Annotated in this window: 47 protein-coding genes and 1 riboswitch (1 of these 48 only partly in view); of the genes, 25 read left to right on the forward strand and 22 right to left on the reverse strand. The window is 72.3% G+C overall.

All coding sequences use genetic code 11. The features are described 5' to 3' along the window. The 5 genes in view from ACIP37_RS17100 to ACIP37_RS17120 are tightly spaced (at most 28 nt apart) and all read right to left on the reverse strand, a layout consistent with a single transcriptional unit that may run on beyond the window. Positions 1 to 71 carry the 5' portion of an amino acid ABC transporter ATP-binding protein gene (locus ACIP37_RS17100; protein ID WP_400806379.1) on the reverse strand. Its footprint begins 721 nt before the window's first position, so only the first 71 of its 792 coding nucleotides appear in the window; the start codon lies at positions 69 to 71; its stop codon lies beyond the left edge, outside the window. Further along, complete coding sequence (locus tag ACIP37_RS17105) at positions 68 to 1,165, reverse strand: amino acid ABC transporter permease (protein ID WP_400806382.1); 1,098 nt, start codon at positions 1,163 to 1,165, stop codon at positions 68 to 70. The genes ACIP37_RS17100 and ACIP37_RS17105 overlap by 4 nt, the downstream gene beginning before the upstream one ends. Before the next feature lie 28 nt (positions 1,166 to 1,193). Beyond that, positions 1,194 to 2,144, reverse strand: a complete 951-nt coding sequence (locus ACIP37_RS17110; protein WP_400844051.1) for an ABC transporter substrate-binding protein — start codon at positions 2,142 to 2,144, stop codon at positions 1,194 to 1,196. Positions 2,145 to 2,154: 10 nt separating this feature from the next. Continuing rightward, the gene (locus ACIP37_RS17115) at positions 2,155 to 2,667 is read right to left on the reverse strand and encodes a GNAT family N-acetyltransferase (RefSeq protein ID WP_363581950.1); all 513 of its coding nucleotides are present in this window, start codon (positions 2,665 to 2,667) and stop codon (positions 2,155 to 2,157) included. Continuing rightward, positions 2,664 to 3,833, reverse strand: coding sequence for an LLM class flavin-dependent oxidoreductase (locus ACIP37_RS17120; RefSeq protein WP_400331249.1), 1,170 nt, complete (start codon positions 3,831 to 3,833; stop codon positions 2,664 to 2,666). The genes ACIP37_RS17115 and ACIP37_RS17120 overlap by 4 nt, the downstream gene beginning before the upstream one ends. A 660-nt stretch (positions 3,834 to 4,493) precedes the next feature. On the opposite strand from ACIP37_RS17120, the gene ACIP37_RS17125 reads away from it, so the two are divergent. The 3 genes from ACIP37_RS17125 to ACIP37_RS17135 all read left to right on the forward strand — a co-directional run bounded on the left by ACIP37_RS17125 (position 4,494) and on the right by ACIP37_RS17135 (position 10,019). Further along, the gene (locus tag ACIP37_RS17125; RefSeq protein ID WP_400806387.1) at positions 4,494 to 5,486 is read left to right on the forward strand and encodes an amino acid ABC transporter permease; all 993 of its coding nucleotides are present in this window, start codon (positions 4,494 to 4,496) and stop codon (positions 5,484 to 5,486) included. Next, on the forward strand, positions 5,483 to 7,534 hold the full coding sequence (locus tag ACIP37_RS17130; protein WP_400806390.1) for an FAD/NAD(P)-binding protein: 2,052 nt from the start codon (positions 5,483 to 5,485) through the stop codon (positions 7,532 to 7,534). Before ACIP37_RS17125 ends, ACIP37_RS17130 begins: the two co-directional genes overlap by 4 nt. A gap of 199 nt (positions 7,535 to 7,733) precedes the next feature. Then, entirely contained in the window at positions 7,734 to 10,019 is a 2,286-nt protein-coding gene (locus ACIP37_RS17135) for an FdhF/YdeP family oxidoreductase (protein WP_363581943.1), read from the forward strand. Positions 10,020 to 10,072: 53 nt separating this feature from the next. Here ACIP37_RS17135 and ACIP37_RS17140 read toward each other — a convergent pair whose 3' ends face one another. Further along, positions 10,073 to 11,686: an NlpC/P60 family protein gene (locus ACIP37_RS17140; RefSeq protein ID WP_400806393.1), complete on the reverse strand. Its 1,614-nt coding sequence runs from the start codon at positions 11,684 to 11,686 to the stop codon at positions 10,073 to 10,075. A 333-nt stretch (positions 11,687 to 12,019) separates the two neighbouring features. Here ACIP37_RS17140 and ACIP37_RS17145 point away from each other — a divergent pair, with 333 nt between their 5' ends. Together ACIP37_RS17145 and ACIP37_RS17150 are read left to right on the forward strand one after the other, a co-directional pair. After that, positions 12,020 to 13,204: an inorganic phosphate transporter gene (locus ACIP37_RS17145; protein WP_363581939.1), complete on the forward strand. Its 1,185-nt coding sequence runs from the start codon at positions 12,020 to 12,022 to the stop codon at positions 13,202 to 13,204. A 26-nt stretch (positions 13,205 to 13,230) separates the two neighbouring features. Then, entirely contained in the window at positions 13,231 to 13,479 is a 249-nt protein-coding gene (locus tag ACIP37_RS17150) for a hypothetical protein (RefSeq protein ID WP_063347835.1), read from the forward strand. 101 nt (positions 13,480 to 13,580) lie between these two features. Here ACIP37_RS17150 and ACIP37_RS17155 read toward each other — a convergent pair whose 3' ends face one another. Together ACIP37_RS17155 and ACIP37_RS17160 are read right to left on the reverse strand one after the other, a co-directional pair. Beyond that, complete coding sequence (locus ACIP37_RS17155) at positions 13,581 to 15,128, reverse strand: MDR family MFS transporter (RefSeq protein WP_063347836.1); 1,548 nt, start codon at positions 15,126 to 15,128, stop codon at positions 13,581 to 13,583. A gap of 197 nt (positions 15,129 to 15,325) precedes the next feature. Further along, on the reverse strand, positions 15,326 to 15,775 hold the full coding sequence (locus ACIP37_RS17160) for a MarR family transcriptional regulator (protein WP_363581937.1): 450 nt from the start codon (positions 15,773 to 15,775) through the stop codon (positions 15,326 to 15,328). Between the two features lie 112 nt (positions 15,776 to 15,887). On the opposite strand from ACIP37_RS17160, the gene ACIP37_RS17165 reads away from it, so the two are divergent. Beyond that, positions 15,888 to 16,940 (forward strand): ABC transporter permease, encoded by a 1,053-nt coding sequence (locus ACIP37_RS17165; protein WP_363581935.1) that lies wholly within the window; start codon positions 15,888 to 15,890, stop codon positions 16,938 to 16,940. Positions 16,941 to 17,009: 69 nt separating this feature from the next. Here the strand turns inward: ACIP37_RS17165 and ACIP37_RS17170 are convergent, their stop codons facing one another. The 4 genes from ACIP37_RS17170 to ACIP37_RS17185 form a co-directional block, all read right to left on the reverse strand. Then, a complete protein-coding gene (locus ACIP37_RS17170; RefSeq protein WP_363581933.1) occupies positions 17,010 to 18,230 on the reverse strand; it encodes an ROK family transcriptional regulator in 1,221 nt (406 codons plus the stop codon). Between the two features lie 18 nt (positions 18,231 to 18,248). Beyond that, positions 18,249 to 18,791: a GtrA family protein gene (locus tag ACIP37_RS17175; protein ID WP_363581931.1), complete on the reverse strand. Its 543-nt coding sequence runs from the start codon at positions 18,789 to 18,791 to the stop codon at positions 18,249 to 18,251. 91 nt (positions 18,792 to 18,882) lie between these two features. Next, positions 18,883 to 21,279, reverse strand: coding sequence for an endopeptidase La (lon, locus tag ACIP37_RS17180; protein ID WP_363581929.1), 2,397 nt, complete (start codon positions 21,277 to 21,279; stop codon positions 18,883 to 18,885). A 167-nt stretch (positions 21,280 to 21,446) separates the two neighbouring features. Then, complete coding sequence (locus ACIP37_RS17185; protein ID WP_363581928.1) at positions 21,447 to 22,244, reverse strand: rhomboid-like protein; 798 nt, start codon at positions 22,242 to 22,244, stop codon at positions 21,447 to 21,449. Between the two features lie 565 nt (positions 22,245 to 22,809). On the opposite strand from ACIP37_RS17185, the gene ACIP37_RS17190 reads away from it, so the two are divergent. The 6 genes from ACIP37_RS17190 (at position 22,810) to ACIP37_RS17215 (ending at position 31,296) form a co-directional block, all read left to right on the forward strand. After that, the gene (locus ACIP37_RS17190) at positions 22,810 to 23,547 is read left to right on the forward strand and encodes a response regulator transcription factor (protein WP_063351140.1); all 738 of its coding nucleotides are present in this window, start codon (positions 22,810 to 22,812) and stop codon (positions 23,545 to 23,547) included. Between the two features lie 92 nt (positions 23,548 to 23,639). Continuing rightward, positions 23,640 to 24,770: a cell wall metabolism sensor histidine kinase WalK gene (locus ACIP37_RS17195; RefSeq protein WP_063347842.1), complete on the forward strand. Its 1,131-nt coding sequence runs from the start codon at positions 23,640 to 23,642 to the stop codon at positions 24,768 to 24,770. A 282-nt stretch (positions 24,771 to 25,052) separates the two neighbouring features. Beyond that, positions 25,053 to 28,823, forward strand: a complete 3,771-nt coding sequence (locus ACIP37_RS17200) for a multifunctional oxoglutarate decarboxylase/oxoglutarate dehydrogenase thiamine pyrophosphate-binding subunit/dihydrolipoyllysine-residue succinyltransferase subunit (protein ID WP_363581926.1) — start codon at positions 25,053 to 25,055, stop codon at positions 28,821 to 28,823. Between the two features lie 126 nt (positions 28,824 to 28,949). Next, positions 28,950 to 29,129: a DUF6104 family protein gene (locus ACIP37_RS17205; protein ID WP_063347844.1), complete on the forward strand. Its 180-nt coding sequence runs from the start codon at positions 28,950 to 28,952 to the stop codon at positions 29,127 to 29,129. Positions 29,130 to 29,354: 225 nt separating this feature from the next. Continuing rightward, a complete protein-coding gene (locus ACIP37_RS17210) occupies positions 29,355 to 30,263 on the forward strand; it encodes a DUF4097 family beta strand repeat-containing protein (RefSeq protein WP_363581924.1) in 909 nt (302 codons plus the stop codon). A gap of 1 nt (position 30,264) precedes the next feature. Continuing rightward, the gene (locus tag ACIP37_RS17215) at positions 30,265 to 31,296 is read left to right on the forward strand and encodes a PadR family transcriptional regulator (protein ID WP_363581922.1); all 1,032 of its coding nucleotides are present in this window, start codon (positions 30,265 to 30,267) and stop codon (positions 31,294 to 31,296) included. Between the two features lie 129 nt (positions 31,297 to 31,425). On the opposite strand, the gene ACIP37_RS17220 is transcribed toward ACIP37_RS17215, so the two are convergent. Both ACIP37_RS17220 and ACIP37_RS17225 read right to left on the reverse strand, forming a co-directional pair. Next, the gene (locus ACIP37_RS17220; protein WP_363588857.1) at positions 31,426 to 32,388 is read right to left on the reverse strand and encodes a zinc-binding dehydrogenase; all 963 of its coding nucleotides are present in this window, start codon (positions 32,386 to 32,388) and stop codon (positions 31,426 to 31,428) included. A 125-nt stretch (positions 32,389 to 32,513) separates the two neighbouring features. Further along, positions 32,514 to 33,707 carry an NADP-dependent malic enzyme gene (locus ACIP37_RS17225; RefSeq protein ID WP_363588855.1) on the reverse strand — a complete coding sequence of 398 codons (1,194 nt, stop codon included), beginning with the start codon at positions 33,705 to 33,707 and terminating at the stop codon, positions 32,514 to 32,516. Positions 33,708 to 34,716: 1,009 nt separating this feature from the next. On the opposite strand from ACIP37_RS17225, the gene ACIP37_RS17230 reads away from it, so the two are divergent. The 4 genes from ACIP37_RS17230 to ACIP37_RS17245 all read left to right on the forward strand — a co-directional run bounded on the left by ACIP37_RS17230 (position 34,717) and on the right by ACIP37_RS17245 (position 38,156). After that, positions 34,717 to 35,646, forward strand: coding sequence for an ABC transporter substrate-binding protein (locus ACIP37_RS17230; RefSeq protein WP_363588853.1), 930 nt, complete (start codon positions 34,717 to 34,719; stop codon positions 35,644 to 35,646). Between the two features lie 37 nt (positions 35,647 to 35,683). Continuing rightward, positions 35,684 to 36,658 (forward strand): amino acid ABC transporter permease, encoded by a 975-nt coding sequence (locus ACIP37_RS17235; RefSeq protein WP_350879646.1) that lies wholly within the window; start codon positions 35,684 to 35,686, stop codon positions 36,656 to 36,658. Next, the gene (locus ACIP37_RS17240) at positions 36,655 to 37,452 is read left to right on the forward strand and encodes an amino acid ABC transporter ATP-binding protein (RefSeq protein WP_363588850.1); all 798 of its coding nucleotides are present in this window, start codon (positions 36,655 to 36,657) and stop codon (positions 37,450 to 37,452) included. Before ACIP37_RS17235 ends, ACIP37_RS17240 begins: the two co-directional genes overlap by 4 nt. A gap of 113 nt (positions 37,453 to 37,565) precedes the next feature. Continuing rightward, positions 37,566 to 38,156, forward strand: coding sequence for a CGNR zinc finger domain-containing protein (locus ACIP37_RS17245; RefSeq protein WP_363588848.1), 591 nt, complete (start codon positions 37,566 to 37,568; stop codon positions 38,154 to 38,156). A 31-nt stretch (positions 38,157 to 38,187) separates the two neighbouring features. On the opposite strand, the gene sodX is transcribed toward ACIP37_RS17245, so the two are convergent. Next, positions 38,188 to 38,622 carry a nickel-type superoxide dismutase maturation protease gene (gene sodX / locus ACIP37_RS17250; protein ID WP_363588859.1) on the reverse strand — a complete coding sequence of 145 codons (435 nt, stop codon included), beginning with the start codon at positions 38,620 to 38,622 and terminating at the stop codon, positions 38,188 to 38,190. A 223-nt stretch (positions 38,623 to 38,845) separates the two neighbouring features. Here sodX and sodN point away from each other — a divergent pair, with 223 nt between their 5' ends. The 7 genes from sodN to ACIP37_RS17285 all read left to right on the forward strand — a co-directional run bounded on the left by sodN (position 38,846) and on the right by ACIP37_RS17285 (position 44,797). After that, complete coding sequence (gene sodN / locus ACIP37_RS17255; protein ID WP_063347853.1) at positions 38,846 to 39,241, forward strand: superoxide dismutase, Ni; 396 nt, start codon at positions 38,846 to 38,848, stop codon at positions 39,239 to 39,241. Positions 39,242 to 39,329: 88 nt separating this feature from the next. Then, positions 39,330 to 39,468, forward strand: a riboswitch (cobalamin riboswitch). An 89-nt stretch (positions 39,469 to 39,557) separates the two neighbouring features. Then, positions 39,558 to 40,640: an iron ABC transporter permease gene (locus tag ACIP37_RS17260; protein ID WP_363588846.1), complete on the forward strand. Its 1,083-nt coding sequence runs from the start codon at positions 39,558 to 39,560 to the stop codon at positions 40,638 to 40,640. Beyond that, entirely contained in the window at positions 40,640 to 41,404 is a 765-nt protein-coding gene (locus ACIP37_RS17265; protein WP_363588844.1) for an ABC transporter ATP-binding protein, read from the forward strand. Before ACIP37_RS17260 ends, ACIP37_RS17265 begins: the two co-directional genes overlap by 1 nt. A 22-nt stretch (positions 41,405 to 41,426) precedes the next feature. Further along, positions 41,427 to 42,422, forward strand: a complete 996-nt coding sequence (locus ACIP37_RS17270; protein ID WP_363588842.1) for an ABC transporter substrate-binding protein — start codon at positions 41,427 to 41,429, stop codon at positions 42,420 to 42,422. A gap of 71 nt (positions 42,423 to 42,493) precedes the next feature. Further along, complete coding sequence (locus ACIP37_RS17275; RefSeq protein ID WP_363588840.1) at positions 42,494 to 42,973, forward strand: GNAT family N-acetyltransferase; 480 nt, start codon at positions 42,494 to 42,496, stop codon at positions 42,971 to 42,973. A gap of 249 nt (positions 42,974 to 43,222) precedes the next feature. After that, positions 43,223 to 43,633, forward strand: coding sequence for an anti-sigma regulatory factor (locus ACIP37_RS17280; RefSeq protein ID WP_350879653.1), 411 nt, complete (start codon positions 43,223 to 43,225; stop codon positions 43,631 to 43,633). 273 nt (positions 43,634 to 43,906) lie between these two features. After that, positions 43,907 to 44,797: an RNA polymerase sigma factor SigF gene (locus ACIP37_RS17285; protein WP_400806497.1), complete on the forward strand. Its 891-nt coding sequence runs from the start codon at positions 43,907 to 43,909 to the stop codon at positions 44,795 to 44,797. 48 nt (positions 44,798 to 44,845) lie between these two features. Here the strand turns inward: ACIP37_RS17285 and ACIP37_RS17290 are convergent, their stop codons facing one another. Continuing rightward, complete coding sequence (locus ACIP37_RS17290; RefSeq protein WP_363588836.1) at positions 44,846 to 45,274, reverse strand: hypothetical protein; 429 nt, start codon at positions 45,272 to 45,274, stop codon at positions 44,846 to 44,848. A gap of 50 nt (positions 45,275 to 45,324) precedes the next feature. Here ACIP37_RS17290 and ACIP37_RS17295 point away from each other — a divergent pair, with 50 nt between their 5' ends. Together ACIP37_RS17295 and ACIP37_RS17300 are read left to right on the forward strand one after the other, a co-directional pair. Continuing rightward, positions 45,325 to 46,296: a diacylglycerol kinase family protein gene (locus ACIP37_RS17295; protein WP_363588834.1), complete on the forward strand. Its 972-nt coding sequence runs from the start codon at positions 45,325 to 45,327 to the stop codon at positions 46,294 to 46,296. Positions 46,297 to 46,679: 383 nt separating this feature from the next. Further along, the gene (locus tag ACIP37_RS17300; RefSeq protein ID WP_014138019.1) at positions 46,680 to 46,931 is read left to right on the forward strand and encodes a WhiB family transcriptional regulator; all 252 of its coding nucleotides are present in this window, start codon (positions 46,680 to 46,682) and stop codon (positions 46,929 to 46,931) included. A 507-nt stretch (positions 46,932 to 47,438) separates the two neighbouring features. Here ACIP37_RS17300 and ACIP37_RS17305 read toward each other — a convergent pair. From ACIP37_RS17305 to ACIP37_RS17330, 6 genes are all read right to left on the reverse strand, one after another. Further along, positions 47,439 to 48,959 carry a PAS domain-containing sensor histidine kinase gene (locus ACIP37_RS17305; RefSeq protein ID WP_363588832.1) on the reverse strand — a complete coding sequence of 507 codons (1,521 nt, stop codon included), beginning with the start codon at positions 48,957 to 48,959 and terminating at the stop codon, positions 47,439 to 47,441. Positions 48,960 to 49,427: 468 nt separating this feature from the next. Then, complete coding sequence (locus ACIP37_RS17310; RefSeq protein WP_063347859.1) at positions 49,428 to 50,486, reverse strand: SIS domain-containing protein; 1,059 nt, start codon at positions 50,484 to 50,486, stop codon at positions 49,428 to 49,430. A 191-nt stretch (positions 50,487 to 50,677) separates the two neighbouring features. Then, positions 50,678 to 51,973, reverse strand: a complete 1,296-nt coding sequence (locus ACIP37_RS17315; protein ID WP_363588830.1) for an extracellular solute-binding protein — start codon at positions 51,971 to 51,973, stop codon at positions 50,678 to 50,680. Between the two features lie 431 nt (positions 51,974 to 52,404). Continuing rightward, complete coding sequence (locus tag ACIP37_RS17320; RefSeq protein ID WP_363588828.1) at positions 52,405 to 53,958, reverse strand: glycoside hydrolase family 3 protein; 1,554 nt, start codon at positions 53,956 to 53,958, stop codon at positions 52,405 to 52,407. A gap of 5 nt (positions 53,959 to 53,963) precedes the next feature. Next, complete coding sequence (locus ACIP37_RS17325; protein WP_350879660.1) at positions 53,964 to 54,791, reverse strand: carbohydrate ABC transporter permease; 828 nt, start codon at positions 54,789 to 54,791, stop codon at positions 53,964 to 53,966. Next, a complete protein-coding gene (locus tag ACIP37_RS17330; protein ID WP_363588826.1) occupies positions 54,788 to 55,816 on the reverse strand; it encodes a sugar ABC transporter permease in 1,029 nt (342 codons plus the stop codon). Before ACIP37_RS17330 ends, ACIP37_RS17325 begins: the two co-directional genes overlap by 4 nt. Between the last annotated feature and the right edge of the window lie 134 nt (positions 55,817 to 55,950).

Here is a 55,950-nt window from a genome sequence, read left to right on the forward strand (position 1 = left end):
AAGCTCTTGTGCAGGCCGCGGACCTGCACCATCGGTGCGGCCGCCGGTTCGGTCCTGGTGAGCGTGGTCATCGACGTCCTCCGGTGGTGCGCGCGGTCGCTGCGCGAGTGGTCGGCGTGCGGGCGGTCGGCGTGCGGGCGGGCAGGCTCCGGACGAAGGCCCGGGCGCGCTGGAGCGGGGTGGGCGGCGGGGTGCGCTGCGCGCCGCGGGCGAAGTAGCGCTCGACGTAGTACTGGCCGATGGACAGCACCGTGGTCAGCAGCACGTACCAGACGGTGGCGACCATCAGCAGCGGCACCACCCGGCCGGTCCGGCCGTAGACCACCTGGGCCTGGTAGAAGAGCTCGCCGATGGCCATCACGTAGACCACCGAGGTGCCCTTGAGCAGTGAGATCACCTCGTTGGCGGCGGCCGGCAGGATGCCGCGCATCGCCTGCGGCAGCACGATCCGCCAGCCCTGGCGCCAGCGCGGGATGCCGAGCGCGGTGGCGGCCTCCCGTTGGCCGGCGTCCACCGCGATGACGCCGCCGCGGATGATCTCGGCGGCGAACGCGGCCTGGTGCAGCCCGAGGCCGAGCACGGCGGCGCCGAGCGCGCTCAGCACGCCGACCGTCTCGAAGTCCCCGAAGGTCGGGCCGAACGGGATGCCGATCCCGAACCGCTTGTAGAGGTACGACAGGTTGAACCAGAACACCAGCTGGACGATCAGCGGGATCGAGCGGAACACCCACACGTACGCCCAGGCGATGGACTGGAGGATCGCGCTGCGGGACAGCCGCATCGCGGCCACCACGGCGCCCAGCAGGAAGCCCAGCCCGGTGCCGTAGACGGTGAGTTCGAGGGTGCGGCCGACCGCCTGGACGATCGTGTCGGCGGTGAAGTAGACCCGGAAGGTGGCCCAGTCCCAGCCGGGATTGGTGGCCAGGCCGTGGGCGAACTGGGCGAGCACGACGAGGGCGGCGACCCCGATCCCCCAGCGCCAGGGGTGCCGGGCGGGGACGGCCCGCAGAGCGGCCAGTTCGTCGAGGTCCAGACGGGCGCCGGTGCCCGGACCGGGATCGGGTCCGGACGCCGGTGCCCGCTCGACCCGGGCCTGGGCCTGGGCCTGGGCCTCGGCTTGAGCCTCGGCTTGGGCCTGGGACGTCGCGGTGGTGCTGGCGGTCATCGGGGGGCTCCTTCGGCAGACCCGGGGATCACTGGTGTTCGGGCGGGCTGATCAGGGACTCCTTGATCGCCGATTCGGCGACCCCCCACTTCTTGAGGATCCGCTCGTACGTCCCGTCCTTGATCAGCTGGTTGACCGCCGCCTGGAAGGCCGGGGTGAGCTTCGAGCCCTTCTTGAACGCGAAGCCGACGTCCAGCCGGTGGAACTCGCCGAGGAAGCGCGTCCCGGAGACCTCCTGCGCGGCCTGGTAGCGCAGGCCGTTGATGGTGGACATCAGGACGTCGACCCGGCCCTGCTGGAGGCCGGTGAGCACGGCCCCGGGGTCGCTGAACGCCCTGACCTCGTACGGCTTCTTCCCGGCGTCGGTGCAGGCGTTGCGCTTCGCGTTCAGCGTGGTCTCGAAGGTGGTGCCGGCGCCGGTGCCGATGGTCAGCCCGCAGAGCTGGAGCAGGTCGGTGACCGGCTGGACGGCCTGGTTGTCCTTGCGGATGGCGAAGCCCTGGCCGTCGTCGATGTAGGTGACGAAGTCGATGGTCTTCAACCGGGCCGTGGTGACCCCGAAGTTGCCGGTGCCGACGTCGAACTTGCCGCTGTCCAGGGCGGGCAGGATGGTCTCGAAGGCGGCCTCCTGGCGCTGCACGGTCAGCCCGAGCAGCCTGGCCACCGCATCGGTGAAGTCCACGTCGATCCCGGCCGGCTTCTTGGTGGCCTGGTCGGCGTAGAAGGCGGTGGGCGGCGAGCCGAAGGACGCGCCGAAGGTCAGCGTGCCGGCCTTGCGGACCTCCTCGGGCAGCAGCGCGGCGGCGGCGTCCGACTTCGCGAGGCCGGAGACGACGTCCTGGGAGACGGCGGTGGCGGCGGGCCCGCTCGCCCCCGCCGGGCCCGCGATCTTCGGGTCCGAGCCGCACGCGGCCAGCGCCAGCACCGGCAGCAGGGCGGTGGCCGCGAGCAGGCGGCGGCGGACGGTGGTGCTTCTCACGGGGGGCCTTTCAGGGGGTCGGAGCCAGCACCGGCAGGTGCTTCTCGAAGGGAAGCGGGCCGATCGTCAGGGGATCGGCGGCGACGTCGAACAGCGGGGTGTAGCCGGACGCCAGGTAGAGGCCCCTGGCCTCGGGCTGGCGCGGACCGGTGGTGAGGTAGATCCGGGCGTAGCCGGCGGCGGCCGCCGTCCGCTCCAGCTCGGCCAGCACCCGACGGGCCAGGCCGCGGCGGCGGTGCGCGGAGTGCGTCCACATCCGCTTCAGCTCGGCGGTGCGCTCGTCGTACCGCTTGTACGCGCCGCCGGCGACCGGCTCGCCGTCCTCCAGCAGGAGCAGCAGGACGCCGTGCGGCTCGGCGAAGGCGTCCCGGGGGTAGCGGGTCATCTCCTGGTGCGCCTCGGGGCCGTAGCGGCTGACGTACTCGTGGGTGAGCTCGCGCAGCAGCGGTTCGACCAGCGGGTCGTCGATGGTGACCCGGCGGAACCCGGCCGCCGGGCCGGCCCACCGGTCCGGAGCGCTCACGCCTGCACCGCGATCAGCTGGTGCCGGTCCCGCTCGGTCCGCTCGGCGCGCTCGGCCGCCGCCGCGGCCTTGGCGGCGTCCCGCTTGGCGACCTCCTCGCGGACGATCGGGATGACGTGGCGGCCGAAGTCGATCGCGTCGTCGAGCAGGTGGTAGCCGCGGGCGGAGAGGATGTCCACTCCGAGGTCGTAGTAGTCGAGCAGCGCCTCCGCGACCGTCTCCGGGGTGCCGACCAAGGCGTTGGAGTTGCCGGCCCCGCCGGTGGCCGCGGCGGTCGGGGTCCACAGCGCGCGGTCGTAGCGCTCGCCGGCCTCGGCGATCTCGATCAGCCGCTGGGAGCCGGTGTTCTCGGGCGCTGCGGCGCCGAGCGGGCGGCCCCGGCGGACGAGTTCCCCGGACTCCCGGCGGGCCTTGATCGCGGCCACCGTCCGGTGCGCCTTCTCCCAGGCCAGTTCCTCGGTCGGCGCGATGATCGGCCGGAACGCCACCTGGATCCGCGGCACGTCGGTGCGCCCGGCGGCCCGGGCCGCCTCCTTCACCCGCTCGATCTGCTCGGCGGTGCGGGCCAGCGGCTCGCCCCACAGGCAGTAGACGTCCGCCTCGGCGCCGCCGGCCGCGTAGGCGGCGTCCGAGGAGCCGCCGAAGGAGACCCCGGGGCGCGGCTGCTGGACGGGGAAGACGTCGGAGACGAAGTCGTTGAAGCGGTAGTGGGCGCCCTCGTGGTCGAAGGGCTCCCGGCTGGTCCACGCCTTCTTGACGATGCCGATGTACTCGCGGGTGCGCTCGTAGCGCTCGTCCTTGGACAGGAAGTCGCCCTCGCGCTGCTGCTCGTGGTCGCTGCCGCCGGTGATGAAGTGGACGGTCAGCCGCCCGTCGCTGATCTGGTCCAGGGTCGCGAAGGTCTTGGCGGCGAAGGTCGGGTAGGAGACGTTCGGCCGGTGCGCCAGCAGGATCTGCAGCCGGTCCAGGTGCGAGGCGAGGAAGGCCGCCGCGGCTGCGGGTTCCGGGGAGCCGGCGCCGTACGCGAAGAGCACCCGGTCCCAGCCGTGGTCCTCGTGGGCCCGGGCCAGCCGCAGGGTGTAGTCGCGGTCGAAGGCCGCGGTGGAGCGGGGGGTGGTCTCCGAGCCGTCGCCGGTGGCGGCGATACCGAGGAATTCGACGGGCATGGCGGAACCTTTCGGGGTGAGCGGAGTCCGGTGGACTGCGGGTGGGCAGGCCGGAGCCGGCCGGGGCGGGGCGGCCGTGGACACGGGTGCGCGGCGGCCGCGCCGACGGTGGGGTCGGCGCGCGCGGCGGGAGGAGGTGGGAGGCAGGCGTGGACGAGGGAGTACTGCCGGAGTTCAGTGCGAGGTCGTCGGACGGCAGCGTGCGCCTGGGACGCCGTCAGCTGCGGACGGCTGGTCCCGGCCCGCGGCGGGGCAGACCGAGGGAGGGCTCCCCGCGGGAGATCAGGGCCGGACGGGCGGCCCGCTGCCGGGTCAGCCGCGACACGCCGCGGACCACACCCGACCGAAGTCGATGTGGTCGCGGGTGACCAGGGGCTGCTCGGCGTACATGGCCTCAAGTTGAACAGCCCGCCAAGTGGTCCGTCAACCACCCATCATTGCCGCTCTGTTGCGATCTCCTGTCGCCCTGCGACCGGTCCGCGCCGGGCCCCGGTCGGGGCCCGGACCACCCTTGACAGCCGTCGATCGCGCATGCGTACGATCACGGCGGAGTGCAGTGCACAGCGCCGGCCGTGTTGAGGGACGCGGGCCGGTGCGACGGCCGTACGTGACCACACCCGTACCTCCCGCCCGCCCGCACCTCCGCCAGGAGCCGCCGCCATGGCCACCCCGCAGGACCTCCTCCCCGCCCGCTCCACCCCCGCCCCCGCGGGCGCCACCGCCCCCGACCGCCCCGACCGCCCCGGCCCGCCGCCCGACCCCGCCGCCCGGATCGTCGCCCGCCGCCGGCCCGGGCAGTGGGTCTGCGCCGGGATCGCGCTGCTGCTGGCCGCGATGGCCGTCAACTCCGTGGTGCGCAACAAGGCCTTCCAGTGGGACGTGGTCGCCGACTGGTTCACCGCCGGGTCGGTGCTCAACGGCCTCACCCTGACCCTCTGGCTCACCGCCGTCACCCTCGCCCTCGGCTTCGTCCTCGGCACCGGCCTCGCCGTCATGCGGATGTCCGGCAACCCGGTGCTGCGCACCCTGGGTTGGGGCTACATCTGGATCTTCCGCTCCACCCCGCCGCTGGTGCAGCTGCTGTTCTTCTTCAACATCGGCGCGCTCTACCCGACCCTCGGCCTGGGCATCCCGTTCGGCCCCGAGTTCGTCACCGTCAAGACCGTCAACCTGATCGGCCCCACCCTCACCGCCGTCATCGGCCTCACCCTGCTGGAGACCGCGTACGCCGCCGAGGTGATCCGCGGCGGCATCCTGTCCGTCGACCGCGGCCAGCTGGAGGCCGCCTCGGCGCTCGGCCTCGGCCGGTGGCGGGTGCTGCGCCGGATCGTCGTCCCCCAGGCGATGCGCTCGATCGTGCCGACCGCCGGGAACATGCTGATCAGCGCGCTCAAGGGCACCAGCATCGTCAGCGTGCTGGCCGTCTCCGACCTGCTCTACTCGGTGCAGCTGGTCTACCTGCAGTCGTACCGGGTCATCCCGATGCTGGTGGTCGCCACCATCTGGTACCTGGTGGTCACCACCCTGCTGTCCGTCGGCCAGTACTACGTCGAGCGCCACTACGCCAAGGGCGCCACCCGGGACGGCCTGCCGCCCACCCCGCTCCAGCGGGCCCGGGCCGCCCTACGGCGGCTGCGGGAGGTGGCGGCATGAGTCTTCTGGTGATCGTCGGCGCGGGCCCGCGGGGCACCGGGCTGCTGGAGCGGATCGCCGCCAACGCGGCCGAACTCCTGCCCGCCGAAAGGCCGTTGCACGTCCACCTGGTCGACCCGCACCCGCCCGGCGCGGGCCGGATCTGGCGCCACGAACAGTCCCCGCTGCTGCGGATGAACTCGATGGCCGAGGACGTCACCATGTTCACCGACGAGCGCTCGACCATCGACGGGCCGGTCCGCCCGGGCCCCTCGCTGGCCGAATGGGCGCTCCGGCGGCGGGAGTTCGCGCCCTACCGGGAGGTCGCCGACCCGGCCGTCCGGGCCGAACTGGACGCCCTCGCGCCCACCGACTTCCCCACCCGCCGGGCCCAGAGCGCCTACCTGGACTGGGCGTTCCGCCGCGCCGTCGCCGACCTGCCCCCGCACGTCACGGTCACCGTGCACCGGGACACCGTCCGGCGGATCGACGGCCCGCCCGACGGCCCGCAGACCGTCCACCTCACCGGCCGCACGCTCACCGCCGACCACGTCGCCCTCACCCTCGGCCACCTCGACTCCACCCCGCACCCCCGGTACGCCGCCGACGCCGACTTCGCCGCCCGGCACGGCCGCTTCCACCTCCCGCCCGCCTACTCCGCCGACGCCGACCTGGACGGCATCGTCCCCGGCGAGCACGTCGTGCTGCGCGGCCTCGGCCTGGCCTCCGTCGACCTGGTCGCCCTGCTCACCGAAGGGCGCGGCGGCCGCTTCGAGCCCACCGGGGACGGGCTGCGCTACCGCCCGTCCGGCCGCGAACCGGTGCTGCACCTCGGCTCCCGGCGCGGAGTCCCGTACCACTCCAAGACCGGCTACCGCCTCCAGGGGCCGCCCGCCCCGCTCCCCCGGTACTTCGACGCGACCGCCGTGGACACCGTCCTCGCCACCGGCGGTTCGCTCGAACTCCGGCGCGACTTCTGGCCGTTGATGGCCAAGGAGACCGCCTTCGGGCACTACCACGAGCTGTTCCACGCCCACCCCGAGCGCACCGCGCTGCCCTGGCCGGAGTTCCTGGCCCGGTTCGACCGGCACGACTGGTACTCCCCCGCCCTGGCCGCCCTGGTCGCCGAGGCCGTACCCGACCCGGCCGACCGGATCGACTTCGAACGGCTCGACCACCCGCTGGCCGGCCTCGAACTCGGCTCCGCCGAGGAGCTCCAGCAGCACCTGCGCGCCTACGTCACCGCCGACGCCGACCGCCGCGCCGACCCCGCGCACAGCGCCGACCTCGGTGCCTTCCTCGCCCTGCTCTCGCTGTTCGGCCAGCTCCCGCGCATCCTCGCGACCGGCCGGCTCACCGCCCGCTCGGTCGCCGAGGAGGTGGACGGGTGGTTCTTCGGCTACTTCAGCTACCTCGCCTCCGGCCCGCCCGGCTTCCGGCTGCGCCAGCTGCTCGCCCTCTCCGAGGCCGGGATCGTGCGCTTCCTGGGCGCGGGCGTCCGGGTCGAACGGGACGAGGCCACCGGCACCTGGCGGGCCGGCGGCGACACCGTGCCGGGCCACACCGTCGCCGCCACCGCCCTGGTCGAGGCGTACCTGCCCAAGCACCAGCTGACCCGCACCCTCGACCCGGTGCTACGCGAACTGCACCGCGCCGGGCGACTCGTGGAGGAGGTGGTCGCCGACGAGGACTACACCCACCGCTCCGGCCTGGTCACCATCGCCCCCGGCGACAGCCGGCTGCTCGACCCGGCCCTGGGCGGCGCCCCGCACCCCCGGCGCACCGCACTCGGCCCGCACACCAGCCTGCGCGCCGCCGCCGCCTTCGCCCGGCCCCGCACCAACTCCCCGGGATTCCGGCAGAACGACGCCGCCGCCCGCGCGCTGCTGCGGGCGCTGGCCGCGCTCCCGGCCGCCGCCCCGGGGCCCGTCGACGATCCCCCGCCCGCCCGCCGCCGCCAGGGCACCCGCCTCGCCGCGCTGTCGGCGGTCGCCGCCCCTGCTCCGCCGTGCGGTCAGCGCACCCCGCCACCGCCGCGCCCGCCCTCCGGCCGGACGAGGGGGGCCTGAGGGCGGGCCCCGGGGTGGGCCCGGCAGCGGGTTCCAGGGCCCACCCCGGCCTCTCCGACTCCACCGACGCCCGTTCGGCCCCCCTCCCCCCGCCTTCACCCGGATGGAAGGATGGGCCCTGAGCCCCCGCGACGAAGCGGCGGGCCCGACGGCCCCGGTGTCGCGGCCGCCGGACGAGCAGAGCCGAGGAGAAGCGGTCATGGCCAAGCAGGCCCCGCAGAGCGACCCGGCGCAGGACGCCCCCGAGGTGTCCGCGCCCCAGCACGCGGCGGCCGGGCTGCCCGCGGTCGGCCACAGCCTGCGGATGGCCGCCGAGCAGATGGGCCCCCTCCGCACCCTCGCCACGCTGCGCAAGGTCAACCAGCCGGACGGCTTCGACTGCCCCGGCTGCGCCTGGCCGGAGCCGGGGAAGACGCACACGGCGGAGTTCTGCGAGAACGGCGCCAAGGCCGTCGCCGAGGAGGCCACCGAGCGCCGGATCCGCGCCGAGTTCTTCGCCGCCCACCCGGTCGCCGAGCTGGCCGGGCGCTCCGGCTACTGGCTGGGCCAGCAGGGCCGCCTCACCCAGCCGATGCTGCTCGACGAGGGCGCCACCCATTACACGCCGGTCTCCTGGGACGACGCCTTCGCGCTGATCGCCGAGGAACTGCGCGCCCTGGACACCCCGGACGGCGCCGCCTTCTACACCTCCGGGCGGACCAGCAACGAGGCCGCCTTCGCGTACCAGCTGTTCGCCCGCCGGCTGGGCACCAACAACCTGCCGGACTGCTCCAACATGTGCCACGAGTCGTCCGGTTCGGCGCTCACCGAGACGCTCGGCGTCGGCAAGGGCAGCGTCAGCCTCAAGGACCTCTACCAGGCCGACCTGATCATCGTGGCCGGCCAGAACCCGGGCACCAACCACCCCCGGATGCTCTCCGCGCTGGAGCGCGCCAAGCGGGCCGGCGCCACCATCGTGAGCGTGAACCCGCTGCCGGAGGCCGGCCTGGAGCGCTTCAAGAACCCGCAGCACGCGCGCGGCCTGGTCGGCCACGGCACCAAGCTGACCGACCTGTTCCTACAGATCCGCCTCGGCGGGGACCTGGCGCTGTTCCGCGCGCTCAACCGGATGATCCTGGAGCAGGACGGCGTCGACCGCGCCTTCGTCACCGAACACTGCCACGGCTTCGAGGAGTTCGAGGCGCAGGCGGAAACGACCGACCGCGCCGAGGTGCTCGCCGCGACCGGCCTGCCGTGGGAGCAGATCGAGGAGCTCGGCCGGCTGGTGCTGGGCTCCCGGAAGATCATCGTCTGCTGGGCGATGGGCCTCACCCAGCACAAGCACGCCGTCCCGACCATCCGCGAGGTGGTCAACTTCCTGCTGCTGCGCGGCAACGTCGGCCGCCCGGGCGCCGGGGTCTGCCCGGTGCGCGGGCACAGCAACGTCCAGGGCGACCGGACGATGGGCATCTTCGAGCGGCCCTCGACGGCCTTCCTGGACGCGCTCGGCGAGGAGTTCGGCTTCGAGCCGCCGCGCGCGCACGGCCTCGACTCGGTGGACACCATCCGGGCGATGCGCGACGGCCGGGTCGGGGTGTTCTTCGCGATGGGCGGCAACTTCGTCGCGGCCACCCCGGACACCGACGTCACCGAGGCGGCGATGCGCCGCTGCCGGCTGACCGTGCACGTCTCCACCAAGCTCAACCGCTCGCACGTGGTCACCGGCGCCCGCGCACTGATCCTGCCCACCCTGGGCCGCACCGACCGGGACGTCACCGGCGCCGGCGCCCAGTTCGTCAGCGTCGAGGACTCGATGGGCCAGGTGCACTCCTCGCGCGGCGGCCTGCGCCCGCCCGCCCCCGGCCTGCTCTCCGAGACCGCGATCGTCTGCCGGCTGGCCCGCGCCGTCCTCGGCCCCGGGGACACCGTGCCGTGGGAGGACTTCGCCACCGACTACGACACCCTGCGGGACCGGATCGCCCGGGTCGTCCCCGGCTTCGAGGACTACAACGAGAAGGTCCGCCGCCCCGGCGGCTTCACCCTGCCGCACGGCCCGCGCGACTCCCGGACCTTCCCCACCGCGACCGGGAAGGCCAACTTCACCGTCAACCCGCTCACCGCCCCCGAGGTCCCGCCGGGCCGCCTGCTGTTGCAGACGCTGCGCTCGCACGACCAGTACAACACCACCGTCTACGGCCTGGACGACCGCTACCGGGGCATCAAGGGCGGCCGCCGGGTGGTCCTGGTCAACCCGGCCGACGCCGCCGAACTCGGCCTGGCCGAGGGCGACTTCGTCGACCTGGTGAGCGAGTGGCGGGACGGCGTCGAGCGGCGCGCCCCGCACTTCCGGGTGGTCCACTACCCGGTGGCCCGCGGCGGCGCGGCGGCCTACTACCCGGAGACCAACGTGCTCGTCCCGCTGGACTCCACCGCCGACATCAGCAACACGCCGACCTCCAAGGCCGTGGTCGTCCGCTTCGAGCCGGACACCGGCGCCCCGGCGTGACGCACGCGAAGGCCGCCCGGCGTCCGCGGACGCCGGGCGGCCTTCCTCATGACTCAGTTGGTGCCGAGCGGCAGTGTCGCGGTGGCGCTGCCCGGGGCCCCGGCGCTCGCCGAGCCGGTGGTGGTGGAGGCGGCGGTGCCGGTGGAACCCGGGGTGCCGGCGCCGGTCGGGATGGGCGTCGCCGGGCCCGTGCCGGTCGGCGCCGGGGTGCCCGTCCCGGTCGGGGCGGGCGTGCCGGTCCCGGTGCCGGTCCCGGTCGGCGTCGGGGTGGGCGTGCCGGGGGCGGTGGTGCCGGTGCCGGACGGCGTCCCCGGGTCGGTGGGCGTTCCGGTGCCGGACGGCGTGCCGGTGCCGGTGTCCGCGGGCGTGCCCGGGGTGGTGGACGGCGTGCCCGGGGTGGCCGGCGGGTCGGCGGGCGTGCCGGGGGCCGGGGCGGTCGGGACCTGGTTGGCCGGGCTGGGCGCGATCGGGGTGACGGTGTCCCAGCCGGCGGGCAGGTCGGGCACCTTCCAGCTGCCGCCGGCCTCGTCCGCCGCGCCGGACGGGTCGGGCCGCACCGCCCCGAGGATCGGCATCGAGCCGATCGGCGACACCTTGATGACGGCGCCCGGCCGAGGTGCCTGGACGACCAGCCCGCCGCCGATGTACATCGCGACGTGCGTGGCGCCCTCGAAGTAGATGACCAGGTCGCCGGGGCGGAGCTGGTTCAGCGCGATGTGCGGGAGCTGGGCCCACTGCTCCTGGCTGGTGCGCGGGATCGGCAGCCCGGCGTGCAGCCAGGCCTGCGAGGTGAGGCCCGAGCAGTCGTAGGAGTCCGGCCCCGCGCCGCCCCACAGGTACGGCTTGTTGAGCTGGGCGAGCGCGAAGGCGACGGCGGTGCGGCCGGCCGCCGACGGGGTGCGCTCGCCCTTGCCGAGGGCGCCGGAGGCGAGGAAGGCGAGCTGGGCCTCGTCGGCCTTGGCCTTCTCCAGCTTCTCCAGTTCGGTGCGCTGGGCGCCGGTGAGCGAGGAGACCAGCTGCTCGACGGAGGCGAGGTCGGTGGCGACCTTGGCCTTGGCGGCGTCCTGCTGGGTGACCAGCGTCTGGGAGGTCCTGAGCGCGTCCTCGGTCTGCTTCGTCAGGCCGGCGAGGGCCTCGCGGTCGGTCTTCAGCCGGTCCAGGAACTCGGACTGCGAGCGGCTGGCGGCGGTGAGCAGTTCCGCGATGGTGACGGCCTCGTACGGGTCCTTGGAGAGCAGCAGTTCGGCGTAGGCGGAGGCGGCGCCGTTGCGGTACTGGGCGGCGGCGAGCTGGGAGGCGATGTCGGTGCCGGCGTCGACCTGCTTCTGCTGGCGGTCCAGCCGGCCCTGGAGGTCGGTGAGCGCGGCCTGCTGCTCGGCGACCTTGGCGACGGCGCCGTTGTACTGCTCGGTGGCGGTCTCGGCGCTCTGGTAGAGCGTGTGCAGCTGGTCGAGCAGCGGGCCGAGGGTGGCCTTGGCGGCGGCGAGCGGGTCGTCGCCCGGGCTGGCCGCGGTGATCGAGGCGCCCGGATCGGGGGCGGCGTACGCGGCCTGCGCGGCGAGCGGGAGGGCGAGCGCGGCGGCCGCGAGGGCGGCTCCGCAACGCAGTGCCGCCCGCAGCCAGGGCCGTACGACTGCCGATTCAGTGCGCTGTGCAGCCCCGCCCATGGGTTGGTCCTCCCCGCCCCAGCCTGTCACCGGCGTCCCCGGATCCCGCAGATCCTCCCACGGGTTACTCACCGGAAACAGGGCGCATCCGGACTGGGAGGTTAATTCTCGGTTGATCTGTGAGACAGCTCTCAGCAAACCGGAGCGAACCGGGGCGAACTTCGCTAATGTCCAGCTCAGCGCGACCGCCGACACCCCTCCGAAAGCTTCCGGACACCACTGGGACACCAGCGGAACCACGATTCCCGGCTCAGTTCACCTTCCGTTTACCAAGCAGACCTACGGTCGCGACGACACCAACGTCCGTGCGACAACTACGACGATTGTTTGGGTATGGAACACATCTCGTTCCTGGTAGCCGTTGTGATCATCACGGCGCTCGCCTTCGACTTCACCAACGGGTTCCACGACACCGCCAACGCGATGGCCACCTCCATCGCGACGGGAGCCCTCAGGCCGAAGGTCGCGGTCACCATCGCGGCCGTCCTCAACTTCGCGGGCGCGTTCCTGTCCGTGAAGGTCGCCACCACCATCTCCGGCGGCATCGTCAACGAGAAGAGCGGCATCCACCCCGAGATCATCTTCGCCGCACTGGCGGGCGCGATCCTCTGGAACCTGCTGACCTGGCTGCGCGGCCTGCCGTCCAGTTCCTCGCACGCGCTGTACGGCGGCCTGATCGGCGCCACCGTGGTCGGCGTCGGCATGAACGGCGTCAACTTCGACACCGTCCTCTCCAAGATCCTGATCCCGGCGATCGCCTCCCCGCTGGTCGCCGGCCTGGCCTCCTGGGGCGCCACCAAGCTGGCCTACGCGATCACCCGCAAGGGCAACGAGGCCACCGCCACCAAGGGCTTCAAGACCGGCCAGATCTTCTCGTCCTCGCTGATCTCGCTCGCGCACGGCACCAACGACGCCCAGAAGACGATGGGCATCATCACCCTGACCCTGGTGTCGGTCGGCGCCCTGCCGCACGGCGCGCTGCCGCCCACCTGGGTGATCATCTCCGCGGGCGCCGCGATCGCGCTCGGCACCTACATGGGCGGCTGGCGGATCATCCGCTCGATGGGCAAGGGTCTCGCCGACATCAAGGCGCCGCAGGGCTTCGCCTCCGAGTCGGCCGCCGCGACCGTCATCCTGACCTCCTCGCACATGGGCTTCGGCCTCTCCACCACCCAGGTCTGCTCCGGCGGCATCATGGGCGCCGGCCTCGGCGGCCCGAAGGCCGAGCTGCGCTGGAGCCTGGTGCGCCGCATGGTCTACACCTGGGCGCTGACCCTGCCGGCCGCCGCGCTGGTCTCGGGCGGTGCCGCGCTGCTGGTCCGCCAGGGCACCTGGGGCATCGTCCTGGTGGGCGCCGTGCTGGTGGCCGGCTCCGGCGCGATGTGGCTGATCTCCCGCCGCCAGCCGATCAGCGCGGACAACGTCAACGACGTCAACGACGTCACCCCGGTGGAGATCCCCGCCACCGCCGCCCCCGCGAACACCCCCACCCCCGCCTCGACCACGGTCGCGGCCTGAGCGCCGCAGGCTGAGGAGCACCCGCCATGCACATCAAGTGGAACGCCCTGGCCCAGACCGCCGGTGCCAGCTTCGGCATCACCGTCGCCGTGGTCTCCGTCTTCGCGCTCGGCATCCTGGCCCTGTCCCGCCGCGAGGCCGCGCTGAGCGCCCGCGAGGGCGAGGCCGCCCAGGAGCCGGGCGGCGGCCGGCTGGCCCTGGCCGGCGCCTACGCCTGCTTCGGCCTCTGCGCCGCGGCCGTCGTCTACGGCCTGGTCCTGATCGCCGCGCCGTAGGCGCGGTCCGACGGTTCCCGCCGTCCGCGCGCGGGACGAACCGAACGGGCCGGGGAGTGTGATCCACACTCCCCGGCCCGTTCGCGCGTCCCCGCCCGGAGTCAGCCCTGCTGGCTGGTCTTCAGCGCGGTCTCCCGGATGAACAGCACCGTGACGAAGGCCAGCGCCGCGAACGGCGCGGCCCACAGGAAGACGGTGCCGACGCCGTGCCCGAACGCGTCCGTCACCAGCGGGACGATCGGGGCGGGCAGCTTGTGCAGGTCCGGGATGCCCCCGCCGCCGGCCGCGCTCGCGGCCGGGATGTGCGCGGCGGCCAGGTTCTCCGCGAGGTAGTGGGTCACCTTGCTGTTCATCAGCGCGCCGAGCGCGGAGACGCCCATCGCGCCGCCCATGGTGCGGAAGAAGGTCACCACGGAGCTGGCCGCGCCGAGCTCGTGGCGCGGCACCGTGTTCTGCACCGCGAGCACCAGGTTCTGGCTGGTCAGGCCGAGGCCGATGCCGGTGATCGCCATGTAGACGCAGAGCAGCTTGTAGTCGGTGTCGGCGCGGGCGGTGGCGAGCAGGCCGAAACCGATCGCGAGCAGCGCCGTGCCGGCGACCAGGTAGGCCTTCCACTTGCCGTACTTGGTGATCAGCCGGCCGGCGACGGTGGAGGCGAGCGCCAGGCCGAGGATCATCGGCAGGGTCATCAGGCCGGCCATGGTCGGGGACTTGGCGCGGGCCAGCTGGAAGTACTGGCTGAGGAAGGTGGTCGCGCCGTACATCCCGACGCCGACCAGCACGCTGGCCACCGCGGCCAGGGTGACGGTGCGGTACTTGAAGAGGTCCGGCGGGATGATCGGCTCGGCGGCGCGGCGCTCGATCACCACGGCCAGGGCGCCCAGCAGCAGGCCGCCGCCGACCATCGCGGCGGTCTGCCAGGACAGCCAGTCGTAGTTCGTGCCGGCCAGCGTGATCCAGATCATCAGCAGGCTGACGGCGCCGGTGATGACCAGCGCGCCCAGGTAGTCGATCTTCGCCTTGCGCTTGACCACCGGCAGCTTGAGGGTGCGCTGCACCACCAGGATCGCGGCCAGCGCGAACGGGATGCCGACGTAGAAGCACCAGCGCCAGCCCAGCCACGAGGTGTCCACGATGACGCCGCCGATCAGCGGTCCGCCGATGGTGGCCAGCGCGAAGACCGCGCCGAAGTAGCCGCTGTAACGGCCGCGTTCGCGCGGCGGGACCATCGCGGCCAGACAGATCTGGCCCAGTGCGACCACACCGCCGGCACCGATGCCCTGGAGGGCGCGGCAGGCGATCAGCTCGGCGGTGTTCTGGGAGAGGCCGGCCAGGGCGGAGGTGGCGATGTAGATCAGCAGGGCTATCTGGAGCAGCAGCTTCTTGCTGACGAGGTCGGAGAGCTTGCCCCAGATCGGGGTGGAGGCGGTCAGGGTCAGCAGGGCCGCGGTGATCACCCAGGTGTAGGCGGACTGGCCGCCGTGCAGGTCGGTGAGGATGTGCGGCAGGGCGTTGGAGACGACGGTCGACGAGAGCACGGCCACGAAGAGGCCGAGCAGCAGGCCGGACAGCGCCTCCATCACCTGCCGGTGGGTCATCGGTTGATCGTCGACGGCGGCTCCGACGGTCGCCTCGGCTGTGACGGTCATCTGGGTCCTTCGGCGGGAGGAGTGAGCGGGGGGCGGGGGTGCGCGGGCAGGGAAAATCGTTGCCTTACGCAACCATAGGCCCGATGGTTGACTAAGGCAACTTTCTTCAAGCCCAAGTAAAGGCCTCGCCCCAGCCGCCGCCCCGGGCCCGGCCCCAACCGCCGCGGACCGGCCCCGCCCCGGGGCCCGGCCACCGGTCACTCCGCCGGCGGATCCCCGATCACGTCGTTGAAGCGGTGCAGCAGCACCGCGAAGCGGTCCACGTCCTCCGGCGACCAGCTACCCAGCAGCTCCCGCACCCGCCGCATCCGGACGTCCCGGGCCGCCAGGTAGCGCCGCCGCCCGTCCTCGGTCAGCGAGACCAGCGCGGCCCGACGGTCCAGCGGATCCGTCTCCCGGGCCACCAGACCCAGCTCCTCCAGCGCCCGGATCTGCCGGCTCACCGTGGCCTTGCCGACCGCGAAGTGCACGCCGACGTCCGTCACCCGCACCCGCCCGGCCTGCTCGATGTAGCCGAGCATGCTGTAGGCCATCCCCTCCAGCTCGGGGTGCACCCGGCGTGAGAGCTCCGCCACTCGGGCCCGGCCCCGCCGGAACATCAGCGCGACCTCGCGCTCCACCGCCAGCAGGGATTCCTCGTCACTCACCGCGCCAGTATCCCGCAGCCGCGTTGGCCGGAACGCGGCGCGCGGGGTGCGACAAGCCAACTAGTTCATGGTATGAAGTATCCGTTTTCCCCCAATACACAAGGAGATGTGGATGGCCGCCCCGGGGCAGGGTTTCGTCGCTGAACTGAAGGGCGCGGTCACACCGCGTGCGGCACTGCTCGTGATCGGCGTGCTGCTGCTGCAGCTCGGCTTCATCACCTCGTACGTCGGGGCGCTGCACCACCCGGCCCCGCACGAGCTGTCGATCGCGGTGGTCGCCCCGCCGCAGGTCACCCCCAAGCTGGTCCAGGGGCTGGAATCCGTGCCGGACGACGCCGTCAAGGCCGTCACCGCCCCGGACGCCGAGACGGCCACCCAGCAGATCAAGGACCAGAAGATCTACGCCGCGCTGGTCGTGAACCCGACCGGCACCGAGGACACCCTGCTGGTCGGCGGCGCCCGCGGCACCTCCGCCGCCAAGGCCGCCGAGTCCATCACCACCGCGCTGGACAAGTCCCAGGGCCGCACCGTCAAGGTCGAGGACGTCGTGCCGCTCGCCAAGGGCGACACCAACGGCCTCTCCGCGTTCTACCTGGTCATCGGCTGGTGCGTCGGCGGCTACCTGGTCGCCTCGATCCTCGGCATCAGCGCCGGCTCCAAGCCCGCCAACGTCCACCGCCTGCTGATCCGCCTCGGCGTGCTGGCGCTGTACTCGGTCGGCGCCGGCCTCGGCGGCACGATCATCGCCGGACCGGTGCTGGACGCGCTGCCCGGCTCGATCCTGGCCCTGACCGGCATCGGCGCCCTGGTGGTGTTCACGGTCGGCGCGTTCACCATGGCGCTGCAGTGCCTGTTCGACGTCATCGGCATCGGCGTCGCGGTGCTGATCTTCGTGGTGCTGGGCAACCCGAGCGCCGGCGGCGTCTACCCGGCACCGATGATGCCGCCGTTCTGGCGGGCCATCGGCTCGCTGATCCCGAACGGCGCCGGGACCAGTGCCACCAAGTCGATCGCCTACTTCGGCTCCACCAACCTGGGCATGCCGATCGTGGTCCTGGTGGTCTGGGCGCTGATCGGCATCGGCGTCGCCTACCTGGCCGTGCTGCGCGGCCCGCGCTCCGGCGGCCGCGAGATCGTCGCCGCCGAGGCGTCCTCCGAGGCCTGATCCCCCGCGTTCCTCACCCGGAGCCCCCTGCCGCCCGGCCGGGGGCTCCGGTGCGTCCCGGGCCGGGAGTCAGCCGCCGGCGAACCGGCCCGGGTCCGCGACGACCGCCCGCACCACGCCCACCGCGGCGCCCAGCAGCGGCCCGCGCCGGCCCAGCCGGGACACCGTCAGCCGCTCGTCCGACCAGGGCCGCACCGTCACCCGGGCGGCCAGCTCGGCCCGCATCGCCGGCAGCAGCCAGGACGCCAGCCGGGCGTAGCCGCCGCCCAGCACCACCTCGGCCGGGTCCAGCAGGTTGACCGCCCCGGCGGCCGCGATGCCCAGCGCCGAACCGGCCCCGGCCAGCACCGCGAGGGCCGCCTCGTCCCCGGCCCCGGCCCGCCCGGCGAGCAGCGTCACCCAGTCGCCCCGCGCGCCCGCCGGCCCGGCCGCCCGCAGCACGGCCGCCTCCCCCGCGTACTGCTCCAGGCAGCCGTGCGCGCCGCAGGCGCAGCGGTGGCCGTCCGGGTGGACCGGTACGTGGCCGAACTCGCCCGCGTAGCCGCGCGCCCCGCGCAGCAGCCGCCCGCCGACCACGATCGCCGCGCCGACGCCGGCCTCGGCCGAGACGTACAGGAAGTCCTCCGGGCCGCCGCCCAGCCACCGTTCGGCCAGCCCGCCCAGGTTGGCCTCGTTGTCCGCCTCGACCGGCAGCTCGGCCAGTTCGGCCGCGCCGGCCGCGCGCAGCGCGGGGCGCAGTTCGGCCGCCAGCGGGACGTCCCGCCAGCCCAGGTTGGCGGCCCGCTGGAGCACCCCGCCGGAGGTGCCGACCAGCCCGGGGACGGCCAGGGTCAGCCCGGCCGGGCGCAGGCCCGACTCGGCGACGGCCGCGTGCAGCAGTTCGGCGAGGTCGGCCATGACCGCGGCGGGCCGGCGGCCCCGGTTGCGGACCTCGCGGCGGCGCCAGGTCCGGACCTCGCCGCTCAGGTCGACCACGCAGGCGCCGAGGTGCTCCACGCCGATCTCGGCGCCGAGGCCGCCGGGCCCGAGCGGGTTGAGCCCGAGCGCGGTGCCGGGGCGGCCGACCTTGCCGCTGGGCGCGGCCGGGCCCTCCTCGACGACCAGGCCGCCGGCGATCAGCTGCTCGGCGAGCGAGGAGACGGCGGCCCTGGTCAGGCCGGTCTCGGCGGCCACCTCGGCCCGGGATCGCGGGGCGCGCGCGATCACCCCGAGCACCAGGGCCAGGTTGGCCCGGCGCATCCCCTGCTGGCTGGCGGGCCCGCTCCGAACCGCGTCCGGTTCCCCGCGCATAACCCTCACCTCACGGCCTTATGGCGCATCCCGTGGCATCTCGGGTGCAGCGTAACCGGGTTCGTACCTAGGGTGCGCCCGTTCGGCGGGCCGGGTGAAGACCCACCGCTGCATCGCCCAGAAGCGGAACAGCATCGCGGCGAAGGTGCCGACGACCATCCCGCTGAGGAAGTCCGCGGTCTCCTGGGCGAACGGGCCGACGTACGGCTCGCGCAGGTCCAGGGCGTAGCGGGAGAGTGCCAGCGGCAGGTCGTTGACGGCGATCGCCATGGCGCTGACCAGGAAGAACAGCAGTGCCTCGCGCGGGTGCCCGGCCGTCCGGAAGGCCCAGCGACGGTTGAGCACGTAGGAGACGACGGTCGAGATCACGGTCGCGATCGTCAGCGCGACCACCGGCTTGCGCTCCAGCACGGTGAACTTCAGCTCGAAGTCGATCACCAGGGTGAGGGTGAAGCAGGCGCCGCCGACCAGCAGGAACTTCACCAGCCTGCGGTGCCGCACCAGGAACGGACGCAGCCGGGCCGGCACCCGGGCCAGGGCGCGCTGCGTGGGGGACGGCATCTCCGCAGTGTGGCACGCGCAGACGCCGTCCTCCCGTCGATCCTCCCGTCGATCCTCCCGTCGGTCCGCCCGTCGACCCGGCGCGGCCGGGTCAGGCCGCCGCGGCCAGGACCTTGGCCGGTTCCAGGGCCAGCTCCAGCACCTCCCGCACGTCCGCCACCGGGTGGACGGTGAGCCGCTCCAGCACCTCGGCCGGGACGTCGTCCAGGTCGGCCTCGTTGCGCTTGGGGATGATCACCGTGGTGACGCCGGCCCGGTCGGCGGCGAGCAGCTTCTGCTTCACCCCGCCGATCGGCAGCACCCGCCCGGTCAGCGACACCTCGCCGGTCATCGCCAGGTCGGTGCGCACCTTGCGGCCGGACAGCAGCGAGGCGAGCGCCGTGGTCATGGTGATGCCGGCGCTCGGCCCGTCCTTGGGGACGGCCCCGGCGGGGACGTGCAGGTGCACGCCGCGGTCGCGCAGCGAGGTGACCGGCAGCTCCAGTTCGGCGCCGCGCGAGCGCAGGTAGGAGAGCGCGATGTGCGCGGACTCCTTCATCACGTCGCCCAGTTGCCCGGTGAGGGTGAGTCCGGTGCCGCCGGTCTCGGCGTCGGCGAGCGAGGCCTCGATGTAGAGGACGTCGCCGCCGGCGCCGGTCACGGCGAGGCCGGTGGCCACGCCGGGGACGGCGGTGCGCCGCTCGGCCGGCGCCTGGGCGGCCTCCGGCACGTGGTGGGGCCGGCCGATCAGGGCGCGCAGCTCGTCCGGGCCGATCGCGGCGGGCAGTTCGCGCTCGCCGAGTTCGGCCTGGGCGGCGATCCTGCGCAGCACCCGGGCGATCGAGCGCTCCAGGTTCCGCACGCCGGCCTCCCGGGTGTACTCCCCGGCCAGTCGGCGCAGCGCCGCCTCGTCGACGCTGACCTGGTCGCCGCCCAGTCCGGCCTTCTCGCGCTGGCGCGGGAGCAGGTGGTCGCGGGCGATGACGACCTTCTCGTCCTCGGTGTAGCCGTCGAGGCGGACGAGCTCCATCCGGTCGAGCAGCGGCTCGGGGATGGCCTCCAGCACGTTGGCGGTGGCGAGGAAGACGACGTCCGAGAGGTCGAGCTCGACCTCCAGGTAGTGGTCCCGGAAGGTGTGGTTCTGCGCCGGGTCCAGCACCTCCAGCAGGGCGGCGGCCGGGTCGCCCCGGTAGTCGGAGCCGACCTTGTCGATCTCGTCGAGCAGGACGACCGGGTTCATCGAGCCGGCCTCCTTGATCGCCCGCACGAGCCGGCCGGGCTGCGCGCCGACGTAGGTGCGCCGGTGGCCGCGGATCTCGGCCTCGTCCCGGACGCCGCCGAGCGCGACCCGGACGAAGGTGCGGCCCATGGCGCGGGCCACCGACTCGCCGAGCGAGGTCTTGCCGACGCCGGGCGGGCCGACCAGCGCCAGCACCGCCCCTCCGCGCCGGCCGCCGACCAGCCCGAGCCCCTGGTCGGCCCGGCGCTTGCGCACCGCGAGGTACTCGACGATGCGGTCCTTCACGTCGGCCAGGCCGGCGTGGTCGGCGTCCAGCACGGCGCGGGCGCCGGCGATGTCGTACGCGTCCTCGGTGCGCTCGTTCCAGGGCAGCTCCAGGACGGTGTCCAGCCAGGTGCGGATCCAGGGGCCCTCGGGAGACTGCTCGGAGGCCCGCTCCAGCTTGTCGACCTCCTTGAGGGCCGCGTCGCGGACCTTCTCGGGCAGGTCGGCGGCCTCGACCCGGGCGCGGTAGTCGCCCTCCTCGTCGGCCGGGTCGCCGTTGAGCTCGGCCAGTTCCTTGCGGACGGCCTCCAGCTGGCGGCGGAGCAGGAACTCCTTCTGCTGCTTGGCCACGCCCTCCTCGACGTCCTTGCGGATGGTGTCGTTGACCTCCTCCTCGGCGAGGTGGTCGCGCAGCAGGGTCAGCGCGTACTCCAGGCGGGCGACCTGGTCGGCCTCCAGCAGCACCTTGAGCTTCTGCTCGGCGGTGGCGAAGGGCGCGTAGCCGATGTTGTCGGCGAGCTCGCCGACGCCCTCGATCTGGGCCACCCGGTCGACGATCTGCCAGGCGCCGCGCCTGCGCAGCCACTGGGTGGACAGCGCCTTGTACTCCTTGACCAGCTCGGCGGCCCGGCCGGCCACCGGGGTGTCCACCGAGGACTCCCGGAAGGGCGTGGTCTCCACCCAGAGGGCGGCGCCGGGGCCGGTGGTGCCGGCCCCGATGCGGACCCGGCGCACGGCGCGCACCAGCGCGGCCGGCTCCCCGTCGGCCAGTCGGCCGACCTGTTCGACGGTGGCCAGGGTGCCGACCGCCGCGTACGAGCCGTCCACCCGCGGGACCAGCAGGACCTGCGGCTTGCCGGTGCCGGTGGCCGCCGCGCGGGCGGCCTCGACCGCGGCGCGCACCTCGGTGTCCTTGAGGTCCAGCGGGACGACCATGCCCGGCAGGACGACCTCGTCGTCGAGCGGCAGCACGGGCAGGGTGAGCGGTGTGGACGTCGATGCCATGATCTCTCCCCAGTCAGTGAAGTTGAGTCGACCTGACTAAGGCCTGGCGCGCGCCGGATGTTCCCGGGGCGGCGTTCGCCGTGAGCGAACAGGAGCGGGTGTGGAGCGAGCAGGGGGAGGGCGAGGGAAGTGCCGTCAAAAGCGCCCGGGGGCGACACCCGGAAGGGTCAGCGCACGTCCAGGACCGGAGCGCCGCCCGGCGCGGGCGAGGAGCCCGCGGCCGGCGCCTCGACCCGGCGCGTCCGCGGCTTCGGCCGCGGCCGGCGGGCCTGGGCCCGGCGCAGCCAGCGCCACAGCGCCACCCCGGTGAGCACCGCGGCCGGGTGCCCCACGGCGGTGACCAGGTCCCGCTCGGTGAGGATCTGCTCGGCGATCAGCAGCCCGGCGCCGCCGAGCGCGACCAGCCGCCCGCGCCACGGCAGCAGCCCGGCCACCGCGCCCAGACAGGTGAGCACGCCGTAGCTGACGCCGATGTCCAGGTAGTCCAGTGCCCCGGCCTCCATCCGCCCGGTCTCCACCGCGGTGATCACCACGCCCTGGGACAGCAGCGTGGCCGTGACGTGCCCGATCGCGAAGACCGCCGCCGCCCGGGCGGGGCCGATCCGGCGCTCCAGCGGCGCGAGGGTGACGGCGAATCCCCACAGGTACGGCATCCACACCTCGCCGGCCACCCAGAAGCCGCTGAGCACCAGCGCGCGCAGGGGGTGCTGCAGGAGGTTGTGGCCGTCGGAACTGGAGGCCTCCTGCAGCCGCTGCACGAGTTCCGGATCGGCGAGTTTGGCAAAGGTCGTGGTGGCGCCCACCACGGCGAGATAGCCGAGGGTGAAGGGGTTTCGCCGGGGTGTCGGCACCCGCGCCAGCAGCCACTCGACGACGCCGGTGCGCAGACCGTGCCGGAGCATCCCGTACGGCGGGCCGGCGGGCGGCGCCCCGACCCGTCCGGCACCTCGCCGCAGTCCAGCCATGCCGCCCTCCGCTCCACGCCGGCAGCCACCGGCCCCTCACCCAGGTGCCCAACGTACCGGCGCGCGCCGCGGATCCCGCCCTGCGGGGGCGTTGTCGTGGCCACGTTACGTCGAGGTTCTGAGAGGCATCTGAGAAAAGCCGGTGAAGACCGTCAGGAAACCGGTCGACCGGATTCCTGATATTGGTCCAGACCTTCTTTCGGCGAGCGCGCCGACAGGGGCTCTGACCGGCGACTTGGCGTCAACTCGACTGCATACGTACCGTTACGCAGAGAAAAATCGCCGGGTAAGGTATCGGCCCGTGCCCACTCGTGCAGTGGGCTCCGAGGGCGGCCCGACAGCCGGCCCACGGGCCGGAAACGTCCGGTCCACCTGCCGGGAGGCATCCGCTGTCCGTACGCTGCGAAGTGCGCGGGAGAAGTGGGCGGGCGACAATCCGCCCGCCGACCCGCACGCACGACGGGACGGCGGACCCGGCACAGTCCACGACGGAACAAGACTACGAGCGGAGTCCCGCCATCCCCACAGGTGGCCGGCCCGCAGCCCTGGGGGCGGTGGCGTGACCGTGACAGAACTTCAGCAGGACAACAACCACAGCGGCGGCACGGTGAGCAGCCAACGCAGAGTGCTGGTGGTGGAGGACGAGCCGACGATCGCGGAGTCGATCGCGGCCCGGCTGGGCGCGGAGGGCTTCAAGGTCGCCGTGGCCCACGACGGGCCGGGCGCGGTCGACGGCTTCCACACCTGGCAGCCGGACCTGGTGGTCCTCGACATCATGCTGCCCGGCTTCGACGGCCTTGAGGTGTGCCGCCGGATCCAGGCGCAGCGCCCGGTGCCGGTGCTGATGCTGACCGCGCGCGACGACGAGACGGACCTGCTGGTCGGCCTCGGCGTGGGCGCCGACGACTACATGACCAAACCGTTCTCGATGCGCGAACTGGCCGCCCGGGTCAACGTGCTGCTGCGCCGCGTCGAGCGCGCCCAGCAGGCGGCCCGCACGCCCGCGCTCGGCTCGCTGCGCTTCGGCGAGCTGGAGATCGACCACGTGCAGCGCCGGGTCCGGCTCGCCTCGGGCGACGTCCACCTGACGCCCACCGAGTTCGACCTGCTCGCCTGCCTGGCCGCGCAGCCGCGCGCCGTGCTGACCCGCGAGCAGCTGCTGGCCGAGGTCTGGGACTGGACGGACGCGTCCGGCACCCGCACCGTGGACAGCCACGTCAAGGCGCTGCGCCGCAAGATCGGCGCGAGCTGGATCCGTACCGTCCACGGCGTCGGGTACGCGCTGGAGGCCCCGCTCTCCTAGCGGCGAGCCTCGGGCGACGGGCCTCCGGGGGGCCCGTGTCCCGAACTGCCGCGCACCACGCGGGGGACGTACGCGGGGATCACAGGGGACCAATGACCTTTCCACAGCAACGCAACGGGGACACCGGCGGCACGCGGTCGCAGACGCTGGCCGCCCGCGCCGCCCGCCGGGTCTGGGCCGACATCCGGCCGCTCGACCCGGTCCGCTCGATCAAGGGCAAGCTCGCCCTGCTGGTGATCGTCTCCGTCTTCCTGGCCACCGGCATGGTGGTCGTGGCGATCCGGTCCGAGACCCAGATCCGGATCATCATGGTCTTCTCCATGATCGCCTCGCTGCTCTTCATGCAGTTCCTCGCGCACGGGCTGACCGCCCCCCTGCGCGAGATGACGGCCGCCGCCCGCGCGATGGCCTCCGGCGACTACAGCCGCCGGGTCGAGGTGAACTCGCGCGACGAGATCGGCGAACTGGCGACCACCTTCAACCAGATGGCCGCCGATCTGGGGGCCGCCGACCGGCACCGCCGCGAGCTGGTCGCCAACGTCTCGCACGAGCTGCGCACGCCCATCGCCGCGCTGCGCGCCGTGCTGGAGAACGTGGTGGACGGCGTCGTCCAGCCCAATCCGGCGACCCTGGGGGCCGCCCTGGAGCAGACCGAGCGGCTCGGCCGCCTGGTCACCCACCTGCTGGACCTCTCCAAGATCGACGACGGCGTTGTCGACCTGGACGCCCGCCCCTTCGAGGTGCGCGAGTTCCTGGACGGCGTGCTGCGCGGGGTCACCGTGGACGGCGCGACGGCCGGCGGGGCGTTCTCCCGGCGCGGCGACGTCCGGCTGGCGCTGGAGGTCAGCCCGACCGGCCTGACCGGCGTGGCGGACCCGGAACGGCTCCACCAGGTGGTCGCCAACCTGGTCGACAACGCCTGCAAGCACTCCCCGCCCGGCGGGACCGTGACGGTGCGCGCGCGGCCCGACGGCGGGCCCGGCGGCCTGCTGCTGGAGGTCGAGGACGAGGGCCCGGGCATCCCGCCGGCCGACCGCGGCCGGGTGTTCGAGCGGTTCAGCCGCAGCGGCACCGCGACCGCCCAGGGGCCCGGCTCGGACGGCGGCACCGGCCTCGGCCTGGCCATCGCCCGCTGGGCGGTGGACCTGCACGGCGGTCGGATCGCGGTCGCCGAGTCGCCGCGCGGCTGCCGGATCGAGGTCCGGCTGCCGGGGCAGCGCTGAGGGTCGGATGTGTCACAGAAGCGACACAGACGTACACGAAGATCATTGGATGATCCGCATGGGGCTTTGTCCGGTTTTGCCCGGATATGCCCTATGGGTGGAGGCGATCGCTTCCCCTCAGATACGGCTTTCTAACGCACATTTTCAGCCAAACTGCAGGTCAGGACTGTGATCTGGGCGACGCCTGGGGCCCGGGGACTGCGCGATCACTGGTCAGGGGCGTAGCCTTAATCCCCGCTGTCCAAACATCCCAAAAGGAAGCGGAAGAGGGCGGTTGCCGCCGTGTCGCCACAGTCCCCTGAAACCCCCAATAGCTCGGCTAGCTCCACTGGCTTCGGTCCCAATGAGTGGCTCGTCGATGAGATCTACCAGCAGTACCTCCAGGACCCGAACTCGGTCGACCGAGCCTGGTGGGACTTTTTCGCCGACTACAAGCCCGGTACCGAGGTGACCCCAGTGACCCAGGCCGCGACCCAGGCCGGCCCCACGCCGACCCCTGCCGCTGCCCCCGCGCCCGCTGCTGCTGCTCCGGCCGCGACCGCCCCCGCCGCACCGGCCGCCCCGGCCGCTCCGGCGCCGGCCCCCGCGCCGCTCGCCGCAGCTCCCGTCGCGCCCCCGGCCCCGGCCCCCAAGGCCGCCGCCCCGACCGCTCCGGCCGCTCCGGCCGCCGCCGCGGCGGACGCGCCCGCCGGCCCCGAGCTGATCCAGCTGCGCGGCCCGGCCAAGGCCGTCGCCACCAACATGGACGCCTCGCTGGAGGTGCCGACCGCGACCTCGGTCCGCGCGGTACCCGCGAAGCTGTTGATCGACAACCGCATCGTCATCAACAACCACCTGCAGCGCGCCCGCGGCGGCAAGGTCTCCTTCACCCACCTGATCGGCTACGCCCTGGTCCAGGCCATCAAGGCCGCCCCGGGCATGAACTACAGCTACAAGGTGGAGAACGGCAAGGCCTTCCTGGTCAAGCCCGAGCACGTCAACCTCGGCCTGGCCATCGACCTGGTCAAGCCGAACGGCGACCGCCAGCTCGTCGTCGCGGCCATCAAGAAGGCCGAGACCCTCGACTTCTTCGGCTTCTGGCAGGCCTACGAGGACATCGTCCGCCGGGCCCGCGCCAACAAGCTGACCATGGACGACTTCACCGGCGTCACGGTCTCGCTGACCAACCCCGGCGGCATCGGCACCGTGCACTCCGTGCCGCGCCTGATGCAGAACCAGGGCACCATCGTCGGCGTCGGCGCCATGGAGTACCCGGCCGAGTTCCAGGGCTCCGCCCCGGAGACCCTGTCCCGCCTGGGCGTCTCCAAGATCATGACGCTGACCTCGACCTACGACCACCGCGTCATCCAGGGCGCGGCGTCCGGCGAGTTCCTGCGCGAGATCCACCGCCTCCTCCTCGGCGAGAAGGGCTTCTACGACGAGATCTTCGAGTCGCTGCGGATCCCGTACGAGCCGGTCCGCTGGGCCACCGACGTCGCCACCACCCACGACGACGAGGTCAACAAGACCGCCCGCGTCATGGAGCTGATCCACGCGTACCGCGTGCGCGGCCACCTGATGGCCGACACGGACCCGCTGGAGTACAAGCAGCGCAAGCACCCCGACCTGGACGTCACCACCCACGGCCTCACCCTGTGGGACCTGGAGCGCGAGTTCGCGGTCGGCGGTTTCGGCGGCCAGAAGATGATGAAGCTCCGCGACATCCTCGGCCTGCTGCGCAACACGTACTGCCGCACCGTCGGCGTCGAGTACATGCACATCCAGGACCCGAAGCAGCGCAAGTGGCTGCAGGAGCGCCTGGAGAAGCCCTACTCCAAGCCCGAGCGCGAGGAGCAGCTGCGCATCCTGCGCCGGCTGAACTCGGCCGAGGCCTTCGAGACCTTCCTGCAGACCAAGTACGTCGGGCAGAAGCGCTTCTCGCTGGAGGGCGGCGAGTCGCTCATCCCGCTGCTGGACGCCACCATCGACGCCGCCGCCGAGCACCGCCTCGACGAGGCCGTCATCGGCATGGCCCACCGCGGCCGCCTGAACGTGCTGGCCAACATCGTCGGCAAGCCGTACGGCAAGATCTTCGGCGAGTTCGAGGGCAACCTCGACCCGAAGTCGATGCACGGCTCCGGCGACGTGAAGTACCACCTCGGTTCCGAGGGCACCTTCACCGGCCTGGACGGCGAGACCATCAAGGTCTCGCTCGCCGCGAACCCCTCCCACCTGGAGACGGTCGACCCGGTCGTCGAGGGCATCGCCCGCGCCAAGCAGGACATCCTGGACCAGGGCGGCACCACCTTCCCGGTGCTGCCGATCCAGATCCACGGCGACGCGGCCTTCGCCGGCCAGGGCGTCGTCGCGGAGACCCTGAACATGTCGCAGCTGCGCGGCTACCGCACCGGCGGCACGATCCACCTGGTGGTCAACAACCAGGTCGGCTTCACCGCCGCCCCGGCGTCCTCGCGCTCCTCGATGTACTGCACCGACGTGGCCCGGATGATCGAGGCCCCGATCTTCCACGTCAACGGCGACGACCCGGAGGCCGTGGTCCGCGTCGCGCGGCTCGCCTTCGAGTTCCGCCAGACGTTCCACAAGGACGTCGTGATCGACCTCATCTGCTACCGCCGCCGCGGTCACAACGAGGCCGACAACCCGTCGTTCACCCAGCCGCTGATGTACGACCTGATCGACAAGAAGCGCTCGGTGCGCAAGTTGTACACCGAGGGCCTGATCGGTCGCGGCGACATCACCATGGAAGAGGCGGAGCAGGCGCTCCAGGACTTCCAGGGCCAGCTGGAGAAGGTCTTCGCCGAGGTCCGCGACGCCGCCCAGACCCCGGCCCCGGCCACCGCCGGCAAGCCGGTCGCCGACTTCCCGGTCAACATCCAGACCGGCATCTCCCAGGAGATGGTCAAGCGGATCGCCGCCTCGCAGGTCAACCTGCCGGACTGGCTGACCGTCCACCCGCGCCTGCTGCCGCAGCTCCAGCGCCGCGCCGCCTCCGTCGAGGACAACACCATCGACTGGGCGACGGGCGAGACCCTCGCCATCGGCTCGCTGCTCATGGAGGGCCACCCGGTCCGCCTGGCCGGCCAGGACAGCCGCCGCGGCACCTTCGGCCAGCGGCACGCCGTCCTGATCGACCGCAACACCGGCGAGGACTACACCCCGCTGCAGTACCTCACCGAGGACCAGGCCCGCTACACCGTCTACGACAGCCTGCTGTCGGAGTACGCGGCGATGGGCTTCGAGTACGGCTACTCGCTGACCCGCCCGAACTCGCTGGTCATGTGGGAGGCGCAGTTCGGCGACTTCGTCAACGGCGCGCAGACCGTGGTGGACGAGTACATCGCCTCCGCCGAGCAGAAGTGGGGCCAGCACTCGGGCGTCACCCTGCTGCTGCCGCACGGCTACGAGGGCCAGGGCCCGGACCACTCGTCCGCCCGCCCGGAGCGCTTCCTGCAGCTGTGCGCGCAGAACAACATGACGGTCGCCATGCCGACCCTGCCGTCGAACTACTTCCACCTGCTGCGCTGGCAGGCGCACAACCCGCACCACAAGCCGCTGGTCGTCTTCACCCCGAAGTCGATGCTGCGTCTCAAGGCCGCGGCGAGTGCGACCGAGGAGTTCCTGTCCGGCTCCTTCCGCCCGGTCATCGGTGACAACACCGTCGACCCGGCGCAGGTGCGCAAGGTCGTCATCACCGCCGGCAAGTTCTACTACGACCTGGCGGCGGCCCGCACCGAGCGCGGCGTCACCGACACCGCGATCGTCCGGGTCGAGCGGCTCTACCCGCTGCCGGTGGCCGAGCTCCAGGAGGAGCTCGCCCGCTACGGCGACGACGTCCAGTTCGTCTGGGCGCAGGAGGAGCCGGACAACCAGGGCGCCTGGCCGTTCATCGCGATGAACCTGGTCGACCACCTCCAGGTCGTCGTCGGCCGCAGCGCCAACGGCTCGCGGCTGCGCCGCGTCGCCCGCACGACGGCCTCGTCCCCGGCGGTCGGCTCGGCCAAGCGGCACGCCGCCGAGCAGCAGGCGCTGATCGAAGAGGTCTACTCGCTCTGAGGCCCTGACGCCCCGAGGCGCTGGAGCACCGACGCCCGCGGCCCCCGTCCTCCCCTGGGAGACGGGGGCCGCGGGCGTCCCCGACTATCCTGACCAGGTCAATCCCCATCGGACCGGAGTGAACCCGTGTACTTCACCGACCGCGGCATCGAGGAGCTGCAGAACCGGCGCGGCGACGAGGAGGTCACCTTCGAGTGGCTGGCCGAGCGACTGCGCGAGTTCGTCGACCTCAACCCGGACTTCGAGATCCCCGTCGAGCGGCTGGCCACCTGGCTGGCCCGGCTCGACGACGAGGACGACGAGTGACCGGTGCGGTGCCGTCGCACTGAACCGCTGATGAGGGGCCCGGGAGGCGATCGCCTGCCGGGCCCCTCACGTATCCGCGCCCGCCCGTAGGGGGCGCCTCGGGGGCGGCTCCGGGACGGCTCAGGGACGGGATCCGGGACGGCGCGCTTGACTTGCGCGTCACGCGATATATCGTCTTTGGAAGAGAACGCGATACATCGCGATCGGCAACGGGAGGCGGCAGAGATGAGCCAGTGGACGGTCGAGGGACCCGAGAGGATCACCATCGACGAGGCGGTCCGGGCGCTGCACGTGCGGATCATCGAGGGCACGGTGAACGTGGTGGCGGCCGAGGGCCCGGCCCGCCTGGAGGTCACCGAGCTCCAGGGCGAGCCGCTGCACGTGACCCTGGTGGACGGCGTCCTGACGGTCACCTACAAGGACATCAACAGCTGGGGCGAGTTCGGCGACCGGCTCAAGTCGGTCGACGCGGTCAAGGGCTTCTTCAGCTCCTTCAAGCGCAAGCGCGTCGCCGGCGTCACCCTGACCGTCCCGGCCGACGCCGAGGTCAAGGTCGGCACCGTCTCGGCCGACGCCACCGTCTCCGGGATCACCGGCCACGTCTCGGTGCAGAGCGCCAGCGGCGACGCCACCCTGGTCGGCCTGACCGGCCGCACCGAGGCCAACACCGTCACCGGCGACGTCGACGCCCAGTCGGTGGCCGGCCAGCTCAAGGTCAACACCGTCTCCGGCCAGCTCACCGTCGTCGCCGGCACCGCCGACCGGGTCCAGGCCAACGCCGTCACCGGCGCCGTCACCCTGGACCTCGACGTCGCCAACCCGGCCGACGTCAAGGTCACCACCGTCAGCGGCCCGGTCGTCATCCGGATCCCCTCGCTGGCCGACGCCAAGGTCGAGGCCGGCTCCACCAGCGGCGACATCTCCAGCACCTTCGACGGCCTCAAGCTCAGCGGCAGCTGGGGCGCCAAGCGCCTGTCCGGCCAGCTCGGCGACGGCCGGGGCAGCCTCGCCGTGACCACCGTCTCCGGCGGCGTCACCGTGCTGCGCCGCCCCGACCCCGAGGACGAGGCGCCGGTGGTCGTCAAGGAGCTCCCGGCCGGACTCGGCAAGCCCGACCTCACCAAGGAGGCGTGAGATGACGCCCGTGTTCGGCCACGGCCGGCTCCGGCTCTACCTGCTGAAGCTGCTCGACGAGGCCCCGCGGCACGGCTACGAGGTGATCCGCCTGCTGGAGGAGCGCTTCCAGGGCCTGTACGCGCCCTCCGCCGGGACGGTCTACCCCCGGCTCGCCAAGCTGGAGCAGGAGGGCCTGGTCACCCACAGCACCGAGGGCGGCCGCAAGGTCTACCGGCTGACCGACGCCGGGCGCGCCGAACTGGAAGCCCGACAGGGCGAGTTGGACGACCTGGAAGTGGAGATCCACGACTCCGTGGCGCAGTTGGCCGGGGCGATCCGCGAGGACGTCCGGGACAGCGCCAAGGACCTGCGCGAGGAGCTGTGGCAGGCCGCCCGGCAGGCCCCCCGGCCGGACCGCGCCGAGGGCGGGGACCCGTGGTCCGGACCGTGGGGCGACAACGAGTCCTGGCAGCGCGCCAAGGAGGAGTTCGCCCAGTTCAAGCGGCAGGCCAAGGACCAGGCCAAGCGCGCCCGGGAGCAGGAGAAGGCCGCCAAGGCCAAGGCGAAGGCCGCCGAGGAGGAGGCCCGCAGGCTGCGCGAGCAGGCCAAGGCCTCGCGGACGGCCGCTCAGCAGGAGGCGCTGCGGATCAAGCGCCGGGTCGAGCAGCAGGTGCGGGAGCACGCCGCGAAGGGCGACTGGCCGACCGGCCTGGCCGAGGGCCTGGCCGAGCTGACCAAGGGCCTGTCCGGGCTGGCCGACGCGGCCCGCTGGGGCCAGTCGGCCGACGGGCCGGCCGAGGAGGTCACCGTCACCCGGATCGACCGGGACAAGGACGAGCCGACCACGCCGACCGCCCCGGCCGACCTGCCGCCGTGGGCGCGGACCGACCCGGCCGGCGACCCGGCCCGCGAACTGGAGCGGCTGCTCGACCGCTTCCGCGACCAGGTCCGCGACGCGGCCCGGGACGGCGGCGTGAGCAGCGACAAGCTGGCCGAGGCCCGCTCGGTGCTGGGCTCGGCCGGCGAGCGGCTGAAGCGCCTGCTCGGCTGACCGGCAGGCCGCCGGACCACCACCGGCCCGGCACGCTCCACGGAGCGTGCCGGGCCGGTCCGCGTCAGGGCCGCACCGGCGTCAGGGCCGGACGGCGCCAGAGCCGCAAGACGTCACGGCGTCACGGCGTCACGGCGTCAGCACGATCTTGCCGAAGACGTCGCCCTTGGCGAGCCGCGCGAAGCCGTCCCGGGCCTCTGCCAGCGGCAGCACCGAGTCGATCACCGGCCGGACGCCGCTGGTCGCGCACAGCGAGAGCAGCCCCGCCAGTTCCTCCTTGGTCCCCATCGTCGAGCCGACCACCTTGAGCTCCAGGAAGAAGATCCGGTTCAGCTCGGTGGCGCTCGGGTTGGGACCGGAGGTGGCACCGGAGATGACGACGGTGCCACCCGGGCGCAGCGCCTTCACCGAGTGCGCCCAGGTCGCGGCGCCGACCGTCTCCATCACCGCGTCCACCCGGGCGGGCAGCCGGGCGCCGCTCTCGAAGGCGGCGTCGGCGCCGAGTTCGACCGCCCGGCGGCGCTTGGCCTCGTCCCGGCCGGTGACCCAGACCCGCAGCCCGGCGGCCTTGCCGAGGACGATCAGCGCGGTCGCCACGCCGCCGCCCGCGCCCTGCACCAGGACGGTGTCACCGGGCTTGACCCCGGCGTTGGTGAACAGCATCCGGTAGGCCGTCAGCCAGGCCGTGGGCAGGCAGGCGGCCTCTTCGAAGCTGAGTTCGGCGGGCTTGGGCAGCAGGTTCCAGGTGGGCACGGCCACCTGCTGGGCGAAGGTGCCCTGGTAGCGCTCGGTCAGGATGGACCGGGGTTCGTCCGGGCCCACCCCGTGGCCGCTCTGGCCGATCACCGAGTGGAGGACGACCTCGTTGCCGTGCTCGTCGACACCGGCGGCGTCGCAGCCGAGGATCATCGGCAGCCGTCCGGCGGGCAGGCCGACCCCGCGCAGCGACCACAGGTCGTGGTGGTTGAGGCTGGCGGCCCTGACCGTGACCACGCTCCATCCGGGGCGGGCCTGCGGCTCGGGGAGTTCACCCAACTCCAGTCCGCTGAGCGGGTCATCGGCGTCGATACGTGCGGCGTAGGCAGCAAACATGCTGCGGACGATAGCCGCGCCGGCCGGGGCCGGGAACCACGCGCGGGTGTGACGCGTGTCCCGGCCCCGGCCGTGTCGGCGGCGCCGCTCCCGCCGGGTCCTGCCCGGCAGCGGCGACCGGATCGTCAGATCCGGGCCACGCCCTCGGCCCGGGCGGCCTCGGCGACGGCCTTGGTGACCGCCGGGGCGACCCGCTCGTCGAACGGCGAGGGGATGACCTTCTGCGGCGTCAGCTCGTCGGCGACGACACCGGCCAGTGCCTTGGCGGCGGCCAGCTTCATGCCCTCGGTGATCCGGCTGGCCCGCACCTGGAGGGCGCCGGCGAAGATGCCGGGGAAGGCCAGCACGTTGTTGATCTGGTTCGGGAAGTCGCTGCGCCCGGTGGCGACGACCGCCGCGTACTTGTGCGCGACCTCGGGGTGGATCTCCGGGGTGGGGTTGGCCATCGCGAAGATGAACGCGCCCGCGGCCATGGTCGCGACGACCTCCTCCGGCACGGTGCCGCCGGAGACGCCGATGAACACGTCGGCGCCGGCCAGCGCGTCGGCCAGGGTGCCCCTGAGGCCGGTGCGGTTGGTCAGTTCGGCGATCTCGGCCTTGACGTCGGTGAGGTCGCCGCGGCCGTCGTACACCACGCCCTTGCGGTCGCAGACCGCGACGTCGCCGATGCCCGCCGCCACCAGCATCTTGGCGATGGCGATGCCGGCCGCGCCGGCGCCGGAGATGACGGCCCGCAGCGAGCCGATCTCACGGCCGGTCACCTTGGCCGCGTTCCACAGGGCGGCGGTGGTGACGATCGCGGTGCCGTGCTGGTCGTCGTGGAAGACCGGGATGTCCACGGCCTCCTGGAGGCGGCGCTCGATCTCGAAGCAGCGGGGGGCGGAGATGTCCTCCAGGTTGACGCCGCCGAAGGAGGGCGCCAGCCGCACCACGGTCTCGACGATCTCGTCGACCTCGGTGCAGGCGAGCGCGATCGGCACCGCGTCCACGCCGCCGAACTGCTTGAACAGGATGGCCTTGCCCTCCATCACGGGCAGGGAGGCCTCCGGGCCGATGTCGCCGAGGCCCAGCACGGCGGTGCCGTCGGTGACCACGGCGACGGTGTTGGACTTCCAGGTGTAGTCGTTGACCAGCTCCGGCTGCTCGGCGATGGCCGTGCAGACGCGGGCGACACCGGGCGTGTAGGCGAGGGACAGGTCGTCCGCGTCGCGCACCGGGACGGTCGCCCGGATCTCCATCTTGCCGCCGCGGTGGAGCGCGAAAACGGCGTCGACCGGATCGACGGTGTCCTGGGTGCTGCTGATGATCTCCGCTGCCACGATGACCTCTTCGTCATTGATCTGGCGAGGGTGCGCGACCGACGGACAGGACGACCCGTCCGGAAACCGGAAACCGGGTACGCCGAAGCGGACCCGGGGGCTGGGTCGGGGCGCTGCCGTCGGGCGGCGCCCTCGGATGAGGGTTTTATGGGTCTTGTTGGTCCGCGTAGTGCTTCCGGGCCGAGCGTAGGACGGACCAAGGCATCGCACCTATGCCTTTTCGTCCTCGTCACGTGCAGTTCATCGCCGAGCTGTCGCGTCACTGGGGCCCGGCGTCGGAAGCGCCGGGCTCCGGCGGCGGCAACGGTGATGGCGGCACGCGCACCCGCAGGAGTGAACGCAGACGCGCTGGGGAGTCGGCGTCCCGGATACGGAGCCACGTGATGACTTCCGTTCCCGGACACCCCGAGCCTGTCGGGACTCGTCGGTCTGGTTCGAGCGTTCGGGGGTCACCCGGTACCGAATTCTGACACACCCGCCGCCGGGCCCGGCAGGGCGGGATGGCCGGATCGCGTGTCCGCCATTTCGCGTACACCCACGCGTCACCGTGGCGGCCGCACACCCCTGCGCCGTGGTCGACGGCGGCATCCGAGCCGGGGCGGCGGGCCTCCGGGCACCGGGCGGGGGGATCTGCATACTTATGCACGGAGTGACAGGAACACGGAATAAGTCCGAATAGCGGACAGCCCGGGCCCTCGTTATCCGATTTTGATCTGGATGAGGGCCATCCGACCGTCCACAGATGGCAGGATTCCCCCCATCTCGGATCGAGCCGGCCACTGGTCGAGGCGGTTCGCTCGACGTCCACCTCGGCGGAGGGTGGCGGAAGCAGTACCCCGTAGCAACCTGGGCGGCCCTGCCGCGCAGGCATCGCACCACCCGGCCCTGCACGTACGACGACGTACAGCGAAATACACCCGTACAGCGCCGCACGGCCCTGCCACCCCGGTGTGCCGCCCCCCCGCGGCGCGCTCCGCCCGCCCCTCTCCCTCAGGAGGAGATCCCCCTCATGACCGCCCGTACCCAGCGCACCCGGCTTCTCGCGGCCGGCGCGGTTGCCGCCTCCGTCACCCTCGTCCTGACCGGCTGCAGCAGCAGCAAGAGCGACGGTGGCAGCGGCGCGCCCAACGCCTCCGCGACCGTCAACGCGGTCAAGGCCGACGACAAGCTCGCCGCCCTCGTCCCCGCCGACGTCAAGTCCTCCGGCAAGCTCGTGGTCGGCGCGGACGCCTCGTACGCGCCGGACGAGTTCAAGGACGACAGCGGCAAGGTCATCGGCATGGACGTGGACCTGGCCAACGCCATCGCGGCCAAGCTCGGACTGAAGGCCGACGTCCAGGACTCCGGCTTCACCGCGATCATCCCCGGCATCCAGTCGAACAAGTTCCAGCTCGGCATGTCGTCCTTCACGGACAACAAGGAGCGCGAGCAGATCGTCGACATGGTGACCTACTTCAACTCCGGCAGCGCCATCGCGGTCAAGAAGGGCAACCCCGACAAGGTCGACCCCGCCGACCTGTGCGGCAAGAAGGTCGCCGTCCAGACCGGCACCACCCAGGCCGACGAGATCAAGGACACCCGCAACCCGGACTGCGCCAAGAACGGGAAGCCGGGCATCCAGAACGACGGCGACAAGTTCGACCTCCAGACGGACGTCACCAACGCCGTCGTCTCCGGCCGCGACCAGGCGATGATGGCCGACTCCCAGGTCGTCGACTACGCGATCAAGCAGGCCGGCGGCCAGCTGGAGAAGCTCGGCTCCACCTACGGCGTGGCCCCCTACGGCGTCGCCGTCGCCAAGGGCTCCAAGCTCACCCCCGCGATCCAGGGCGCCGTCCAGTCGCTGATCGACGACGACACCTACAAGCAGATCCTCACCAAGTGGGGCGTCGAGTCCGGCGCCCTCGACAAGTCGACCGTCAACGGCGCCGTGAACTGACCGTCCGCCTGCTCCATCTCTCCCCCGAGGCCACACCGTGAACTCTCTGGACAAGGGGAAGGCGGAGGAGGGACGGCCTGAGACCATCAAGGCCGTCCCGGTCCGCCACCCCGGACGCTGGGTGGGCGCCGTCGTCATCGCCCTGCTCGCGGCGATGCTGCTGAGCGCCCTCTTCACCAACCCCGCTTTCAAGTGGGACATCGTCGGGCAGTACCTGTTCCACGACAGCATCGTGCACGGCATGGTCGTCACGCTGGAACTGACCGTCCTCTCCATGCTGATGGGCGTGATCGGCGGCATCGTCCTCGCCGTGATGCGCCTGTCCCCGAACCCCCTGCTCTCCGGCACCGCCTGGATGTACATCTGGGTCTTCCGCGGCACCCCGGTGCTGGTGCAGCTGGTGTTCTGGAACTTCCTCGGCCTGATCTGGGCCAAGCTGTCGATCGGCGTCCCGTGGGGGCCGGAGTTCTGGTCCGCGGACACCAACGTCCTGATCCCGACCTTCGTCGCCGCCCTGCTGGGCCTCGGCCTCAACGAGGCCGCCTACATGGCGGAGATCGTCCGCGGCGGCATCCAGTCGGTGGACGAGGGCCAGACCGAGGCCGCCCACGCGCTCGGCATGAGCCGGTTCCAGACCATGCGCCGGATCGTCCTGCCCCAGGCCATGCGGGTGATCATCCCGCCGACCGGCAACGAGACCATCTCGATGCTCAAGACCACCTCGCTGGTCAGCGTGATCTCCCTGGAGGAGATCTTCCGGGCCGGTCAGGTCATCTACTCCCGGAACTACCAGAACATCCCGCTGCTGATCGTGGTCAGCCTCTGGTACCTGTTCTTCACCTCGCTGCTGACCATCGGCCAGTACTACATCGAGCGCTACTACGCCCGCGGCTCCAACCGGACCCTCCCGCCCACCCCGCTGCAGCGGCTGCGGGGCCTGTTCGCCGGGAAGCCCGCCCCGAAGACCGGCGCCGACGTCGTCCCGGGGCTCGAGGGAGGTGGTCACGTATGACCGACCTGAGCAAGACCCCGGCCGCCGCCACCGGACAGCCGATGGTGCGCGCCGAGGGCGTCCACAAGTCCTACGGCTCCGTGCACGTGCTCAAGGGCATCGACCTGGAGGTCAAGCAGGGCGAGGTGTTCTGCCTGATCGGCCCCTCCGGCTCCGGCAAGTCGACCTTCCTGCGGTGCATCAACCACCTGGAGAAGATCAACGGCGGACGCCTCTGGGTGGACGGCGAACTGGTCGGCTACCAGCAGAAGGGCGACAAGCTCTACGAGCTCAAGGACCGCGAGGTCGCCGTCAAGCGGCGCGACATCGGCATGGTCTTCCAGCGCTTCAACCTGTTCCCGCACATGACGGCCGTCGAGAACGTCATGGAGGCCCCGGTCCAGGTCAAGGGCGAGAGCAAGGCCGCCGCCCGGGAGCGGGCGATGGTCCTGCTGGAGCGGGTCGGCCTCGCCGACAAGGCGAAGAACTACCCCTCCCAGCTCTCCGGCGGCCAGCAGCAGCGCGTCGCGATCGCCCGCGCGCTGGCCATGAAGCCCAAGCTGATGCTGTTCGACGAGCCCACCTCGGCGCTCGACCCCGAACTGGTCGGCGACGTCCTCGACGTCATGCGCGGCCTCGCCGAGGAGGGCATGACCATGGTGGTCGTCACCCACGAGATGGGCTTCGCCCGCGAGGTCGGCGACGCGCTGGTGTTCATGGACGGCGGCGTGGTGGTCGAGTCCGGCAACCCCCGCGAGGTGCTCACCGACCCCCGGCACGAGCGCACCCGCGCCTTCCTCTCCAAGGTGCTGTAGAACCGTACCGACCGGCGCCCGGCAGGCTGCTCCTGCCGGGCGCCGACGTTTTCCCCACCCAGGTAATAGGCTGGACGCAATCAGCCCGTTACCGACCTTCTGGAAGGACCTCCGTGGAGCTCGCCTCGTACGCCGATCTCGCCGTTCGGCTGGTGAACACCGAGGAGCCCGGGCGCGGCACCGACACGCTGACGTCCGTGGACGCGGTGCGCGGCCTGTTCTCCGACTCCTCACGGGCCGCCGCACAGGCCGACGAGTCCGACCTGCCCCGGCTGCGGGCGGTGCGGACCAGGCTGCGCGGGGTCTTCGAGGCCGCCGCCGAGGGCGACGAGATCCGGGGCGTCGACCTGCTGAACAGCCTGCTGATGGAGTACCCGGTCAGCCCGCTGGTCTCCGGGCACGACTACCTGGACGACGCCGGCCGGCCGCGCTGGCACCTGCACCTGGCCGACAACTCGCCCACCGCCACCGCGCACTTCAGCGCGGTCGCCTGCATGGGCCTGGCCGTCCACCTGACCGAGCTGGGCGCCGACCGGCTCGGCATCTGCCAGGCCGCGCCCTGCCGCAACGCCTACCTGGACACCTCGACCAACCGCTCCCGCCGCTACTGCTCGGACCGCTGCGCGACCCGCGCCAACGTCGCCGCGTACCGGGCCCGCAAGCGCCAGGAGGCCGAGGCCGCGGCACTCGGCGCCGCCGGCTAGGTCCTGTCCGGGCCGGGCCGGGCCCAGGGGGTCAGAGTTCGTCCGCCCAGACGCCCAGGCGGCGGGCCAGACCCGGTACCCGGGCCAGCCGGGTGCCCAGCAGCAGCCGCTCCAGCCGCCGCCCCGGCGCCAGCCAGGCCGGGCGCGGGCGCAGCCGCAGCAGCACCCGGCCGAGCACCAGCTCGTCCGGGACCGGGCCGTAGCTGCGGCTGTCGCTGTCCACCGGCCGGTTGTCGGACAGCAGCCACCAGCCCCTCGGACGCCGCTCGGCGGCCCGCTTCACCACCAGCAGGTCCTGCTGGAAGGGGTGCCGGAAGAGCACCACCGCGCCGGGCCGGATCGGCGCGCCGTAGCGCACCAGCAACTGGTCGCCCTCGCGCAGGGTCGGGACCATCGACGGGCCCGCCACGTCGACCAGCCCGAACGGCACCGCGCCGCCGCCCCGGCCCCGGGGTTCCGTGCCCATCGGTTCCGCGTCCGCCGGTTCCGTGCTCCGCGCCACGACTCCTCCTCCCGGACCGCCCGGTCCCAGTCTGCCGTACGGACCGTCACCCCGTTCGATCCGTTCGATGTCCGGATTACCCCGGTTCCGGGTCCGCCTTTTGCCCTAGGCCCACCGCCCGATCGCGAAACCCCGGGTGCGGAAGGGTAATCTCGGGCGCGGGAAGACGATCTAAGGAAGGACTCCCATGTTCTCTCGTCTGTTTGCACCGCGCGCCACCGCCCACGCCCACTGTGACCTGCCCTGCGGCGTGTACGACCCGGCGCAGGCCCGGATCGAGGCCGAGTCGGTCAAGGGCACCCAGGAGAAGTACCAGGCCAACGAGGACCCGGCTTTCCGCACCCGCGCCCTGATCATCAAGGAGCAGCGTGCCGAGGCCGTCAAGCACCACATCTCGGTGCTGTGGAGCGACTACTTCAAGGCCCCGCACTTCGAGAAGTACCCGCAGCTGCACCAGCTGATCAACGACACCCTGAAGGCCGCCTCGGCCGCCAAGGCGTCCACCGACCCCGCCACCGGCCAGGCCCTGCTGGACCTGATCGCCGAGGTCGACAAGATCTTCTGGGAGACCAAGCAGGCCTGAGCCTGACGCGTCGCCACCCGACCGCCCCCGTCCGCGAGCCCGGACGGGGGCGGTCGTGCGTTCACGCCCCATCCGAGCCCGGTAAGGGTTGCCTAGCCTGAGTGGCTGTTATGCTGCCAGGGCGTCCGAGGGGGAAGTCCGGTGTGAATCCGGCGCTGACCCGCAACGGTGAGCACGGCCCCGGGGCCGCGCCAGCCCGATCGCCCCCGGCCGCTGAACTCCCGACAACTCGCCGTGGACTGCGAGGGGATGGCGCCCGGGCCCGCGCCCGACCGGTGCCGCCCCCGCGCACCCGCGGCCCGAGGCAAGGCGCACCGTGAGCAGCACCGCAGCCGCGGGCAGTGGCGCAACGAGCCCGCCCGCCCGCCGAATACCCGCCCTCCCGCTCGCCGTCGGCCTGGCCGCCGCCCTGCTGCTCTCGCTGCTCTGCGGCGTGGCGCTGGGCGCCTCCGGGATCGGCCTGCCCCGCGCCATGCGGCTGCTGGCCGCCGGGCTGACGGGCGGACGGCTGGAGGCGGACGAGGCCGCCGCCTACGCGATCGTCTGGGAGATCCGGCTGCCGCGCGCCGTGCTGGCCTCGGTGGTCGGCGCCGGGCTGGCCGCCACCGGGGTCGCCGTCCAGGCCCTGGTGCGCAACGCGCTGGCCGACCCGTTCGTGCTCGGCATCTCCTCCGGCGCGGCCGTCGGCGCCAACGCCGTGCTGCTGCTCGGCGCCTTCGCCTCGCTCGGGGTGTGGGCGATCTCGGCCTCCGCGTTCGGCTCCGCGCTGGTCGCCATGGTGCTGGTCTACCTCGCGGCGCGCACGGCCTACGGGCTCACCCCGCTGCGGCTGGTGCTCACCGGCACCGCGCTCTCCTACGGCTTCTCCGCCGTCACCGCGCTGATGGTCTTCGCGTCCGCCCGCGGCGAGGCCGCCCGGGACGCCATGATGTGGCTGCTCGGCAGCCTCGGCGGCGCCACCTGGGGCTCGGTGCCGATCGCCGCCGCCACCGTGCTGGCCGGCCTGGCGTACCTGGCCTGCGCCGCCGGCCGGCTGGACGCGCTCGCCATGGGCGACGAGACGGCCGCCTCGCTGGGCGTGGACCCGGACCGGCTGCGCCGCGAGCTGTTCGTGGTGACCGCCGCCGTCACCGGCACGGTGGTGGCCGTCAGCGGGGCGATCGGCTTCGTCGGGCTGATGGTGCCGCACCTGGCCCGGATGCTGGTCGGCGCCGGGCACCGCCGGGTGCTGCTGGTCGCGCCGCTCGCCGGGGCGCTGCTGCTGGTCTGGGTGGACATCGTCTCGCGCACCCTGCTGGCGCCCGCCGAACTGCCGGTCGGGGTGGTCACCGCGGTGCTCGGGGTGCCCTGTTTCCTGCTGCTGATGCGCCGTCGCGGCTATTCCTTCGGAGGCCGCTGATGGATCTCGCCCTGGACTCCGTCTCGGTCGAGCTGGCCGGCGCCCGGCTGGTCCACGACGTCGCCCTGGACGCCGCCGCCGGGCAGGTGGTCGGACTGGTCGGGCCCAACGGCAGCGGCAAGTCGACGCTGCTGCGCTGCGTCTACCGGGCGCTGCGGCCGGCCGCCGGGGCCGTCCGGCTGGACGGCGCGGACCTGCACGCGCTGACCGCGCGCGAGGCCGCCCGGCGGGTGGCCGCACTCCCCCAGGAGCACTCCGCCGAGTTCGACTTCACGGTGGCCGAGGTGGTCGCCATGGGCCGGTTGCCGCACCGGCGCGGGCTGGGCGGCCCGGGTGCGGACGACCACGCGCGCTGCACGGAGGCGCTGCGCAAGGTCGGCGCCGAACAGTTGGCCGGGCGGGGCTTCCTGAGCCTGTCCGGCGGCGAGAAGCAGCGGGTGCTGATCGCCCGCGCGCTGGTCCAGGAGCCCCGGCTGCTGGTGCTGGACGAGCCCACCAACCACCTGGACATCGGCCACCAGTTGGACGTGCTGGCGCTGGTCCGGGAGGCCGGCCCGACGGTGCTCACCGCGCTGCACGACCTCAACCTGGCGGCCGGCCACTGCGACCTGCTGTACGTGCTGCGGGCCGGCCGGATCGTCGCCTCGGGGCCGCCCGCCGAGGTGCTCCGACCCGCCCTGCTGGCCGAGGTGTTCGGCGTCCGGGCCACCCCCGTCCGGCACCCGGTGACCGGCGCCGTCCAACTGCTCTTCGACCGGATCTGACCCACCCCCCGAAGGAACCCCCGTGCGCACCAAGGCCGTTGCCATCACCGCCCTGCTCACCCTCGGGCTCACCGCCTGCGGCGCCGAGATCGCCCCGAGCGGCGACGCCACCGCCGCCTCCGCCCACTACCCGGTGACCGTGGAGAACTGCGGCACCAAGCTCACCTTCCCGCAGAAGCCCGCCCGGACGGTGACCAACGACGTCGGCATCACCGAGCTGATGCTCGCCCTCGGCCTGGCCGACCGGATGGCCGGCTACGTGATGCCCGACGACAAGGGCCGGGTCGACCAGGTCGCCTGGAAGGACGGCTACCAGCAGACCGCGTGGCTCTCCAAGAAGGAGATCACCAAGGAGATCGTGCTGGGCGCCAAGGCCGACCTGGTCTTCGCCGGCTGGCACTACGGCTTCGACGAGGGCCGCGGCTTCACCCCGCAGGCGCTCAAGGACCTCGGCATCCCCTCGTACGTGCTCAGCGAGTCCTGCCGCAGCGGCAAGGGCACCGAGCGCGGCGTGATGTCCCCGCTGGACGCGCTCTACACCGACCTGGCCAACCTCGGCGAGATCTTCGACGTCCGCGACCGGGCTGACAAGCTGGTCGCCGATTTCAAGGCGAAGGTCGCCGCCGCCCCGCAGCCCGAGCGCCGGCCGTCCGTGTTCCTGTACGACAGCGGGCAGGACAAGCCGTACACCGCCGGGAAGTTCGCCGCGGCCGACGAGATCATCGCCAAGGCCGGCGGGACCAACGTGATGGGCGACCTCGCGGACACCTGGGTCACCGTCGGCTGGGAGAGCGTGGTCCAGCGCGACCCCGAGGTGATCCTGATCAACAACTACGGCGAGACCGGCGCCGACGCCAAGCGCGCCTTCCTGAAGTCCTTCCCGCCGCTGGCCGGCGTCTCGGCGGTCAGGAGCGACCGGATCTTCGTCCTGGACTACGTCGACCTGGTGGAGAGCCCGCGCAACCCGGCCGCGATCACCGCGCTGGCCGACTACCTGCGCAGCGTCCCCGCCCGCTGACCCGCCCGCCCCCGGCCCGGGCCCCGATCCGGGCCTGGGCCGGGGGCGGGGACGCGCAGTAGGCTCGCGGCATGATCCGCACCGCCGTCGTGACCGACGTTCCCGTCATCCTCGCCCTGATCCGCGAGCTCGCGGAGTACGAGAAGGCCCCGCAGGAGGCCGTGGCCACCGAGGAGCAGCTGCGCGACGCCCTCTTCGGCGCCAACCCGGCGCTGTTCGCCCTGATCGCCGAGGACGACGCCACCGGCGAGCCGGTCGGCTTCGCGGTCTGGTTCCTCAACTTCTCGACCTGGCGCGGCACCCACGGGATCTACCTGGAGGACCTGTACGTCCGCCCGCAGTCCCGCGGTGGCGGCCACGGCAAGGCGCTGCTGCTGGAACTGGCGCGGATCGCCGTCGAGCGCGGCTACGCGCGGGTGGAGTGGTCGGTGCTCGACTGGAACACGCCCTCGATCGACTTCTACAAGTCCCTCGGCGCGGTGCCGATGGACGACTGGACCGTCTACCGGCTCACCGGCGAGGCGCTCGCCGCCGCCGCCGGCGGTCACTGAACGGACCGCCCGAACCCCTGCCACCCTGCGTCGCGATGGCTTACCATGAGTGACTCCCGAGCCCCGGCCGGCGTGCGGAAGGCGGTAAGGTCTCAGGCGGATACGCGGCGTCCGGTCGCCCCGCGAAGGGTATGACCGGTACGTACCGCACCACCCCTCTGGACAGTTGGGGCGAAGCAGTTGAGCCAAGCAACAGACAGTGCCGCGGCCACCGGCCCGGAAGCACAGCGCGTCACCCAGGAGGTGAGGGTGTCCCAGATCGACGGCGAGCCCGGAGTGCAGGACTTCGTGGAGGTCCGGCTGCCCGCGGCGGGTGCCTACCTCTCGGTCCTGCGAACAGCGACGGCCGGCCTGGCGGCGCGGCTCGACTTCACCCTCGACGAGATCGAGGACCTGCGGATCGCGGTCGACGAGGCCTGCGCCATCCTGCTCCAGCAGGCGGTGCCCGGCTCCGTCCTGACCTGCGAGTTCCGGCTGGTCGGCGACTCGCTGAAGGTGACCGTCGCCGCCCCCACCACCGACGGGAAGGCACCCGAACGGGACACCTTCGCCTGGACGGTGCTCTCCGCCCTGGCCGGCGAGGTCGACTCCTCGGTCGGCGAGGACAAGACCGTGTCGATCAGCCTGCACAAGAAGCGCGGCGGCCCCGTCGCCCACTAGCCGGGGCGTCGACCAGCACCGCACAAGGGCCGTCCGCCCGGTCCCCGATCAGGGGCCGCGCGGGCGGCGCCCGGTACCGCCCCCCACGCGGTACGACCAACGAGACGATGCCGGGGCCCGAGGGCCCCGGTGCTCCCGGAACGGAACGGGGGAATGGCCGTGAGTGATCTGGACCGTACCGGCCTCGCGACGGCGGGACCTGCCGTACCGACCCAGGCGAGCGTTCCTGGCCTCGCCGCCAACGACGATGCGCACCCGAAGGACGCCCACCGGATGAGCCACCCGACCGAGCCGACGTCTGAACCGTCGCCCGCATCCCCGCCCCCGTCCGATCCGGCGGACGAGGCCGCGGACCTGCGCACCGCGGTGCCCACCCAGGCGCCGGCCCCGGCCCCGCACCGCTCGGGCGCACCGGACCGGGAGGCGGCCCGCGCGCTGTTCGTCCGGCTGTCCGCGCTGCCCGACGGCTCCCCGGAGCGCGTCGAGCTGCGCAACCAGCTGGTGCGGATGCACATCCCGCTGGTCGAGCACCTGGCCCGGCGGTTCCGCAACCGGGGCGAGCCGCTGGACGACCTGACCCAGGTCGCCACCATCGGCCTGATCAAGTCGGTGGACCGCTTCGACCACGAGCGCGGGGTCGAGTTCTCCACCTACGCCACGCCGACCATCGTCGGCGAGATCAAACGGCACTTCCGTGACAAGGGCTGGGCGGTCCGGGTGCCGCGCCGCCTCCAGGAGCTGCGGCTGTCGCTCACCACGGCGACCAGCGAGCTCTCCCAGCGGCACGGGCGCTCCCCCACGGTGCACGAGCTCGCCGAGCACCTGGGGATCTCCGAGGAGGACGTCCTGGAGGGCCTGGAGTCCGCCAACGCGTACTCCACGCTGTCCCTGGACGTCCCGGACAGCGACGACGAGTCGCCGGCCGTGGCGGACACCCTCGGCGCCACCGACGAGGCGCTGGAGGGCGTCGAGTACCGCGAGTCGCTCAAGCCGCTGCTGGCCCAACTGCCGCCCCGGGAGCAGAAGATCCTGGTGCTGCGGTTCTTCCGGAACATGACCCAGTCGCAGATCGCCGCCGAGGTGGGGATCTCCCAGATGCACGTGTCCCGCCTGCTGGCCCGGACCTTGGCCCAGCTGCGGGAGAAGCTCCTGGTGGAGGAGTAGGACTGACGGCCGCCCAGCCGGCGGCCGACCCCCGGCGGCCCTGTGCGCTCAGCCCTCGTGCGAGGCGTACAGGGCCGCCGTCGACTTCGGGTTCAGCAGCGCGCCGATGCCGACCAGCCCGAGCAGGCCGACCAGCACGCCGACGCCGATCATCGCGCCGCCGCTCTCCAGCATGTAGTACCCGATCGGCAGGCAGATCGAGTTGGTGAGCACGGCCGGGCTGCGGCCCCAGCGGCGCTCCTTGAGCAGTGCGCGGGCGGCCAGCACCGGCAGCACGCCGAGCAGCACGATGACCAGGCCGCCGAACTCGTTCAGGGCGAGCTGCTTGGACTGGCCGGACAGCGCGGACACCATGTCCCAGACGCCGACGACGGCCAGCGCGGCGCCCTCCAGGGCGGTGATGGCGGCGCCCACGGTCAGCGGCAGGGGACGGGCCGGGCCCGCCGTGGGTACGGGTGCGGAGGATTCTGCGGTCACTCCAGCAGGGTAGCCGCCGGTTGGTCCGTACCGACCCGTAGGCTTTCCCCATGCGCGCTCTCCTGGTCGTGAACCACAAGGCCACCACCACCAGTGGCCGCACCAGGGACGTACTGATCCACGCGCTGCGCAGCGACCTCAAGCTGGAGGTGGCCGAGACGCAGTACCGGGGCCACGCCCGCGACCTGGCCCGCGAGGCCTCGGAGGACGGCACGGTCGACCTGGTGGTGGCGCTCGGCGGTGACGGCACCGTGAACGAGGTGGTGAACGGGCTGCTCGCGCACGGCCCGGGCGAGAAGGTCCCGCGACTGGCCGTGGTGCCGGGCGGTTCGACCAATGTGTTCGCCCGCGCGCTGGGCCTGCCCAACGACCCGGTGGAGGCCACCGGCGCCCTGCTGTACGCGCTGGAGCACGGGAGCGAGCGGCCGGTCGGCCTGGGCAAGGCGATGACCGACGGACTGCCGGACCGCTGGTTCACCTTCACCGCCGGCCTGGGCTTCGACGCCGGGGTGGTCGGCCGGGTCGAGGAGCAGCGCCGGTTGGGGCGCAAGTCCACCCACGCGCTCTACGTGGGGCAGGCGCTGCGGCACTACGTCACCCAGCGTGAGCAGCGTCGTTCCGGCCCGGTGGCCCTGGAACTACCGGGCCGCGAGGGCGTGCCGGGCCTGGCCCTGGCCATAGTCAGCAACACCTCGCCGTGGACGTTCCTCGGCAACCGCCCGGTGTATCCCTCACCGCTCGCCTCCTTCGACACCGATCTCGACGTCTTCGGGATCACCCGGATGACGGCGTTCGGCACCGTCCGAACGATCCGTCAGATCCTGCGGTCGTACGCCTCTTCGAGCGAAGGCGCCCCGCCGGCCGGCCCGTCCGGCAAGCACGTCGTCTCCTATCACGACGTCAGACACTTCACCTTGGTTTCAGAGGAACCGGCCCCGTTCCAGGTTGACGGGGACCACCTTGGAGACAGGAGTCGCGTCAGTTTCACAGGCGTACGGCGGGCACTGCGTGTGATTGTGTGACCGGAAGGGGGTTTCACCCTTCTTCTCGAACGCACAAGCCCCCTTCACTCCATAGAAGTACTGGCTGTGAGCTAGGCGACACCGAAGAATCAAAAATTCCTCCCTGAAGGGGGTTGTATCCGGGCCCGAGGTTTGCGAACCTCTACATGGCGATCGGGACGCATCGCAGCGACGGCAACCTCAGAACCTGGCGGGTGTCGACCGCGGGGCGTCCCTCGAATCGCCGAATCCCTCCCCAGCACAGACCACCCGGGCCCCGGCGGGCCTTTGGTCTCTTTTGCTGTTGCGGGATTCGTGAAAGCGTTCACATTCACAAGCCACATTCACAAGCCATCGATTATGCCGACCGGGTGCCCCCCGCCGGCAGGAGGAGTTGGACGACCATGGACTGGCGCCACCGCGCTGTCTGCCGCGAAGAGGACCCGGAGCTGTTCTTCCCGATCGGGAACACCGGTCCTGCTCTGCTGCAGATCGAGGAAGCCAAGGCCGTGTGCCGCCGCTGTCCGGTCATGGAGCAGTGCCTGCAGTGGGCTCTTGAGACCGGCCAGGACGCCGGCGTCTGGGGCGGTATGAGCGAGGACGAGCGTCGCGCGATGAAGCGCCGTGCCGCCCGCAACCGCGCCCGCACCGCCTGATCACACGCCGTAACACCAGCAGTAACCGAAACACCGATCAACACATGATCAAAGGCTTCCCTGCACCTCCTGGTGAAGCCTTCCGCACAAAGGGCCTTGCCTGGCGAGGTCCCGCGACACCGGACCGTCCAGCCACTTGATACTGTTCACTTAGAGCAATATCGTGGAGCTGTGGCGCTCACCGTGTGCAACGCACGGGCGAGGTGTCGCACCACCCAGAGCCCCCGTTCCGGCCGACTCCCCCCGACGGCCGGAACGGGTTGAGAGGCCCTGTCGACCCACCCCCCCCGGTCGACAGGGCCTCGTTTCTGTTTTCACGCCCCGGTTCGTGTGCGCGCCCCGGCGCGCCCGCACCCTGACACGCCCTCGCGCGGGCCGACCCGCGCCGGGCTCGCGGGGTGGGCACCCGGCGCCTTTCGCCGAGTGCACGCCCCCACCGCGCGCCTCGATGCACCTTTCCGCGCACCGCGCCGCACCGCAGCCCGGCGGGCCAGGCCGGCCGGCGGATCAGCGGACCGGGATCTCCAGGATCACCTTGGTGCCGCCGTCCGGACCGGCCACCATGTCGAAGGTGCCGCCCAACTCACCGGTGGCCAGCGTGCGGACGATCTGCAGGCCGAGGTTGCCGGCCGTCTGCGGGTCGAACCCCTCGGGCATGCCGCGACCGTCGTCCTGCACCGTGATCAGCAGGAACTCCTCCGGCCGGGCGCCGCCGTTCCAGCTGTCCGACCAGCCCGCCCCGGTCGCCGGGGCCCGCCCGCGCAGCGCGCTGACCTCCAGGTTCCCGGAGGCGGACGGGCCGAAGGCGTGCTCCAGAGCGTTCTGCAGCAGTTCGGTCAGCACCATCGACAGCGGGGTGGCCACCTCGGCGGACAGGATGCCGAAGCTGCCGCTGCGGCGGGTCGCCACCCGGCCGTCCTGGGACAGCTCCATCACCATCGCCAGCACCCGGTCGGCGATCTCGTCGAAGGCCACCTGCTCGTCCAGCGCCTGGGACAGCGTCTCGTGCACGATCGCGATCGAGCCGACCCGGCGCACCGCCTCGTCCAGCGCGGCCCGGCCGGCCTCCGACTCCATCCGGCGGGACTGCAGCCGCAGCAGGGCGGCGACGGTCTGCAGGTTGTTCTTCACCCGGTGGTGGATCTCCCGGATGGTGGCGTCCTTGGTCATCAGCTCGCGGTCGCGGCGGCGCAGTTCGGTGACGTCCCGGCACAGCACCAGCGAACCGGTCAGCGTGCCCTTGGGCTTGAGCGGGATGGCCCGCAGGGTCACCACCCCGCCCTGCACCTCGACCTCGGTCTGCCGCGGCGCCCAGCCGCTCGCCAGCTTCACCAGCGCCTCGTGCACGGCCGCCCGGGAGGGCGGGACCAGTTCGGCGGTGGCCCGGCCCAGGTGGCTGCCGACCAGGTCGGTGGTGAGGCCGAGGCGGTGGTAGGCGGAGAGGGCGTTGGGGCTGGCGTAGGTGACGATGCCGTCCGCGTCGAGCCGGATCAGGCCGTCGCCGACCCGGGGGGCGGCGTCCATGTCGATCTGCTCGACGCCGTGGAAGGGGAAGCTGCCGGCGGCGATCATCTGGGCCAGGTCGGAGGCGCTCTGCAGGTAGGTGAGCTCCAGCCGGCTGGGGGTGCGGACGGTCAACAGGTTGGTGTTGCGGGCGATCACCCCGAGCACCTTGCCCTCGCGCCGGACCGGGATGGACTCGACCCGGACCGGCACCTCCTCGCGCCACTCCGGGTCGCCCTCGCGCACGATCCGGCCCTCGTCGAAGGCGGCGTCCAGCAGCGGGCGGCGCCCGCGCGGGACGAGGTGGCCGACCATGTCGTCCTGGTAGGAGGTGGGGCCGGTGTTGGGCCGCATCTGCGCCACCGAGACGTAGCGGATGCCGTCCCAGGTGGGGATCCACAGGACCAGGTCGGCGAAGGAGAGGTCGGAGAGGAGCTGCCACTCCGAGACCAGCATGTGGAGCCATTCCACATCGGCCCCGGTCAGGGTGGTGTGGCGGCGGACGAGTTCGTTCAGCGAGGGCACATGGCGAGGGTAGCGCCGCCGGTCGGGGCGGGGCGCGGCGGACCGGGGAACGGATCACGCGCCGGGCCTGCGGCGGAGCCCACTGCCCGAAGTTGTCCAGACCAATTTCCGGAGCGGCCTGGACAACCCAGATTGGTCTAGTCCACAATGAAAGGGCACCAAGGAGAGGCCCACCGCGCAACTGCCCTGACCGCGCGAGGCCTTTCCTCGGTCGGACGCCACCGAACGAGGACCCCGCACAGTTCTCGATCGACTCCGGCGACCGACGACAGCTCCGGGCTGCGGTGCCGCATGGGTTGAGGGTCCCGTGTCGGCGCCGTGGCCCGTAGTGCTTTCCGGGTGCGCCGGGCCCCGGGGGTGCGACGCGTTCCCCGGGCGCTCCCCCGCCGAAGCCATGTTCCGCCGCTCAACGAGTCGGGCCCCCGTCCACAGCCTGTGGACGGGGGCCCGATCGCGTGGCGCCGTGCCTCAGTGCGTCTCGGTGACCTTGGCCAGGGCGCGCGGGGCGTCCGGGTCCTGGCCGCGGGCGATGGTGACCTCGTAGGCCAGCAGCTGCAGCGGGAGGATCTCCAGGATCGGCTGGACCTCCTCCGGCACGCCGGCCGGCAGGGCGAAGCCGGCCGAGGCGGCGTCCACCTGCGCCTGCTGGCCGACCACGACCAGGTCCGCGCCGCGACCGCGCAGGCGGTCCAGCACCGGCTGCAGGGCCTCGCCGCCCTTGCCGTCCGGGACGATCGCGATGACCGGCGAGACGTTGTCCACCATGGCCAGCGGGCCGTGCAGCAGGTCGGCGCCGGAGAACGGGGAGGCCGGGATGTAGGTGGTCTCCATCAGCTTCAGCGCCGCCTCGCGGGCGGTCGGGTAGCCGTAGCCGCGCGAGGTGATGACCAGGCGCTGGGCGAAGCGGTACCGCTCGGCCAGCGCCTTCACCTCGGCGTGGCGGGCCAGGACGCCGGCGGCCAGGCCGGGCAGCTCCTTGGCCGCCGCACCGTCGCCGCCGCGCAGGCCCTCGACCAGCAGGTAGAGCGCCAGCAGCTCGGCGGTGTAGGTCTTGGTGGCGGGCAGCGCCTTCTCCGGGCCGGCCAGCACGTCGATGTGGAACTCGGAGACCTCGGCCAGCGGCGAGGACGCGTTGTTGGTGACGGCGAGGGTGATGGCGCCGGCCTCGCGGGCGGCCTTGGTGGAGGCCACCAGGTCGGGCGAGCCGCCGGACTGGCTGACGGTGACGACCAGGACGTCGGTGAGGTCCGGCTTGGCGCCGTACGCGGTGGTGGTGGACATCGAGGTCAGGCCGGCCGGCTTGCCGAGCAGGATCTCGATCAGGTACTTGGCGTACAGCGCCGCGTTGTCGGACGTGCCGCGCGCGGTCAGCAGGACGAAGCGAGGGTTGCGGGCGGCGATCTCGGCCGCGATCTGGCGGATCTTCGGGGCACCCTCGTCGAGGATGCGCTGGAGGACGGCCGGCTGCTCGGCCATCTCCGCCGCCATGATCCGGCCGGGAACGGAAACAGTCTGCGGGTCGGACATCAGGATGTGCCTCCGATGAGATGGTTCGACCCCTCCGGGCAGGTTGCCCGACGGGGACCTCTACGGCGGCGAGTCCGCACACTCGCTGCGGTGGTTTCCTGCCGCAATCCTACGGGGGCCGCCCCCGGCGGGCACACCCGAAGGCCCGCCCCGGACGGGACGGGCCCTAGGACCTGGACGGCGGCGCGGGGTCAGGACGCCTTGTTGATCAGCTGGTCGATCGCGGCGTCGGCGTCCTTGGTGGCCTGGTCCACCGACTTGCCCTTGAGGATGCCGGTCAGCATGTCGGGCAGGATCTTCTGCTTCTCGATCGCGCCCCAGCCGGGGGCCAGCGGGGTGAACCAGGCGTCCGGCACGGCGTTGGCCGCCGCCGCGGTGGTCGGCTTGTTCTTCAGCGGGTTCAGCTGGGTGAGGTTGTTCGGCAGGATGTCCTTGTCGGCCAGCGTCTGCTGGGACTTGGTGCTGGTGAACATCCGCACCCAGTCGGTGGCCAGCTCGACCTGCGTGGACTTGGCGGTGACCGCGAGGTCGGAGCCGCCGATGAAGGTGGGCAGCGGCTTGCCGTCCGGGCCGGGCATGGTGGCCATCTTGACGGTGTCCTTGAGGCTCGGGTCGCCGGTGCCCGGCGCGACGACGCTGGCCGCCTCGTAGCCGTTGCCGTAGAAGGACCCGGCGCGCCCGCGGGCCATCGACTCGAACTGGTTCTGCTCGTTCACCGTCAGGTCGCCCTTGGTGTACTTGCGGACCAGGTCGACGAAGTGGCTGATGCCCTGCTGGGACTTGGCGTCGTGCAGGGTGCCGTGCCAGTTGCCGGAGCTGTCGAACTTGGCGATGCTGCCGCCGTACGCGGCCACGTAGCTCATCGCGGCGTACCAGTACGGGCCGGGCAGGTAGAGCGAGGAGTAGCTCTTGTCGGCCTTGTTCTTGTCGGCGACCTTGTCCAGGGCCGCCGTCAGATCGGCCTCGGTCTTGGGGAACTCGGCGCTGCCGGTGGCCTGCTGGAAGGTGGCGGCGTTGTAGATGGCGACCCGGGCGCCGGCGTAGTAGGGCACGCACCAGAGCTTGTCCTGGTACGTACAGGTGTTGGCGAGCGCCTTGATCCAGCTGTCGGAGTTGTCGAAGGTGGTCCGGTCGACCGGGGCCAGCGCGCCGGAGAGCACGTACTTCATGGTCTCGGTGTTGCCCAGCTCGACCACGTCGGGCGCGGAGCCGTCGGCGATCGCCTTGTCGAGCTTGGTCACCTTGTCGGCCCAACCCTGGTAGGCGAGCTTGAGGGTGACGTTCGGGTACTTCGCCGCGAACTGGTCGTTGACCTGCTGCACCAGGTCGGGCCAGTTCTTCTGGGCGTCGTCCATCAGCCAGACGGTGACGGTGCCGCTCGCGGCCTTCGGGTCGGCGCCGGGGCTCTTGCCGTCCTTCGACGCCGTGCCGGCCGATGAACAGGCCGTCAGCCCGATCGCCAGGGCAGTGATTCCGAACGTCGACATGAGCTGACGCTTCTTCACGCCATCCTCCGAGGGTGCTAGAGCCGTGTTGCCCGCCGGCAGCGTGATGGCGCCCGCAACGGAGGGTCCGGGCAGGGGCGAAGAGCTTCGGGGAGGGCCGATACCACATCCGGTGAGGTTGAATTTCGAACCGGATGACTGGACTCTGGCCTAGACCATAGGTGGTGTCAACGGCCAAATGGCCTCGTCGCCACGGCCGTTGCAGAGCTGTTGTACCCCGTGGCGATCAGTCGCCGCATCGTCACCCTAAGTGGAACTTAAGGTGGATTTAAGGCCCACTTGAGGGAGCACGGTCACCTGACGAATCCGCAGGTCAACGGCGGGGAAACAGAACGGGCCCGCCATGCGACATGCGCATGACGGGCCCGTCGGCCGACGCCTCCCGGACACTCCCGGTGACGCCCCCCTCGGTCTCAGCCGATGGCTCCCGGCTGCCCGGTGAGCACCTCCACGGCCGCCAGCCCGCAGACCCGGGCGGCGCCGTGGGTGGCGATGTAGAGCGCGCCGACCGGCTCGGACTGCGGCAGCCCCATCTCGACCACCGCGGCGTCCGGCCGGGCCGCCACCAGGCGGCCCAGCGCGGCGGACATCCAGGCGTGCCGGTGCGCGTCCCGGACCACCAGCACCAGGCGGCGGCCCTCGGCGCCGGCCACCAGCTCGGCGACCAGGGCGTCCAGCAGCTCGGGGGCGGCCTCGGCCGCCGAGACCGCGCGGGTGCGGGTGCCGGGGAAGCGGTCGGCCAGCATGCCGGCCACGCCCCACGGGGTGACGTCGCCGACGGCGATGTTCGGCTCGTCCGAGAACGAGGCCACGAACGGGCGCTCGGACACCGGCTGCGGCTCGCGGCCCGGCGCCCGGACCACCTTCAGCGCCCGGCGGGCGGCCCGCAGGCCGACCGCGAGGTCCGGCTCCGGCCGCTCGCCCTGGGCCGAGATCCGGCCCCAGCTGCCGAGCGAGCGGACCCGGTCGGCGGCGTCCGCCAGCCGCTCCTCGGAGAGCACGCCGGCCCGCACGCCCGCCACGATGGCGTCGCGCAGCATCAGCACGGTGTCCTCGTCGGCCAGCCCGCCGCCGACGCAGATCGCGTCCGCGCCGGCCGCCAGGGCCAGCACGGTGCCGTCGCCCATCCCGAAGGTGTCGGCGATGGCGCCCATCTCGATCGCGTCGCTGACGATCAGGCCCTGGTAGCCGAGGCCGCCGTCGGCCGGGGCCGCGCGCAGCAGGTCGCGCAGCACGAGCGGGCTGAGGGTGGCCGGCAGCTTCGGGTCGAGCGCCGGGATCATGATGTGGGCCGTCATCACGGCCTTGGTGCCGGCCGCGATCGCCGCCTGGAACGGGATCAGGTCGCGGGAGCGCAGCACGTCCAGGTCCACGTCGATGACCGGCAGCCCGTGGTGCGAGTCGACGGCGGTGTCGCCGTGGCCGGGGAAGTGCTTGGAGCAGGCGGCCACGCCGGCCGACTGGAGGCCCTCCACCCAGGCGGCGGTGTGCCGGGCGCACAGCTCCGGGTCGGCGCCGAAGGAGCGGACGCCGATGACCGGGTTGCGCGGGTTGGAGTTGACGTCCGCGGTGGGCGCCCAGTTGTAGTTGACGCCGGCCGCGGCCAGCGCCCGGCCCAGCTCGCGGGCGACGTCCCGGGTCAGCGCCGGGTCGTCGATCGCGCCGAGCGCGAGGTTGCCGGGCCAGGACGAGCCGGAGCCCGCCTCCAGCCGGGTGACGTCGCCGCTCTCCTCGTCGATGGCGATCAGGAGGTCGGGGTTCTCCTCGCGCAGCGCCTTGGTGAGCTTGGCGAGCTGGTCGAGGTCGACCACGTTGCGGTCGAACAGCGCGACCGAGCCGAGCCCGGCGGCGAGGTGGCGGCGCAGCCACTGCGGCGGCTCGGTGCCGACGAAGCCGGGCTGCAGGACGGTCAGGGCGTCGCGGTGCAGCTGGTCGCTGACCGGAGCGGTGGGGACGAGGATGCTCACGTTTCTCAGCCCTTCACGGCGCCGTCGGTCAGTCCACCGACCGCCTTGCGCTGCAGGAAGACGAACAGGATCAGCACGGGGATGGCGAACATCGTGGACGCGGCCATGGTGGCGCCCCAGTCGTTGCCGAAGGCGGTCTTGAAGGACGACAGCCACAGCGGGAGGGTCTTGCCCTCCTCCTTGTTGAGAATCAGGACGAGCGGGAACTCGTTCCACGCGGTGATGAAGCCGAACAGCGAGGTCGACATCAGGCCGGGGGCCAGCAGCGGGAAGATCACCTTCACGAAGGCCTGGGAGCGGGTGCAGCCGTCCACCATGGCCGACTCCTCCAATTCCTTCGGCACCGCCGCGATGAAGCTGCGCAGCGTCCAGATGGTGAAGGGCAGCACCATCATCATGTAGAAGAAGGTCAGCGGCACGAGGCTGTTCAGCATCTCGTTGTCGCGCGAGATCATGTAGACCGCGATGGTCATGACCTCCCACGGCGCCATCTGCGCGACCATGACGACCAGGACGAAGGCCTTGCGGCCGCGGAACTTCATCCGGGCGATGGCGAAGGCCGCGAGGGTCGCGATCACCAGCGAGATCAGCACCGCGCCGATGGTGGCGATGAGGCTGTTGGTGACGTACGTCCAGAAGTTGGGCGCGTTGATCGCGGTGGTGAAGTGGTCCAGGGTCCCGTTGAACGGGATGAAGACCGGCGTCTTGCTGATGATGTCGTTGTCCTGCTTGAAGGCAGTCGCGATCATCCAGTAGACGGGGAAGATGAAGAAGACGAAGAGGACGACCGCGATCACGTTCGGCCAGGTACGTCCGATGAGCGAGCGCCTCACAGCTCGTCCTCCTGCTTGATCATGATGCGGAAGTAGTACGCCATCATCGCGCCCAGCATCAGGATGGTGAGCACCGCGATCGCGGAGCCGATGCCGTAGTGCTGCCCGGACGAACCCTCCAGGAAGGCGTGCACGGGCAGGGTCCGGGTCAGGTTCTCGGGGCCGCCGCCGTTGATCGCGTACACCTGGGTGAAGGCCTTGAAGACCCAGATGATCTCCAGGAACGTCGTGGCCAGGAAGAACGGCTTCAGGTTCGGGAAGATCACCGAGCCGAAGATCTTGGACGCGCCGGCGCCGTCCATCCGGGCGGCCTCGTAGAGCTCCTTGGGGATGGTGGTCAGTCCGGCGTACATGTTGAACGCCACGAAGGGGACCGACTGCCAGACGATCAGCAGGATCACCACGAAGAAGGTCGAGTACTGGTCGCTCATCCAGTTGTAGTCGGCCATCGCGTGCCAACCCAGCTTGTCCAGGAACCAGTTGACGACGCCCCACTGCTGGTCGAACAGCCAGGTGTAGACGGTGGTCGCGGCGACCACGGGCATCGCCCAGGCCATCAGCAGGCCGACCGAGAGGAGCAGCCGCATCCGCTTGCCGAGGCGGTTGAGCAGCAGGCCGATCAGGGTGCCGCCGGCCATGATCAACACGACGTTGACCAGGGTGAAGGCGACGGTGCGCCCGGTGACCGCCCAGAAGTCCGGGTCGGTCAGCTGCTCCTTGTAGTTGTCGAAGCCGTTCCACTCGGTCAGGTGCTGGACGAACTGGCGCTTGTTGAGGTTCTGGAACGACAGCAGGACCGTCTTCACCAGCGGCCAGCCGAGCAGGGCGACGGTCGCCACGGTGGCGGGCAGCAGCAGCAGGTACGGTGCCAGGCGTGCGCCGAGGCCCGGCCCGCCCGTGGGTCTGGCGCCCTTGCGGGGGGTGCCGTTGGCGCCACCACCGGCGGCACTCGTCTCAATTCCGGCCACGGCAGCCTTCCCTGAATCCGGGGACTGCGTCTGCACCCGCTCCGAATGCACAGCCATCGTTCTCACTTCCTCACAACCCGAACCACGACGGACAGGCGTGGGGGCCCCCCCCCCCCCCCCGGGGGGGGGGGGGGCCCCCCCCCGGGGGGGACGGGGGGGGGGGGGGGGCCGGAGAGGTAGGGCAGGGGGGA

Origin of the sequence: Kitasatospora sp. NPDC088861, from assembly GCF_044750105.1 — a bacterium.
Lineage (GTDB): Bacteria > Actinomycetota > Actinomycetes > Streptomycetales > Streptomycetaceae > Kitasatospora.

Bases quoted from the DNA above. Each gene is read 5' to 3' on its own strand.
- ACIP37_RS17105 (WP_400806382.1), bottom strand. From the start codon at position 1,165: ATGACCGCCAGCACCACCGCGACGTCCCAGGCCCAAGCCGAGGCTCAA.
- ACIP37_RS17120 (WP_400331249.1), bottom strand. From the start codon at position 3,833: ATGCCCGTCGAATTCCTCGGTATCGCCGCCACCGGCGACGGCTCGGAG.
- ACIP37_RS17125 (WP_400806387.1), top strand. From the start codon at position 4,494: ATGGCCACCCCGCAGGACCTCCTCCCCGCCCGCTCCACCCCCGCCCCC.
- ACIP37_RS17130 (WP_400806390.1), top strand. From the start codon at position 5,483: ATGAGTCTTCTGGTGATCGTCGGCGCGGGCCCGCGGGGCACCGGGCTG.
- ACIP37_RS17135 (WP_363581943.1), top strand. From the start codon at position 7,734: ATGGCCAAGCAGGCCCCGCAGAGCGACCCGGCGCAGGACGCCCCCGAG.
- ACIP37_RS17140 (WP_400806393.1), bottom strand. From the start codon at position 11,686: ATGGGCGGGGCTGCACAGCGCACTGAATCGGCAGTCGTACGGCCCTGG.
- ACIP37_RS17145 (WP_363581939.1), top strand. From the start codon at position 12,020: ATGGAACACATCTCGTTCCTGGTAGCCGTTGTGATCATCACGGCGCTC.
- ACIP37_RS17150 (WP_063347835.1), top strand. From the start codon at position 13,231: ATGCACATCAAGTGGAACGCCCTGGCCCAGACCGCCGGTGCCAGCTTC.
- ACIP37_RS17155 (WP_063347836.1), bottom strand. From the start codon at position 15,128: ATGACCGTCACAGCCGAGGCGACCGTCGGAGCCGCCGTCGACGATCAA.
- ACIP37_RS17165 (WP_363581935.1), top strand. From the start codon at position 15,888: ATGGCCGCCCCGGGGCAGGGTTTCGTCGCTGAACTGAAGGGCGCGGTC.
- ACIP37_RS17170 (WP_363581933.1), bottom strand. From the start codon at position 18,230: ATGCGCGGGGAACCGGACGCGGTTCGGAGCGGGCCCGCCAGCCAGCAG.
- ACIP37_RS17175 (WP_363581931.1), bottom strand. From the start codon at position 18,791: ATGCCGTCCCCCACGCAGCGCGCCCTGGCCCGGGTGCCGGCCCGGCTG.
- lon (WP_363581929.1), bottom strand. From the start codon at position 21,279: ATGGCATCGACGTCCACACCGCTCACCCTGCCCGTGCTGCCGCTCGAC.
- ACIP37_RS17185 (WP_363581928.1), bottom strand. From the start codon at position 22,244: ATGGCTGGACTGCGGCGAGGTGCCGGACGGGTCGGGGCGCCGCCCGCC.
- ACIP37_RS17195 (WP_063347842.1), top strand. From the start codon at position 23,640: ATGACCTTTCCACAGCAACGCAACGGGGACACCGGCGGCACGCGGTCG.
- ACIP37_RS17210 (WP_363581924.1), top strand. From the start codon at position 29,355: ATGAGCCAGTGGACGGTCGAGGGACCCGAGAGGATCACCATCGACGAG.
- ACIP37_RS17215 (WP_363581922.1), top strand. From the start codon at position 30,265: ATGACGCCCGTGTTCGGCCACGGCCGGCTCCGGCTCTACCTGCTGAAG.
- ACIP37_RS17220 (WP_363588857.1), bottom strand. From the start codon at position 32,388: ATGTTTGCTGCCTACGCCGCACGTATCGACGCCGATGACCCGCTCAGC.
- ACIP37_RS17230 (WP_363588853.1), top strand. From the start codon at position 34,717: ATGACCGCCCGTACCCAGCGCACCCGGCTTCTCGCGGCCGGCGCGGTT.
- ACIP37_RS17240 (WP_363588850.1), top strand. From the start codon at position 36,655: ATGACCGACCTGAGCAAGACCCCGGCCGCCGCCACCGGACAGCCGATG.
- sodX (WP_363588859.1), bottom strand. From the start codon at position 38,622: ATGGGCACGGAACCCCGGGGCCGGGGCGGCGGCGCGGTGCCGTTCGGG.
- sodN (WP_063347853.1), top strand. From the start codon at position 38,846: ATGTTCTCTCGTCTGTTTGCACCGCGCGCCACCGCCCACGCCCACTGT.
- ACIP37_RS17265 (WP_363588844.1), top strand. From the start codon at position 40,640: ATGGATCTCGCCCTGGACTCCGTCTCGGTCGAGCTGGCCGGCGCCCGG.
- ACIP37_RS17275 (WP_363588840.1), top strand. From the start codon at position 42,494: ATGATCCGCACCGCCGTCGTGACCGACGTTCCCGTCATCCTCGCCCTG.
- ACIP37_RS17285 (WP_400806497.1), top strand. From the start codon at position 43,907: ATGAGCCACCCGACCGAGCCGACGTCTGAACCGTCGCCCGCATCCCCG.
- ACIP37_RS17295 (WP_363588834.1), top strand. From the start codon at position 45,325: ATGCGCGCTCTCCTGGTCGTGAACCACAAGGCCACCACCACCAGTGGC.
- ACIP37_RS17300 (WP_014138019.1), top strand. From the start codon at position 46,680: ATGGACTGGCGCCACCGCGCTGTCTGCCGCGAAGAGGACCCGGAGCTG.
- ACIP37_RS17310 (WP_063347859.1), bottom strand. From the start codon at position 50,486: ATGTCCGACCCGCAGACTGTTTCCGTTCCCGGCCGGATCATGGCGGCG.
- ACIP37_RS17315 (WP_363588830.1), bottom strand. From the start codon at position 51,973: ATGTCGACGTTCGGAATCACTGCCCTGGCGATCGGGCTGACGGCCTGT.
- ACIP37_RS17330 (WP_363588826.1), bottom strand. From the start codon at position 55,816: ATGGCTGTGCATTCGGAGCGGGTGCAGACGCAGTCCCCGGATTCAGGG.